General features: G+C 72.0%; 54 protein-coding genes, 1 tRNA gene, 1 pseudogene and 1 riboswitch (1 of these 57 only partly in view). Of the genes and pseudogenes, 28 read left to right on the plus strand and 28 right to left on the minus strand.

The window, feature by feature from the left end; genetic code table 11:
- Together glpK and GNZ18_RS20505 are read left to right on the plus strand one after the other, a co-directional pair.
- Positions 1-1031, plus strand: a 1031-nt coding sequence (gene glpK / locus GNZ18_RS20500) for a glycerol kinase GlpK (protein WP_156218162.1), incomplete at its 5' end; no start/stop codon positions are given.
- Positions 1032-1061: 30 nt separating this feature from the next.
- Complete coding sequence (locus GNZ18_RS20505) at positions 1062-2723, plus strand: glycerol-3-phosphate dehydrogenase/oxidase (RefSeq protein WP_312874642.1); 1662 nt, start codon at positions 1062-1064, stop codon at positions 2721-2723.
- Positions 2724-2730: 7 nt separating this feature from the next.
- Here GNZ18_RS20505 and GNZ18_RS20510 read toward each other — a convergent pair whose 3' ends face one another.
- The 4 genes from GNZ18_RS20510 to GNZ18_RS20525 form a co-directional block, all read right to left on the minus strand.
- Entirely contained in the window at positions 2731-3966 is a 1236-nt protein-coding gene (locus GNZ18_RS20510; RefSeq protein ID WP_312874643.1) for a glycosyltransferase, read from the minus strand.
- A complete protein-coding gene (locus GNZ18_RS20515; RefSeq protein WP_156218163.1) occupies positions 3953-5698 on the minus strand; it encodes a glycosyltransferase family 2 protein in 1746 nt (581 codons plus the stop codon). Before GNZ18_RS20515 ends, GNZ18_RS20510 begins: the two co-directional genes overlap by 14 nt.
- 223 nt (positions 5699-5921) lie before the next feature.
- Positions 5922-6704: a CHAP domain-containing protein gene (locus tag GNZ18_RS20520; RefSeq protein WP_156218164.1), complete on the minus strand. Its 783-nt coding sequence runs from the start codon at positions 6702-6704 to the stop codon at positions 5922-5924.
- An 11-nt stretch (positions 6705-6715) separates the two neighbouring features.
- Positions 6716-6860, minus strand: a riboswitch (cyclic di-AMP (ydaO/yuaA leader).
- A gap of 498 nt (positions 6861-7358) precedes the next feature.
- A complete protein-coding gene (locus tag GNZ18_RS20525) occupies positions 7359-9311 on the minus strand; it encodes a SpoIIE family protein phosphatase (protein ID WP_312874644.1) in 1953 nt (650 codons plus the stop codon).
- A gap of 242 nt (positions 9312-9553) precedes the next feature.
- On the opposite strand from GNZ18_RS20525, the gene GNZ18_RS20530 reads away from it, so the two are divergent.
- Positions 9554-10900, plus strand: a complete 1347-nt coding sequence (locus GNZ18_RS20530; RefSeq protein ID WP_156218166.1) for a pyridoxal phosphate-dependent decarboxylase family protein — start codon at positions 9554-9556, stop codon at positions 10898-10900.
- Here the strand turns inward: GNZ18_RS20530 and GNZ18_RS20535 are convergent.
- The 6 genes from GNZ18_RS20535 to GNZ18_RS20560 form a co-directional block, all read right to left on the minus strand.
- Positions 10879-11673, minus strand: a complete 795-nt coding sequence (locus GNZ18_RS20535; protein ID WP_308166068.1) for a hypothetical protein — start codon at positions 11671-11673, stop codon at positions 10879-10881. The two genes, GNZ18_RS20530 and GNZ18_RS20535, sit on opposite strands and share 22 nt — an antisense overlap.
- Before the next feature lie 194 nt (positions 11674-11867).
- Positions 11868-12419 (minus strand): AAA family ATPase, encoded by a 552-nt coding sequence (locus GNZ18_RS20540; protein ID WP_156218167.1) that lies wholly within the window; start codon positions 12417-12419, stop codon positions 11868-11870.
- A 55-nt stretch (positions 12420-12474) separates the two neighbouring features.
- A complete protein-coding gene (locus tag GNZ18_RS20545; protein WP_156218168.1) occupies positions 12475-13371 on the minus strand; it encodes a class I SAM-dependent methyltransferase in 897 nt (298 codons plus the stop codon).
- Positions 13372-13420: 49 nt separating this feature from the next.
- Positions 13421-14917: an MFS transporter gene (locus GNZ18_RS20550; protein WP_156218169.1), complete on the minus strand. Its 1497-nt coding sequence runs from the start codon at positions 14915-14917 to the stop codon at positions 13421-13423.
- Positions 14918-14960: 43 nt separating this feature from the next.
- Positions 14961-16277 carry an FAD-binding oxidoreductase gene (locus tag GNZ18_RS20555; protein ID WP_156218456.1) on the minus strand — a complete coding sequence of 439 codons (1317 nt, stop codon included), beginning with the start codon at positions 16275-16277 and terminating at the stop codon, positions 14961-14963.
- Between the two features lie 2 nt (positions 16278-16279).
- Positions 16280-17179, minus strand: coding sequence for a sigma-70 family RNA polymerase sigma factor (locus GNZ18_RS20560; RefSeq protein ID WP_156218170.1), 900 nt, complete (start codon positions 17177-17179; stop codon positions 16280-16282).
- 237 nt (positions 17180-17416) lie between these two features.
- On the opposite strand from GNZ18_RS20560, the gene GNZ18_RS20565 reads away from it, so the two are divergent.
- Both GNZ18_RS20565 and GNZ18_RS20570 read left to right on the plus strand, forming a co-directional pair.
- Positions 17417-19495, plus strand: a complete 2079-nt coding sequence (locus GNZ18_RS20565; RefSeq protein WP_156218171.1) for an MMPL family transporter — start codon at positions 17417-17419, stop codon at positions 19493-19495.
- Between the two features lie 164 nt (positions 19496-19659).
- Positions 19660-19733: transfer RNA gene (locus GNZ18_RS20570), tRNA-Pro, on the plus strand.
- Positions 19734-19826: 93 nt separating this feature from the next.
- Here the strand turns inward: GNZ18_RS20570 and GNZ18_RS20575 are convergent.
- Positions 19827-21014, minus strand: a complete 1188-nt coding sequence (locus GNZ18_RS20575) for a tyrosine-type recombinase/integrase (protein WP_216651380.1) — start codon at positions 21012-21014, stop codon at positions 19827-19829.
- On the minus strand, positions 21015-21710 hold the full coding sequence (locus GNZ18_RS20580) for a hypothetical protein (RefSeq protein ID WP_156218172.1): 696 nt from the start codon (positions 21708-21710) through the stop codon (positions 21015-21017). It abuts the gene before it with no gap.
- Between the two features lie 111 nt (positions 21711-21821).
- On the opposite strand from GNZ18_RS20580, the gene GNZ18_RS44040 reads away from it, so the two are divergent.
- The 11 genes from GNZ18_RS44040 to GNZ18_RS20635 all read left to right on the plus strand — a co-directional run bounded on the left by GNZ18_RS44040 (position 21822) and on the right by GNZ18_RS20635 (position 29724).
- Complete coding sequence (locus tag GNZ18_RS44040; protein WP_376766276.1) at positions 21822-22094, plus strand: helix-turn-helix domain-containing protein; 273 nt, start codon at positions 21822-21824, stop codon at positions 22092-22094.
- Positions 22091-22465, plus strand: coding sequence for a hypothetical protein (locus GNZ18_RS41295; protein WP_216651381.1), 375 nt, complete (start codon positions 22091-22093; stop codon positions 22463-22465). The genes GNZ18_RS44040 and GNZ18_RS41295 overlap by 4 nt, the downstream gene beginning before the upstream one ends.
- A complete protein-coding gene (locus GNZ18_RS20595; protein ID WP_156218174.1) occupies positions 22407-22706 on the plus strand; it encodes a hypothetical protein in 300 nt (99 codons plus the stop codon). Before GNZ18_RS41295 ends, GNZ18_RS20595 begins: the two co-directional genes overlap by 59 nt.
- Positions 22703-24382, plus strand: a complete 1680-nt coding sequence (locus tag GNZ18_RS20600; protein WP_156218175.1) for an AAA family ATPase — start codon at positions 22703-22705, stop codon at positions 24380-24382. Before GNZ18_RS20595 ends, GNZ18_RS20600 begins: the two co-directional genes overlap by 4 nt.
- Positions 24382-24927: a helix-turn-helix domain-containing protein gene (locus GNZ18_RS20605; protein ID WP_173390839.1), complete on the plus strand. Its 546-nt coding sequence runs from the start codon at positions 24382-24384 to the stop codon at positions 24925-24927. The genes GNZ18_RS20600 and GNZ18_RS20605 overlap by 1 nt, the downstream gene beginning before the upstream one ends.
- Positions 24920-25162 (plus strand): hypothetical protein, encoded by a 243-nt coding sequence (locus tag GNZ18_RS20610; RefSeq protein ID WP_156218177.1) that lies wholly within the window; start codon positions 24920-24922, stop codon positions 25160-25162. Before GNZ18_RS20605 ends, GNZ18_RS20610 begins: the two co-directional genes overlap by 8 nt.
- A 66-nt stretch (positions 25163-25228) precedes the next feature.
- Entirely contained in the window at positions 25229-25681 is a 453-nt protein-coding gene (locus GNZ18_RS20615) for a hypothetical protein (RefSeq protein ID WP_156218178.1), read from the plus strand.
- A complete protein-coding gene (locus GNZ18_RS20620; protein ID WP_156218179.1) occupies positions 25635-26354 on the plus strand; it encodes a hypothetical protein in 720 nt (239 codons plus the stop codon). The genes GNZ18_RS20615 and GNZ18_RS20620 overlap by 47 nt, the downstream gene beginning before the upstream one ends.
- Positions 26355-26437: 83 nt before the next feature.
- A complete protein-coding gene (locus GNZ18_RS20625; protein ID WP_156218180.1) occupies positions 26438-26740 on the plus strand; it encodes a hypothetical protein in 303 nt (100 codons plus the stop codon).
- Positions 26730-29039, plus strand: coding sequence for a hypothetical protein (locus GNZ18_RS20630; protein ID WP_156218181.1), 2310 nt, complete (start codon positions 26730-26732; stop codon positions 29037-29039). The genes GNZ18_RS20625 and GNZ18_RS20630 overlap by 11 nt, the downstream gene beginning before the upstream one ends.
- A 214-nt stretch (positions 29040-29253) precedes the next feature.
- Positions 29254-29724 (plus strand): hypothetical protein, encoded by a 471-nt coding sequence (locus GNZ18_RS20635; RefSeq protein WP_156218182.1) that lies wholly within the window; start codon positions 29254-29256, stop codon positions 29722-29724.
- A gap of 113 nt (positions 29725-29837) precedes the next feature.
- Here the strand turns inward: GNZ18_RS20635 and GNZ18_RS20640 are convergent, their stop codons facing one another.
- The gene (locus GNZ18_RS20640) at positions 29838-30032 is read right to left on the minus strand and encodes a hypothetical protein (protein WP_156218183.1); all 195 of its coding nucleotides are present in this window, start codon (positions 30030-30032) and stop codon (positions 29838-29840) included.
- A gap of 613 nt (positions 30033-30645) precedes the next feature.
- Here GNZ18_RS20640 and GNZ18_RS20645 point away from each other — a divergent pair.
- Positions 30646-31737 carry an NsdA family TPR-like regulatory protein gene (locus tag GNZ18_RS20645; RefSeq protein ID WP_156218184.1) on the plus strand — a complete coding sequence of 364 codons (1092 nt, stop codon included), beginning with the start codon at positions 30646-30648 and terminating at the stop codon, positions 31735-31737.
- Between the two features lie 119 nt (positions 31738-31856).
- Here GNZ18_RS20645 and GNZ18_RS20650 read toward each other — a convergent pair whose 3' ends face one another.
- The gene (locus GNZ18_RS20650; RefSeq protein ID WP_156218185.1) at positions 31857-32129 is read right to left on the minus strand and encodes a hypothetical protein; all 273 of its coding nucleotides are present in this window, start codon (positions 32127-32129) and stop codon (positions 31857-31859) included.
- A gap of 101 nt (positions 32130-32230) precedes the next feature.
- Positions 32231-32569 (minus strand): DUF6011 domain-containing protein, encoded by a 339-nt coding sequence (locus tag GNZ18_RS20655; protein WP_156218186.1) that lies wholly within the window; start codon positions 32567-32569, stop codon positions 32231-32233.
- Between the two features lie 125 nt (positions 32570-32694).
- On the opposite strand from GNZ18_RS20655, the gene GNZ18_RS20660 reads away from it, so the two are divergent.
- Complete coding sequence (locus GNZ18_RS20660; RefSeq protein WP_156218187.1) at positions 32695-32943, plus strand: hypothetical protein; 249 nt, start codon at positions 32695-32697, stop codon at positions 32941-32943.
- A 59-nt stretch (positions 32944-33002) separates the two neighbouring features.
- On the opposite strand, the gene GNZ18_RS20665 is transcribed toward GNZ18_RS20660, so the two are convergent.
- The 9 genes from GNZ18_RS20665 to GNZ18_RS20700 form a co-directional block, all read right to left on the minus strand.
- Complete coding sequence (locus GNZ18_RS20665) at positions 33003-33632, minus strand: DUF2637 domain-containing protein (protein ID WP_173390840.1); 630 nt, start codon at positions 33630-33632, stop codon at positions 33003-33005.
- The gene (locus tag GNZ18_RS20670) at positions 33629-34225 is read right to left on the minus strand and encodes a hypothetical protein (protein WP_156218189.1); all 597 of its coding nucleotides are present in this window, start codon (positions 34223-34225) and stop codon (positions 33629-33631) included. The genes GNZ18_RS20665 and GNZ18_RS20670 overlap by 4 nt, the downstream gene beginning before the upstream one ends.
- 406 nt (positions 34226-34631) lie before the next feature.
- Entirely contained in the window at positions 34632-34829 is a 198-nt protein-coding gene (locus tag GNZ18_RS44045; protein ID WP_376766277.1) for a tyrosine-type recombinase/integrase, read from the minus strand.
- A complete protein-coding gene (locus GNZ18_RS44050; protein ID WP_376766280.1) occupies positions 34799-35158 on the minus strand; it encodes a LacI family DNA-binding transcriptional regulator in 360 nt (119 codons plus the stop codon). The genes GNZ18_RS44045 and GNZ18_RS44050 overlap by 31 nt, the downstream gene beginning before the upstream one ends.
- 335 nt (positions 35159-35493) lie before the next feature.
- Positions 35494-35760 (minus strand): hypothetical protein, encoded by a 267-nt coding sequence (locus GNZ18_RS20680; RefSeq protein WP_156218190.1) that lies wholly within the window; start codon positions 35758-35760, stop codon positions 35494-35496.
- Positions 35757-36977: a DUF58 domain-containing protein gene (locus GNZ18_RS20685; protein ID WP_156218191.1), complete on the minus strand. Its 1221-nt coding sequence runs from the start codon at positions 36975-36977 to the stop codon at positions 35757-35759. Before GNZ18_RS20685 ends, GNZ18_RS20680 begins: the two co-directional genes overlap by 4 nt.
- On the minus strand, positions 36974-37933 hold the full coding sequence (locus tag GNZ18_RS20690; RefSeq protein ID WP_216651384.1) for an AAA family ATPase: 960 nt from the start codon (positions 37931-37933) through the stop codon (positions 36974-36976). Before GNZ18_RS20690 ends, GNZ18_RS20685 begins: the two co-directional genes overlap by 4 nt.
- A gap of 2 nt (positions 37934-37935) precedes the next feature.
- On the minus strand, positions 37936-38397 hold the full coding sequence (locus GNZ18_RS20695) for a hypothetical protein (protein WP_156218193.1): 462 nt from the start codon (positions 38395-38397) through the stop codon (positions 37936-37938).
- Positions 38394-39296 (minus strand): DUF4129 domain-containing protein, encoded by a 903-nt coding sequence (locus GNZ18_RS20700; RefSeq protein ID WP_156218194.1) that lies wholly within the window; start codon positions 39294-39296, stop codon positions 38394-38396. The genes GNZ18_RS20695 and GNZ18_RS20700 overlap by 4 nt, the downstream gene beginning before the upstream one ends.
- Before the next feature lie 347 nt (positions 39297-39643).
- On the opposite strand from GNZ18_RS20700, the gene GNZ18_RS20705 reads away from it, so the two are divergent.
- The 3 genes from GNZ18_RS20705 (at position 39644) to GNZ18_RS20715 (ending at position 42283) form a co-directional block, all read left to right on the plus strand.
- Positions 39644-40198: a hypothetical protein gene (locus tag GNZ18_RS20705; RefSeq protein WP_156218195.1), complete on the plus strand. Its 555-nt coding sequence runs from the start codon at positions 39644-39646 to the stop codon at positions 40196-40198.
- A gap of 627 nt (positions 40199-40825) precedes the next feature.
- Complete coding sequence (locus GNZ18_RS41310) at positions 40826-41590, plus strand: PxKF domain-containing protein (RefSeq protein ID WP_216651385.1); 765 nt, start codon at positions 40826-40828, stop codon at positions 41588-41590.
- A 114-nt stretch (positions 41591-41704) separates the two neighbouring features.
- Positions 41705-42283 carry a hypothetical protein gene (locus tag GNZ18_RS20715; RefSeq protein ID WP_156218196.1) on the plus strand — a complete coding sequence of 193 codons (579 nt, stop codon included), beginning with the start codon at positions 41705-41707 and terminating at the stop codon, positions 42281-42283.
- Positions 42284-42805: 522 nt separating this feature from the next.
- Here GNZ18_RS20715 and GNZ18_RS20720 read toward each other — a convergent pair.
- Positions 42806-43303 carry a pyridoxamine 5'-phosphate oxidase family protein gene (locus tag GNZ18_RS20720; RefSeq protein WP_156218197.1) on the minus strand — a complete coding sequence of 166 codons (498 nt, stop codon included), beginning with the start codon at positions 43301-43303 and terminating at the stop codon, positions 42806-42808.
- 121 nt (positions 43304-43424) lie between these two features.
- On the opposite strand from GNZ18_RS20720, the gene GNZ18_RS20725 reads away from it, so the two are divergent.
- The gene (locus tag GNZ18_RS20725) at positions 43425-43601 is read left to right on the plus strand and encodes a hypothetical protein (RefSeq protein WP_156218198.1); all 177 of its coding nucleotides are present in this window, start codon (positions 43425-43427) and stop codon (positions 43599-43601) included.
- Positions 43602-43787: 186 nt separating this feature from the next.
- Positions 43788-44198 (plus strand): hypothetical protein, encoded by a 411-nt coding sequence (locus tag GNZ18_RS20730; RefSeq protein WP_156218199.1) that lies wholly within the window; start codon positions 43788-43790, stop codon positions 44196-44198.
- A 1250-nt stretch (positions 44199-45448) separates the two neighbouring features.
- On the opposite strand, the pseudogene GNZ18_RS42305 reads toward GNZ18_RS20730, so the two are convergent.
- Positions 45449-46386: pseudogene (locus GNZ18_RS42305) on the minus strand (IS5 family transposase); the annotation flags it as partial.
- Between the two features lie 356 nt (positions 46387-46742).
- Between GNZ18_RS42305 and GNZ18_RS20740 the strand changes: the two are divergent.
- The 4 genes from GNZ18_RS20740 (at position 46743) to GNZ18_RS20755 (ending at position 52248) form a co-directional block, all read left to right on the plus strand.
- Positions 46743-48332: an outer membrane protein assembly factor BamB family protein gene (locus tag GNZ18_RS20740; protein ID WP_216651387.1), complete on the plus strand. Its 1590-nt coding sequence runs from the start codon at positions 46743-46745 to the stop codon at positions 48330-48332.
- A 530-nt stretch (positions 48333-48862) separates the two neighbouring features.
- Positions 48863-49819: a cytochrome P450 gene (locus tag GNZ18_RS43720; RefSeq protein WP_156218200.1), complete on the plus strand. Its 957-nt coding sequence runs from the start codon at positions 48863-48865 to the stop codon at positions 49817-49819.
- A 226-nt stretch (positions 49820-50045) separates the two neighbouring features.
- Positions 50046-50993 (plus strand): zinc-binding dehydrogenase, encoded by a 948-nt coding sequence (locus GNZ18_RS20750; RefSeq protein WP_312874646.1) that lies wholly within the window; start codon positions 50046-50048, stop codon positions 50991-50993.
- A gap of 253 nt (positions 50994-51246) precedes the next feature.
- Positions 51247-52248 (plus strand): SMP-30/gluconolactonase/LRE family protein, encoded by a 1002-nt coding sequence (locus tag GNZ18_RS20755; protein ID WP_156218202.1) that lies wholly within the window; start codon positions 51247-51249, stop codon positions 52246-52248.
- 283 nt (positions 52249-52531) lie between these two features.
- On the opposite strand, the gene ilvE is transcribed toward GNZ18_RS20755, so the two are convergent.
- Entirely contained in the window at positions 52532-53527 is a 996-nt protein-coding gene (gene ilvE, locus GNZ18_RS20765) for a branched-chain-amino-acid transaminase (RefSeq protein WP_156218203.1), read from the minus strand.
- A gap of 253 nt (positions 53528-53780) precedes the next feature.
- Positions 53781-54320 carry a DUF1062 domain-containing protein gene (locus GNZ18_RS20770; RefSeq protein WP_312874647.1) on the minus strand — a complete coding sequence of 180 codons (540 nt, stop codon included), beginning with the start codon at positions 54318-54320 and terminating at the stop codon, positions 53781-53783.
- A 549-nt stretch (positions 54321-54869) separates the two neighbouring features.
- Between GNZ18_RS20770 and GNZ18_RS42325 the strand changes: the two genes are divergently transcribed.
- A protein-coding gene (locus GNZ18_RS42325) for a M28 family peptidase (protein ID WP_312874648.1) crosses the window boundary here: on the plus strand, positions 54870-56850 show its 5' portion. The gene runs 1370 nt beyond the window's last position; the window shows 1981 of its 3351 coding nt (coding positions 1-1981); the start codon lies at positions 54870-54872; the stop codon falls past the right edge of the window.

The raw sequence follows: 56850 nt of genomic DNA on the forward strand, positions 1-56850 counted from the left end.
CCATCGACACCTGGGTGCTGTGGAACCTGACCGGCGGCACCGACGGCGGGGTCCACGTCACCGACCCCACCAACGCCAGCCGCACCATGCTGATGGACCTGGAGACCCTGAAGTGGGACGAGGAACTGCTGTCGTTCTTCGGTATTCCCCGCGCGATGCTCCCCACCATCAAACCCTCCTCCGCCCCCGACCCCTACGGAGTCACGCGCAAGGACGGGCCGCTGGGAGGTGAGGTCGCACTCACCGCCGCGCTCGGCGACCAGCAGGCCGCCACCGTCGGGCAGGTGTGCTTCGCGCCCGGCGAGGCCAAGAACACCTACGGCACCGGCAACTTCCTCCTCCTCAATACCGGAGAGGAGTTGGTGCGCTCCGACAGCGGCCTGCTCACCACCGTCTGCTACCAGTTCGGGCGGGAGCGGCCCGTCTATGCGTTGGAGGGGTCGATCGCGGTGACGGGGTCGGCGGTGCAGTGGCTGCGCGACCAGCTCGGGATCATCTCCGGCGCCGCCCAGAGCGAGGACCTGGCCCGCCAGGTCACCGACAACGGCGGGGTGTACTTCGTGCCCGCCTTCTCCGGACTGTTCGCCCCCTACTGGCGCTCGGACGCCCGCGGCGCCATCGTCGGGCTCTCGCGCTACAACACCAACGCCCACCTGGCCCGCGCCACCCTGGAGGCCATCTGCTACCAGACCCGCGACGTGGTGGAGGCCATGGCCCGCGACTCCGGCGTCCACCTGGACGTCCTCAAGGTCGATGGCGGCGTCACCGCCAACGAACTGTGCATGCAACTCCAAGCCGACATCCTGGGCGTCCCGGTCTCCCGCCCCGTCGTCGCCGAGACCACCGCCCTGGGCGCCGCCTACGCCGCCGGACTGGCCACCGGCTTCTGGAGCACCACCGACGAACTCCGCACCAACTGGAACCAAGACAAACACTGGCAACCCACCTGGACCGACACCCAACGCCAACACGGCTACACGGGCTGGAAGAAGGCCGTCGGCCGCACCCTCGACTGGGTCGACGTCGACTGACGCGGCCGCCCCTCTCATCGGGAGCATGCAGTGAGATCCGTAGCGCTCGGACCGCAGTACCGCGAGGACACCCTCCGCGACCTCGCCGGGACGGAGTTCGACGTCCTGGTGGTCGGCGGCGGCATCACCGGCACGGGCGTCGCCCTGGACGCGGTCTCCCGGGGCCTGTCCGTGGCCCTGGTGGAGGCGCGCGACTTCGCGTCCGGGACCTCGGGCCGCTCCAGCAAGCTCATCCACGGCGGGCTGCGCTACCTGGAGCGGCGCGAGTTCGGGCTGGTCAGGGAGGCGCTGCGGGAGCGCGGCCTGCTGCTGCGGCTCGCGCCGCACCTGGTGCGCCCGGTCCGGTTCCTGTATCCGCTGCGGCACCGGATGTGGGAGCGGGCCTACGTCAGCGCGGGCGTCACGCTGTACGACACGATGGGCGGCGCCGGGGCGCTCCCCCGGCACCGCCACCTGACCCGTCGCGGCGCCCTGCGGGAGGCCCCGGCGCTGCGCTCGGACGTGGTGGTCGGCGCGATCCAGTACCACGACGCCCAGGTGGACGACGCGCGCTACACGATGATGGTCGCCCGGACGGCCGCGCACTACGGCGCCCGGATCGCGACCCACGCCAGGGTGACGGGCTTCCTGCGGGAGAGCGAGCGGGTGACCGGGGCGCGCGTCCTGGACCTGGAGGGCGGGCGGGAGATCGCCGTCCGGGCGCGCCGGGTCGTCTGCGCGACCGGGGTGTGGACGGACGACGCGCAGGCCATGACCGGGCGGCGGGCGCGGATCGGCGTGCAGGCGTCCAAGGGCGCGCACCTGATCGTGCCGCGCGACCGGATCCCGATGGACACGGGCCTGGTCACGCGGACGGAGCGGAGCGTCCTGTTCGTGATCCCGTGGGGGCGGCACTGGCTCGTCGGGACGACCGACACCCCGTGGGACGACGCGCCCGACGCGCCCGTCGCCGACCACACCGACATCGGCTACATCCTCGACCAGGCCAACGCGGTGCTGCGCACGCCGCTGACCCGCGAGGACATCGAGGGCGTGTACGCGGGGCTGCGCCCGCTGCTGTCGGCCGAGGAGGGCGACACGGCCCGCATGTCCCGCGAGCACGCGGTCGCCGAGCCGGTCCCGGGCATGGTCGTGGTCGCGGGCGGCAAGTTCACGACCTACCGGGTGATGGCGCGGGACGCGGTGGACGCGGTCGTCGAGGGCCTGGAGGAGCCGGTGCCCGCCTCGGTGACCGAGCGGCTGCCGGTCCTCGGCGCGGTCGGCTTCGAGGTGCTGTGGAACGACCGCCGCCGGATCGCCGCCGGGTCGGGGCTGCACGTCGCGCGGGTCGAGCACCTGCTGCGCCGGTACGGGTCGTGCGTCCACGACGTCCTGGACCTGATCGCCGGTGACCCGGCGCTCGGCGCCCCCCTCCCCGGCGCGGAGGACTACCTGTGCGCCGAGGCCGTCCACGCGGTGACCCACGAGGGCGCGCTGCACCTGGACGACGTCCTCGCCCGCCGCCTCCGCGTCCTGATCGAGGAGCGGGACGGCGGTCTGGAGGCGGCGGCGCACGTCGCGGGGCTGCTCGCGCCGCATCTGGGCTGGAGCGCCGAGGACGCCGCGGGCGAGGTCGAGCGGTACGCGTCGCTGGTCAGGTCGGAGCGCCGCGACGGCCCGGCGGCCGCGGAACCCCCGGTGACCGCCGCCTGACCGCCCGCTAGAGGGAGTCGGTCTCCAGGGCGGGGGCCGGAGCGGTCCCCCGGCCCGCCTCCCGCGGGGGGCTCTCCTCGCGGACGGGCGCGGCGTCGTCGAGGAGCCCGAACAACCGGTCCCAGCGGGCGAGCACCGCCTCCGGGTGGAACCGCCGGACCGACGCGCGGGCCGCGCCGCCGAGCGCCCGGCGCAGGTCCGGGTCGTCCATCAGGCGGCCGAGCGCGGTGGCGAACGCGGCGGTGTCGCGGCGCGGGGCCAGCAGGCCGCACTGGCCGTCCTCGATCAGCACGCGGACCCCGGGCGCGCAGTCGAAGGCGACCGCGGGGAGCCCGTAGGCCATCGCCTCCATCAGCGACATGGGCAGCCCCTCGTCCCGGGACGGCAGCGCGACGACCGACGCCTCGATCAGCGCCTCCTCCACGTCGGCGACCACCCCCCGGAACTCGACCGAGCCCGCGATCCCGGCGTCCTCGGCCCGCGCGCGCAACTCGTCCTCCTGCGGGCCGCCGCCGTAGACGTGCAGCCGCCAGCCTGGGCGGGTCGCGACCGCCTCCGCCCACGCCTCCAGCAGCAGGTCGATCCCCTTCTCGTGGGACAGGCGCCCCACGCAGGCCACGACGGGCAGGTCGAGCGTCGGGTGGGCGCGCGGCTCGACCGGCAGCGGGTTCGGGATGTGGTCGACGTTGGTCATGCCGTCGCGCGCCCAGGCGTCGGCGTCCTCGGCGGTGAGGACCAGCAGCCGGTCCACCCCGGCGAAGTGCTCCCTGACCCGGCGGTAGCGGGAGGAGCGGCGGCTCGCCGCGTACGACTCGTGGCTCATCCCGACGACGCGCAGGCCCGAGGTGTCGGCCCGCCGGACCCACTCCATCGCCCACACCTGCGCGACGACCACCATCGCGCCGGGCCGGGCGGCGGCGAACAGCTCGGTCAGCCGGGCGGCGCCGCGCCGCTGCGACGCCCGGCGCCACAGCTCGCGCCCGAAGGCCACCGGGTTCAGGCGCCCCCGCGCCGTGGCGGGCCGCCACGCGAACGCGGGCGGGCGCCACCGCCGGTGCAGCACCTCCACGGCATAGGAGCCGTCCCGGCCGTGGTGGTGGGACGCGGCGCCCCGGGTGACGCCGACGAGCGTGACGCGGTCGCCGCGTCCGGCCAGGAGGCGGGCCATGAGGTGCGCCCAGCGCTGGAGGCCGCCCATGTCGTCGACGTTGTCGCAGATGATGAAGACGTCACGTCCGGCCACGGCCGCTCCTTCCCGGAAGGCGCCGCGCGGCGGTCCCGCGCGTGGCCGCCGCCCCGAGGAATCTCCGGGCCAGGCGTCCGGGGCGGGAGGTGGCGGCGCCCAGCACGATCGCCCGCGCGAGCCGTCCCCGCGTCCCGGCGGAGTCGAGGGCGAAGGCCAGGTGCCCGCCGGCGGTGGTGTAGGAGAGGAGCCGGTCGGCGGCGAACCGCGTCAGCCGGGGCCGCACCGGGAACGCGACGCCGTCCAGCGGCGGCGATCCGGGGCCGGCGCCGGGACGGGTGACCAGCTCCCCGCGTCCCGTGCCCACCCGGAGCCGCACGTCCCAGACGGGGTCGGTGAGGCCGATCGGGCGGATCCGGCGCGCGGGGTCGAACTCGGCGCTCCAGGCCAGCACGTCGCCCCGGTGCTCGACGCGCGCGGGCGTCCGCGCCGTCCTGGACGGGCGGCGCCGGTCGCGGAACTCCAGCGCGGCCGTCAGCGCGGCGCCGGGCGGGATCCGGCCGAGCGGGTTCAGCACGGTCCCGGCGACGCGCGCCAGGCCGTCCCGCATCTCAAGCCGGGTCACGGTGTTGGCGGGCCGCAGCTTCTTCAGGGACCGCTTGTGCAGGCGGAGGCCGGTCACGTCAAGGACGCGGCGTGCCAGCGCATCCCCGGCGGGGTCGCCCCAGTAGATCCGCCCGTCCCGCTCCCGCAGGTGGACGCGCAGCTCGGGACGCTCCGCCCGGTCGTACTCGGCGGCCGCCAGCGCGCCCTCGTGGTCGCCCTCGCGGAGCAGGAACGCCGCGATCGCGGGCAGCGTCTGGGCGGTCTCGAACGCCCGCGGGTCCAGCTCGGCGAGGTAGGCGGAGGCGAGGTCGAGGAAGCGCGCGCGGTGGGCGGGGTCGCGGGCGCGCAGGTCCCGCAGGTGCAGGGGGAGGTCGTGGTTGACGAACTTGACGTCCTTGGCCCGCTTCAGCTCGTGCGCCCCGCGCCCCGCGAACAGCGCGTCGATGCGCCGGTGGATCTCCAGCCGGTCGGCGAGGCTGGCCGTCTCGGCGCGCCGGTTGGAGATCGACGGCGCCGCCGCCCCCTCCTGGACCAGCCAGCTGTAGACGCGGTGCGGGATCAGGGCCGTGCCCTCGGCCGCGAGGTAGGCCTCGGCGGTGAACAGCAGGTCCTCGTAGTGGAGCCGCTCGATGAACCGCAGACCGGCGCGCTCCAGGAAGTCCCGGCGGTAGACCTTGTTGGTCGAGAGCGTGTCGTAGAGGAGGTTGGGGTACTCGCCCAGCGACCCGTAGAGGACGCTGCGCCTGTAGAGCCAGGGGAACCAGGGGCGGACGCGGTCCGGGCCGCCCTCGGGGACGTCCAGGAAGATCCGTTCGCAGAGCCCTGAGACCAGGTCGGCGCCGGTGTCCTCGGCGGCGGCGACGAGGTTGAGGCAGGCGTGCCGGTCCAGCAGGTCGTCGCTGTCGAGGAACATCAGGTAGCGGCCGTCGGAGCGCTCGATCCCGGCGTTGCGCGGGCCGCCGCAGCCCCCGGAGTTGGACGGCAGGTGCACCGCGGCGACCCGGCCGGGATGCGCGGCGGCCAGCCGGTCGGCCACCCGGCCCGTCCCGTCGGTGCTCGCGTCGTCGACGATCACCGTCTGGACGCCGCCCAGCGACTGCCCCAGCGCCGAGGCCACCGCCCGCGGCAGCCGCCGCTCGTCGTTGTAGGCGATCACCACCACGCTGACCCGCGGGCGCGCCCGCATGGGCGGTCCCCCCTCCCCCGGCTTGCCTCGTCAGCCGGGAGTGTTTCCAGGAACGCCGCGTGAACGTCCAAGACCGATCAAAGGGCGTCAATGATTCCCATTACCCGAAACCGGGAGCACCGGGCGAGGCCGGGCATGCCGGAAGCCGCCCGGCGGTGCCGGGCTGCTTCCGTGCGGCCTCCAGCGGCGTTCCTGCGCGCCGCGTGGGGGGCGGGAGGGTGGGTCAGCCCGAGTAGTCGGGGTAGCCGTAGCCCACGACCTGCGACTTCTTGCGGATCTTCTGCTTCACCGCGTCGCCGGTGTTGCCCTCGACGGTGCTGATCGTGCCGTTGCCGTTGTCCTTGACGACGAACCCGACGTGCTCGATGCCGTCGATGCCGCCGCTGCGGCCGTTCTTGAAGTCGAAGAAGACGACCGAGCCGGGCTTGGCCTTCTGGCCCCAGCGGCCCTCCTTCTTGAACCAGGTGGCGTGCTGGACGGTGTAGGCGTCCCAGCCCATGTCCTTGGCGCCGACCTGCGCGCCGACCCACGAGACGAACATGTTGCACCAGCTCGCGCCCTTGTACTCGCGCACGGCGCCGCCGTCCCGCTTGGCGGTCTCGGCCGCGTGCGGGGTGGACATGTACCACTTGTGGAACTTGGTGTTGCCGCCCTTGCCCTCGCGGATGCCCACCTGCGACTCGGCCATCTTGATGACTTCCTTGGCCTTGACGCGGTGCGGCGGCACCTTGAAGCCCTCGCGGCGGGCCTCGGCGGCCTGCGAGAGCGCCGGGGCACCGGCCTTGTGGGCGGACCGCTCGGCGTGCGCGGGCTCGCCCGCGACGTGCGCGACCGACGCGGCGCGGGCCGGGGTCTCGGCGGTGGCGCTGTCGCTCGCGAGGGGGTTGAAGACGGCCAGCCCGAGGGCGCCGACGAGGACCGCGCCGACGGCGACACCGACGGCCCTGTCCTCGGCGGACAGGCTGGACAGGCTGGCGATGGAAAGTCGATCGAAACGACCGGTCATGCAGGGGATCTCCTTGTCTTCCATGGCGCCTACCGGGTTAGCTGACGGATTCGGGCATGGAAGAGCCCTACGGCGCGCTCTGGGAGCGCCCCGATTCACCCCTGGAACCTGGGTCCCCGGCTCCGTGCGGTCTGGGACGACCGGCACGGACTCGGCCTCGCACCGCGGAACACGATGCGTTTCGGATGTATCTCAGTGACTGATCTGAGGAGCGCCCTTCATCGGGCGCGCGCCGCGGGCGGGTTCCGCTCCGCGACCGCCGTCCGCGCTTCGCGCGTCCGGCCCACAACGCATGGAACGCGTTGGGTGATTTCGGTAGAAGGTACCAACCTTCCCAAGAAAAGCAAACCAGGCACCAAACAGAGTCTTGCCTGATCAAAGCCCTCTCAAGGGAGTCCCAACGCCGGGGGCCCGCCGGGTCTTCCCGATCTTTCCCGGGTTCTCCGGCGGCGATCACAAGGAGGTCCCGGATCCCTTATGGCGGTGGAATCCCGCGCTTCCGAGCCGGTCCCGGCTTTACCTTGACCCCCGCACGCAACGCCCGGGTAAAAAAGGTCATCTTCGACGTGGCGAGGGGTCCGCCGGGCCTGCACAAAACCCGGAATGAGTCCTACGTCACGCAGGGTTACGCCACGGGGAACGAAGTGACCTGGGTCACTCGACGCGCAGGGCGAACAGCGTGGTGTCGTCGGCGGCGCGGTCGTGCTCCATCCGCGCCAGGACCTCGTCCAGCACCGGCTCGGGGCTGGACGCGCACTCCGCCAGGATGCCGGTGAGCCGCTCGATCCGCTCGTCCAGGTCGGCGTCCCGCCGCTCCACCAGCCCGTCGGTGTAGAGGAAGATCAGGTCGTCGGGCCTGAGCTGGATCCTGGCGGTCCCGTAGGCCCAGTCGGGCACCGCGCCCAGCATCGGGTCCGGAACGACCTCCATCGGCGCCGCCAGCCCGCCCCGCACGAGGATCGGCGGCGGGTGGCCCGCGCACGTCCACTCCAGGACGTGGCGGCGCGGCTCGAAGTGGGCCACGACGGCGGTGCCGGTCGCGGGCGGCTGGATGTGCCCGACCAGTTCGTTCAGCCAGCCCACGAGCCGTCCCGTGGGCTCCCCGGTGCACGCCAGCCCGAGCAGGCCGTTGCGGGTGCGGGCCATCGCGGCGGCGGCCGGGAGCCCGTGCCCCGCCGCGTCGCCGATCGCGAACAGCGCCCGCCCGTCGGGCATCGCCCGGGTCGCGAACCAGTCCCCGCCGATGCGGGCGGTGCTCTCGGCCGCCAGGCTGCGCAGGTCGACGCGCAGGCCCGGCAGCTCGTCCAGCTCGCTCTCGTCCGGCAGGATCGCCCGGCGCAGCGTCACCGCCACCCGCCGCTCCTGCGCCGTCTGGGCCTGCTGCTCCAGCATCTGCCGCCGGGTCTCGGCCAGCGCCCGCTCGATCCCGCGCCGCCGCGTGATGTCCTGCGAGACGATGTTGATCGAGACCGGCAGCCCGGAGTCGTCCAGCACCGGCTCGGCGAACACCCACAGGTGCCTCGGCGCGCCGTCCGGGCCGACGACGCGGTGCTCGGCCTCCACCGGCTCCCGGCGGGAGAACAGCGTCTGGACGGCCTCCTCCACCAGCGGGAGGTCGTCGTCCATCACGACCTTCGGCAGGTCGTCGGGCATCGGCGGCACCTGGTCGGCGCGCAGGCCGTAGTTCGCGAGCATCTGCGGGGTCCACTCGGCGTCGCCGGTCGCGAGGTCCCACTCCCCGAACCCGAGCAGCGCGAGCCGCTCGACCCGCTCCAGCCGCCGCGCCTGCCGGTCGGCGTCGTCGTGGTAGCGCCAGCTCACGCACAGGCCGGTGGGCACCGCCACGCACCGCACGCTCATCCGGGACGTCCGCGACAGCCCGCCCTGCGCGGTCGAGTACGTCATCGACGCCCGCTCCAGACGCCTCCCGGTCTCCACCACCTCCACGAACGCGTCGAAGAGCCCGCTCATCGCCATCCCCGGCTCGGTCGGGAGCAGCCGGCGGCCCGCCAGCTCCTCCGCGCCCCGGCCGAACAGGTCCCGCGCGAGGTCGTTCAGCTCCGCGTAGAGGAAGTCGGCGACCTGTCCGCCGGAGTCCCGGACCGGGATCAGGTGCGCCGCGCCGTCGAGCGCGCCGTCCAGGAACGCCCTGGCCACCGGGTCCTCGGGCAGCCCGGCGATGATCTCCGCGTCGTCGGCGGTGTCCTCGGTCCGGACGCGCCGCAGCACGTCCTCGGCCTGCGTCACCACGGCCCGCCGCTCGTCGGCGCCCTTCGCCCGGGGCGCCTTCCGCCCGGTCGGGGCGGCGCCCTCCGGACCCGGCACCCCTCCCCGGTCGCGTGCGCCGACCACCAGCGCCGCGGCCTCGGCCAGCTCCATGTCCATGTCGCGGGCCAGCCAGATCAGGTGCTGCAGCGCCTCCCCCGGCGGGACGCCCAGCCGCCGCGCCAGCACCACCCGCGCCTCCGCCAGGACCGCGCGGTCGTGCGCGGCGCCCCGCAGGTCCTCCAGGTCGGGCACGGCCGCGTGCGCGCCGGACGGACCGGCCCCCGCGGGCCTCCCCGCGGGATCGGGCGTCCGCGCCCCACCGCCGTCAGCTTCCGCCACCGCGTCCCCCATTCGGCGTTCGATGACCCCGGGAGAAAAGGTACATACACCGATGAAGGACTCTTCGCTGTCATTTCATCAGCAGGCCAGATCTTTAACCCGGTTTTCCGTTCGGCCCGGAGACGACCGGTTCAGGGGCACCTTCCCCGAAACCTCCCCGCCACACCCAGGCCCCCGGGAGCGGTCCACTTCCCTCGATTGGATGGCGACAGGCGCGCCCCGGCGTCCCTAGCGTGAACCCCATGCACGACGACCTCGCGCGGCTCCCCGGACTGCTCTCGGGCCACGCCGCCCGCCTCCTCGCCACGCTGGACGGGCGCCCCGCCGCCGTCCCGCCCGGGCCGCGCACGCCGCCGCGGCCGCTGCCCCCGGCCGCCGGCCTGGAGGGAGCGCTCGCCGAGTTCGCCTCCCGCTGGGAGCCCGGCTTCGCGGGCAGCGCGGGCCCGCGCTACTTCGGGTTCGTCACCGGCGGCGCCACCCCCGCCTCGGTCGCCGGGGACTGGCTGACCTCCGTCCTGGACCAGAACCCGGCCACCCGGTTCGACTCCAGCGCGCCCGACCTGGAGGAGGAGGCGATCGGCTGGCTCGCCGAACTGCTCGGCCTCCCGTCCCACACCGGCGCGTTCGTGTCGGGCGCGACGATGTCGAACACCACGGGTCTCGCGATCGCCCGCGAGTGGCTGGGCGAGCGGGCGGGCGTCCAGGTCGCCGACGAGGGCGTCGCGGCGCTCGGCGAGATCACGGTCCTGTCCGCCGAGCCGCACTCCAGCGTCCGCAAGGCGCTGTCGATGCTGGGCATCGGCCGCCGGAACCTGCGGATCGTCCCCGCCCTGCCCGGACGCGAGGCCGCCGACGTCGCCGCCCTGGAGGAGGCCCTCGCCGCCCTGGGCGGCCGTCCCGCCATCGTCGTCGCGAGCGCCGGCACCGTGAACACCGTCGACTTCGACGACCTGCGCGCCATCGCCGCCCTGCGCGAGCGCCACCCCTTCTGGCTCCACGTGGACGCCGCGTTCGGCGCGTTCGCGGCCCTCTCCCCCGCCCACGCGGACCTCGTCGCCGGCCTGGACGAGGCCGACTCCGTCTGCGTGGACCTCCACAAGTGGCTGAACGTCCCCTACGACTCCGCCGTCCAGTTCTCCCGCCGCCGCGACCTCCAGCACCGCGTCTTCCACAACAACGCCGCCTACCTCGGAGGGCCCTCCGAGGACCCCCTGCACCTGACACCGGAGAACTCCCGCCGCCTGCGCGGCCTCGCCGCCTGGTGCACGCTCCGCGCCTACGGCCGCGAGGGCCACCGCGCGATCGTCGAACGGTCGATCGCGCAGGCCCACCGGCTCGGCGAGCTGCTGACCGCGGCCCCCGGCTGGCGCCTGCTGGCCCCCGTCCGGCTCAACGTCGTCTGCTTCACCCACGACACGCGCGCCCCGGACGACATCATCCGCGACGCCCTGCCCGAGGCTTTCTTCACCCCCACCACCCTCTGGGGCGCCCCCGGCCTCCGCGCCGCCTTCAGCAACTGGCGCACCACGCCCGACGACGTGGAACGCGCGTTCCGCGCCCTCTCCGGCTACCCCGCCGAAGCCCGGTAGACCTGCCGCGTCAACGCCGTCACCCGCGCCGACGCCGCCCGGAACGAGGAGCCCGCCGGCTGGAGCGTCAGCACGACCACGATCTTGTCGCCCACGATCCCCGTCGTGTGCAGGACGGGCCGTCCGAGCCCAAGATCGGGCACGGCCACCGACTGCACGCTCCCCCCGCGGCACGGCGCGGCAGGCAGCGTCCCGAAGCCCGACCACCCCTGCTTGACGGCCCACGGCCGCTCCAGCGCGCTCGGGATCCCGAACGTCTGGTCGAACCCGTCCGTCCCGCACGGGGTGGACTTCCGCAACTGCGCGACCACGAAGTCCCGGTGCGGCTTCGGGGCCTTCTCCAGCAGGTACCGGTAGGTCCGCAGCACGTCCTCGGCGCTGAGCGCCGTGTAGCCCCAGAACCCGGGCTTGTCCCGGGGCGGCGGCGCCGTCTCGGTGAGCCCCGCCCTCGGGACCATCCGCCGGATGACCTCCGCCTGCCCGCCCCGCCGCCAGAACTCGGTGGCCGCCTTGTCGTCGCTGGACCGCAGCATCGACCCCAGCAGGTCCCGGTCCGCGGCCGAGACCCGGTGCTCGCGCATGTAGTCCAGCGCCAGCAGGATCTTCACCACCGAGGCCGACCGGTACGTCCTCCTGGTCTCCCGCCGCAGGACCACCCGTCCGAGCTTGCGGTCGAAGACGACGTACGACGCCCGGACCCCCGCCGGAACCTTCACCGCGGGCGGCCGCGCCCGGGGGCTCGCGGTCCCGGCGCTCGGACTCTCACCGGTCACCCGAGGACTCCCCCCGGCCGTCGCGCCGCCGCCACCGGACGGCCCGTCCGCCTGACACCCGCACGCCAGCACGACCAACCCGGCCACCCCGGCCCGCGCCACCAAAGAACCCACCAGGCATGCCTACCAGAACCAGGGGCCCCGCAGCGCCCAACGGACGGCGAGGGCCCGCATCGCCCAGGCGAAGCGACCGGCTACCCGGCCCCGGTGAGCTGGAAGGCTCCGGAGGCGATGGCTTCGCGGACGCGCCGCTCGGTCTCGGTGATGTCGTCGGCGGACGTGTCGAGCACGTGGGACTCCAGCTCGCCGAGGTCGGCGAACTGGTCCCACATCGTCAGGATCGGATGGCGGTCCACCAGCGCGCCGGGCGCGGTGCGGGCCTGGGCGCGGGCGAGCGCGACATCGCGCCGCGGGCGCAGCACCACGTAGTGGACCGGGACCGGCGGAGACCGGCGTGCCCGCTCGTGGAAATGGTCGAGCATCCACGGCCCGACGACGCCGTCGACGATCGTGGCGAAGTCCCCGCCCGCGTAGCGGAACGCCGCTCCGGCGATGACGTCCATGACCGTCTCGTTCTGCGTGCGCGATTCCGGTTCGTAGGGCGCGATCCCCCCGGACACGATGTAGTGCCAGAAGTCGTCGGTGTGCAGATGGACGGCCTTCGGGCGGCTGCGGGCGACCCGCGCCGCGAGGGTCGACTTCCCCGCGCCTGGCGGTCCGGTCACAATGATGACGCTGTCGGGCATGCGTGCGCCTTTCGGGTCGGGTGTGCGGGGGCCGGGGTGGTGCGGCGGTGCCGTCTCAGGGAGGCGTCGCCCCCTCTCCGGCGGCGCGGGCGACGGCGAGGAGGTGCCGGCTCGCGCCGAGCAGCGCGGGTTCCCGCTCGGTGCTCCGCAGCCCCCAGAGCAGGAGTTCCCGCTTGTCGGGGTCGTCGATCCACGACTCGATCCCTTCGATGAGCCACATGGCGCCCTCCACCGGATACACATGCTGAAGGTGGAGGCCGCAGGCGTGGACCTCCTCGGCCAGGTCGTCGGGGTGGTGCAGGTAGGCGGTGGTGAACGGGGCCCGGTCGCCGGGCAGGTGCCGGCCGTCCGCGAGCGTCGTCTCGATCACCTCGCGGACCCCGGGACGCGCCAGGAAGCCCCGCCTGAGCCCGTCGTGCAGGGACGCGAACCGGTTGATCGCGGTCGCGGCGACGATGCCGCCGGGCCGCACGACGCGGACCGCTTCCCGCCACGCGGCCAGCCGGTCGGCGCGTTCGACGAGGTGGTAGAGCGGGCCGAACAGCAGGACCGCGTCGTAGGAGGCGTCCGGCTCGTCCAACGCCCGCGCCTCGCCGAGCGCGGCGGTGACCCCGGCGTGCCCCCCGGCCCGCCGCACGTGCCTCGGCACCGGATCGACGACATGGACGGTGTGCCCGTCGGCCGCCAGCCACCGCGCGTGCGCGCCGGGCCCGCCGCCCACATCGAGGACGCGCAGCGGCGCCCCCGGAAGCACCCGGCGCAGGATGTCCTGGACGCGCAGCAGCTCCAGGCGCTCGGCCCCCGACGCCAACCGGCCGTCCTCGTCCCCCTCTTCGTAGTAGCGAAGAATCCGCTCCTCGATCAACTGCCCCTCCAGGCTGGACGAACCCGCTCTCCGGGACGGTGGCCGGCCCCGCCCGCGCAGGCGGGTCCGGCCATCGTCCAGTTCCATGATCGCCGCCGTTGCGAGTGCGGAAGCCTTGGCGAGGCGGGGAACGGGTTCAGGCGCGCTCGGCCCCCTCTGCGGCGGCGGGGCTTGGAGCATCGTGCCCCTCCTGGTGCTCGCCCCTGGTGTTGGTGGCGCGCAGGGCGATCACGGCCGCCGCGACGATGAAGGCGGCCGCGCCGAGCAGGGCGCGCTGGAAGCCCTCGGTGAGGGCGACGGCCGGCGCGGCGCCGGCGGCGAGCAGGTCGTCGGTGCGGGAGGTGGCCATCGCCGAGAAGACCGCCAGGCCGAGCGCCCCGCCGACCTGGCTGGAGGCGTTGATCAGCGCGGCGGCCAGGCCCGCCCGGTCCGCGGGCACCCCCGCGTTGGCCGCCGTGGTGACCGCGACGAACACCAGCGCGAGGCCCACGCCGACGACGACCAGGCCCGGCAGCAGGTCCCGGACGTAGCCCCCCTCCACCGGGCACCGCGCGAGCAGCCCCATGCCGGCCGCGCCGATCAGCAGCCCGGCGATGATGAGCGGGCGCGTGCCGACCCTCGGGATCAGCCCCGCGGTGAGGCCCGATCCGGCGCCGACGGCGACGGTGAGCGGCAGGTAGGCCAGGCCCGTCCTGACCGGCGAGTAGTGGAGGACCAGCTGCATGTAGAGGCTGAGGAAGAAGAACATCGCGATGAATCCGGCCATCGCCACGAACTGGGCGACGTCGGCGCCCGGCAGGCCCCTGATCTTGAAGATCGACAGTGGCAGCAGCGGGTTCCGGCTCCGCGCCTCGTTGGCCGTGAACAGCGCGAGGAGCACCAGGGCCCCGGCGATCGACGTCCACGTCCGGGCGGTGTCCCAGCCCTTCTCGGGCGCCTCGACCAGCGCGTACACCAGCAGCAGCATGCCGCCGGTGACCAGGACCGCGCCCGGCAGGTCGAAGGTGCGCGGGGCCGCCTTCCGCCGGTCGTCGGCGAGCAGCCACAGCGCGCCGGCGACGATGACCGCGACGGCGGGCGGGTTCACCCACATCACCCAGCGCCAGCCGGGGCCGTCGGTGAGGGCGCCGCCGGCCAGCACGCCGATCGCCGAGGCGGCCCCGGCCACGCCTCCCCAGACGCCGAGGGCGGCGGAGCGGTCCCGGCCGACGAAGGCGGTGGTCAGCACCGACAGGGCGGCGGGCGACATCAGCGCCGCGCCGAGCCCCTGGGCGAGCCGGGCGGCGACCATCGTCTGCTCGTTCTGGGCGAGGCCGCCGAGGACCGAGGCGACCCCGAACAGCGCGGTGCCCGCCACCAGGACGCGGCGCCGGCCGAGCAGGTCGGCGAACCGTCCGCCGAGCAGCATGAACCCGCCGTAGGTGAGCAGGTAGCCGGACGGCACCCACTGGAGGGACTGCTGGGAGAAGTCGAGGTCGTCCTTCATCGCGGGCAGGGCGACGTTCACGATGGAGGCGTCGATGAGGTCGACGAAGGCGACCAGGCAGAGCAGGGCCAGGACGATCCTGCCCCGCCCGGTGCCGAGGAATCCGAGCCGGCCGGGGCCGACCGGGCCGTCCGCGAGCTGGGTCATGTGGGTCTTCCTTGTCGGTTCCGCATGTGAGGGGAGGCCGGGCTCAGCCGAGCACCGGGTGGTTGGAGCGCACGACCCGGTCCGGGTCGCGTTCGTGCTTGATCGCCCGCAGCCGGTCCAGGGCGCGCGGCGCGAACGCCGCCGCGGCCGCCTCCTCGGGCGCGAGCAGCGTGAACGGCTTCGGCCCGCCGCTCAGCGACAGCGCGTCGGCGAGCGCCCGGCGCCGGGCGAGGCCGGGCTCGGGCGGGCCGAACGGGACGGCCATCATGGAGATCAGGAACGGGTCCCCGATCGGCCCGGCGGCGCCCGTCGAGGCGGTCAGCGCCCCGTCCAGGTGGCGGATCTGGACGGCGACGAGCGGCGGCAGGTCCCGCGCGGCCCCCGCCAGCGCGTACAGCGTCGTGTCGTCCAGGTCGGTCAGCATCTCGGTGCGGGCGCGCAGGGGCGAGGGATCGACGGGGTCCCCGGTGATGTCGCCGAGGTCCGCGGGCCGCCGCCCCCGGCGGGTGTCGAGCACGGGCGCGCCCGCGGCCGCCAGCGGCTTCAGCAGCCGCTCGGCCTCGTGGGCGGCACCGAGGAAGGCGGAGTCCACGATGACCATCGGCTCCCCGTCCGGGACGGGCGGCCGGAACAGGCGCAGCCACACGGTCAGCTCGGGCGGGGCGTTCCAGGTCACCTCGCGGAAGGCGGCCAGCACCGCGGCGGCCTTCGCGCCGGGCCACATCATCTGGCCGCCGTGGACGAGCCCCGCCTCCTGGAGGCCGAACTCCATCGCGGTGACGATCGCGAAGTCGCCGCCGCCTCCGCGCAGCGCCCAGAACAGCTCCGGGTCGCTCTCGGCCTCCACCCGCGCGGTCTCACCGTCGGCGGTGACCACGTCGAACGCGGTGACATGGTCGGACGCGCGGCCCCACCGGCGCGAGAACCACGACAGGCCGCCGCCGAGGGTGTAGCCGACGACGCTGGTGTGGGGGGCGCTGCCGAGCAGGCCGGTCAGCCCGTGCGGGGACGCGACCTCCTGGACGCGCGACCAGGGCACCCCGGCGCCGACGCGGATGGCGGCCCTGCCGGGTTCGAAGGACACCTCGTCCAGCGCGCCGGTGCGCAGGAGGATCGTGCCGCCGGCGAGCGGTGCCGCGCCGTGCCCGCTCGGCTGGGCGCTCACACCGAGCCCGCGCTCGCGCGCGAACCGCACGGCCGCGACCACGTCGTCCGCGTGGGCGGCCTCCACGACCGCGTCCACCCGCTGGTCGACGGACAGGTTCCACGGCGTGCGGGCCGCCTCGTAGCCGGCGTCGCCGGGCAGCAGCACCGGTCCGGCGACACGGTCGCGCAGGTCGTCCAGGATGCCGTCTCGCATGCTCACCGCGCTCCTTCGGGAAGGGTCTCGTCGTCGGGGAAGGTCAAATCCAGGCGGGCCAGGCGCTCCTTGTCGCCGAGGATGTCGATCTCGGTGATCAGGCCGTCCCGGACGGTGAAGGCCATCACGGCGGCGCCGTTGGCGAGCCCGGCGACGCCGTTCACGAGGACGGGCCGGGTGTCGTGCGCCAGCCGGCGGAACACCGCCGCCTGCTGCGCCACCGCCGGCGCTCCGGCGACGACGCGCAGGATCCCGGTGTCGGCGCGCAGCACGACGTCGGGCGCGAGGACGCGCACGAGCCCCGCGATGTCGCCGTCGCGGGTGGCGGCCAGGAAGGCGTCCACGACCGCGCGCTGGCGCGCCGGGTCCGGATCGGGCACGGCACCGCTGCCGCGCACCCGCCGCCGGGCCCGGCTGGCGGCCTTGCGCGCGGCCTCGGGGGAGCGCTCCACCATCCGCGCGATCTCGTCGTAGCCCACGCCGAACATGTCGTGCAGGACGAAGGTCAGGCGCTCGGTGGGCGTGAGCGTGTCGAGCACCACCAGCAGCGCCAGCCCGAGCGAGTCGGCCAGCAGCACCGCCTCCTCCGGGGAGGGCGTGCCGTCCACCGGCGTGACGATCGGGTCCGGCAGGCACTCGGCGAGCTCGGCCAGGCCGCTCTCGCGGCGGCTCCGGCGCGCCTTCAGCAGGGTGAGGCTGACCCTGGCGACCACGGTGGTCAGCCAGCCGCCCAGATTGTCGATCTCCGCCCGGTCGGAGCGGTGCAGCCGCAGCCACGCCTCCTGGACGGCGTCCTCGGCCTCGGTCAGCGAACCGAGCACGCGGTAGGCGACCGACCGCAGATGCGGCCGGAGGCGTTCGAACTCCTCGGCGACGAACGGGTCGCCGGATGTGTCGGTCATGGGGTCGCACCACCTGGGGCAGTTCGGGAGCGGGGTGCTCCGCGTTCCCCTCCCTGACCTCGGCGGGGCGCTCCCTGTGACCGGACGCCGCTATGACGCCGATCACCATCAGGCTGTGACCCAGGTCACCTCGAACGGCGGTCACACCTCACGGGCGGCACTTGTCAACGCGAAGACCGCACAAACGTTCGAGGAGAGCGCATGCCGCTCCTCCCGGCCACCTCTTGTGAGATGTACATGACCGACACGTCCGTGAGCCGACCGCAAGGACCGGCGCCCGCGCCGCTCCCCCCGTCCCGCTGGAACCGCTACATCGCCGCCGTCACCGGCAGGCGCTCCAAATGGGCGGTCCTGGCCGCCTGGGTGCTCGTCCTGATGGTCGCCGGCGGCTTCGCCGCCAAGCTCTCCCAGGTGCAGGACAACGACCCGGCGTCCTGGCTGCCCGCCGACTCCCAGTCCACCCGCGCCGTCGAGATCGCCGAACGGCACTTCGCCGACCACGACCGCGCCACCGCCGTCGTCGTCTACACCCGCGACGGCGGGCTCACCCCGGCCGACCTGGCCAAGGCCGACGCCGATCGCCGGACGGCGCCCGGCGCGACCGCGGCCACCAGGTCCGCCGACGGCAAGGCGGTCCTGTTCAGCGCGCCCGTCCCGATGGCCTCCAACGACAACACGGTGCTGGGCGACGCCGTGGACAAGCTGAGGAAGACCACCTCGGCCGGCGCGCCGTCCGGGCTGGACATCCGCGTCACCGGCCAGGCGGGCACCATCGCCGACTACATCGACGCCTACTCCGGCATGGACGGCGCCCTCCTCGGCGTCACGCTGGCGATCGTCACCCTCGTCCTCCTGGTCACCTACCGCAGCCCCGTGCTGTGGCTGGTGCCCCTGCTGGCCACGTTCCTCGGCACCTGGATCGCCATGGGCGTGGTCTACCTGCTCGCCAAGCACGCGGACCTGAAGGTGGACGGCCAGTCCAGCTACGTCCTGACCGTGCTCGCGCTCGGCGTCGGGACCGACTACGCGCTGCTCCTCATCGCCCGCTACCGCGAGGAGCTGGGCCGGCGCGCCGACCGGCACGAGGCGATGGCGCACGCGCTGCACCGCTGCCTGCCCGCCGTCACCGCCTCGGCCGCCACCGTCGTGATCGCATCGCTGTGCCTGGTCTTCGGGAAGATGAACAACACCCAGGGCCTCGGCCCGGTCATCGCGATCGGCGTCGCCGTCGTCTGCCTGGCCGCCGTCTCCCTGCTGCCCGCCCTGCTGATCTGCCTCGGCCGCTGGGTGTTCTGGCCCAGGCGCCCCACCGTCCAGGCGACCCGGTCCGACGGCGGCCCTTGGCGGCGCCTGGCCACGGCCATCGACGCGAGGCCGCGCCGGATCTGGGTCGGCACCGCCCTGGTCCTGGCCGCCCTGGCGGCGGCGTCGTTCACCCTGGACTCCGGCCAGCGCCTGGACGAGCAGTTCACCAAGACCACCGACGCCATCGCGGGACAGCGCCAGATCGGCCGCCACTTCGCCGCGGGCTCGTCCGAACCCGCCGACATCTACGTCGCCGACGCCCAGGCCGCGACGACCGTGGCCCGCGCCGCCAAGGTCCCCGGTGTGGCCGCCGTTGCCAAGGAACGCTCATCGGGCGGCTACACCCACCTGACCGCCGTCTTCGCCGACGAACCCGACACCCCCTCGGCCCGCGCCACCGTCACCCGCGTCCGCGACGCCCTGGACGGCAGCGGGGCCGTCGTCGGCGGGCAGACCGCCGTCGCCCTGGACACCTCGCACGCCCAGGGCACCGAAGAGGCCGTCCTCATCCCGCTGATCCTCGCCGTGGTCCTGGCCATGCTCGTCCTGCTGCTGCGCGCCGTCACCGCGTCGCTGCTGCTGATCGCCTCCGTCGTCCTCTCCTACGGCGCGGCCCTCGGCCTTGCGGGCCTGCTCTACCGGGCGCTCGGCCACCCGCACATCGACCGCGGCCTCCTGCTGTTCGGCTTCCTGTTCCTGGTCGCCCTGGGCATCGACTACACGATCTTCCTGATGTCCCGCGCGAGGGAGGAGGCCCACCTCCACGGTCACCGGGCGGGAATCCGCGACGGCCTGAGCCTCACCGGCGGCGTCATCACCAGCGCCGGCCTCGTCCTCGCCGCCACCTTCAGCGTCCTGGTCGTCCTCCCGACCGTCGGCGCCCTCCAGCAGGGCCTGCTCATCGCCGGAGGCGTCCTCCTGGACACCCTGGTCGTCCGCAGCCTCCTCGTCCCCGCCCTGGCGCTGGACGCGGGCAAACGCATCTGGTGGCCCACGAGAATCGAAGACTGAACCGCCCGACCACCGTCCCCCTGGCCCCGCCGCCGACCCCTGCGGGCCGGGGGACGGTGGTACACCCGGCAAGGAAGGCGCCCCCGCCCCTGGGACCCGTTGTAACCCGGTACGCACACACCCTCGGACTGCGCTAGAGTAATCACGCCTGCTCCGCCAGGCACCGGGACGTAGCGCAGTTTGGCAGCGCACTTGACTGGGGGTCAAGGGGTCGTGGGTTCAAATCCCGCCGTCCCGACAGAGTCGACGCAGGTCAGGGTCCAGTTTCACACTCGTGAGGCGGGGCCCTGAAGATCGTCTAGGGCCGTTCGTCTCACAATTTCTCACATGCCTAACTGATCTTGTGGAGCATCGCGAGCGCCTCACCACCGGCCGCGAGATCCTCGGGGTTGGCGTGCACATAGGTGTTCTGCGTGAACGCCGAGTCGAAGTGACCGGCCCACTTGCTGATGACGGAGATCGGCACTCCGGCCTTCTCCATCAGGCTCAGGGTGGTGTGCCGTGAGTCGTGCAGGGTGATCCGGCGCAGGCCCGCCCGCTTCAGCACACGCCCGAACTCGTCCGAGTACCACTCCGGGTGAACCGGGATGCCCAGCTCGTCCGTGACGAGGTACTGCCCGCCCTCGTACCACTCCAGCTCGGCGAGGCCGTCCTGATATGCCGCCCCGGCCTTCTCGGCCTCGGCGCTCTGGAGCTTGTACAGCCGCTCCAGGGCCGCCGCGAGCTCGTCGTCGATCGGCAGCTCGCGCTCGCCGTTGCGGGACTTCGGCGGTTCGATGATGACCTCGGAGTCGCACATCACGCGCGTCTGGACGACCTTCAGCTTCCGGGCCTTGAGCCTGACGTCCTCGCGGCGCAGGCCGAGAACCTCCCCCCGGCGCAGGCCGTACAGCGAGAGCCGCCACGCGACCTCAAGGCGCGTCTTGTCGATCGCCTTGAGGAACGTGTGCACCTCGCCCTTCGTCCACGTCTTCCGCTCCGGCTGCTGGTAGCTGACGTTCTTCACCAGGGCAGCGACGTTCCGCGCGAGCCTCCCCTCCTGCACGCCGAGTTCGAACGCCGCCCGAAGGCGCCCGAGAGTGAGGTTCACCGACCGGCCGGATAGCCCGGTCCCTGGCTTCCCGCCCCGCTTGCGCCCGGACGACTGCATGTACTTCACGAGGGCAACGATGTGAGCCACGGTCACGCCCTGGGCGGGCATGTCGCCGAGCCGCTCGCGCACGCACCGGAAGGAGTGCTGATAGTTCGTCTTGGTGTTGCGTCGCGCCTCCAGAGTCGCCACCGCGAGATAGCTGTCGATGATCTCGTTCACGGTGACCTTGGACGGCGCGACGAAGGTGCCCTGCGCACGCTGGTTGCGGATACGGTCGCGCTCGTTCTTCGCCTCCGTCCTCTTGTCGAAGGTGTAGGTCTTCTGGCGGCGCCTGCCCGTCTTCGGGTCCGGGCCGATGTCGATCACGAAGCGATACCGCTTCTTGCCGTTCTTCAGCACGACGGTCTTGATCGTGTCGTCTGCCACCTAATCCTGTCCTTCCTGGGGGGACGTCCCCTTGCCACGCTGGCCGGGCGGCAGGATGCCGCGCCGGCGGGCCTCCCTCACCCACAGATGCACCGTGGACGGGGAGACTTCATCGACCTGTGCTCGCGCCAGGGCCTCGGCGGGCTTGGGCCCCTGCGAGGCGAGCCACAGGTACCGTTCGGCGACCTGCTCATAGAAGCTGTCCGGCCGCTTCCCGGGCGGCGGGACGCGCAGCTTCAGGGAGGGGCCGCGCTGCCTGCGCTGCCCGTCCGGGAACTGCGTCCACTCGGCGCCCGTGCCATCCAACGGCCTGGGCGGGCCGGCGAAGTTGACGAACGGGAACTCGTCCTCGCCCGGCGGGTCCGTCCGCTGGAACACGCGGAGGTTCGCCGCGGCCTCCAGTTGGGCAAACGGCAAATCGCGGACCAGGGCGGCGAGGAATGTTCCGCCCGCGGCCCCCACCCGAACGATCAGCTCGTGGACGACCAGGGGCGCTCTGATCGAGGGCCCGAACGCCGCGAACTCCCCATTGGAGTGCCGTCCGAAGCGCAGCAGCACCGGCGCGTGAGATCCGGCCTCGCGGGTCGTCTCGGAGAAGTAGGCGGCCCATCCCGCTTTCGCCCAGGTCGAGCCGCTGGGAGGGAAGCGCAGAGCCTCGTGTCGGCCGAGCCACGTCACGTCGGTACTTGAGTCCACGCGTCAGATGCTACGGCTCATGTTGCATCTGTGTCGACTTTTGCGAACTCGGGTATGTCGAGTCCGCTGGCTCGGTTGTGGAGTGACCGTTTCCTGCCCTACGCTCGACTCATGACGATCACCGAGCTTGCAGACTCGACAGTCGCAGCGCCCGGCCGACTAGCGGACAGGGTTCGCGCTGCACGCCTTCCCCCGCCCGATGTGCGGCAGCGCATCCGCCGCGAGGCTGGCATCCCCCTCCGGACCATGGCCGCCTCTCTCGGCGTCACCGCCGGAGCCGTCCAGCGATGGGAGCAAGGGCGGGTGACGCCCCGGCACGAGCACGCCATCGCCTACAGGCGCCTGCTGGACGAGCTGGAGCAGGCCATCCGGGAGACGCCGTGAGCGACGAAGCGATCCGCGCGGCAGGTGCGCCCGTTGGCACTGGCCCGACCGCTGACGACATCCGGAAATGGCCCGCCACGGTCGATGTCGCGACCGCCTCGCGCGCGATCGGCATCAGCCGCTCGTACGGCTACGAACTGGCGAAGCGCGGCGAGTTCCCCGTCGAGTCCCTCACGGTCGGCAGCGTGACCCGCGTGCTGACCACGGACCTGATGCGCAAACTCGGCATCCCCCTACACGCCCCCGAAACGAGCGAGGCCGCCCCCGGCGGGGCGGCCAGCGCACACGACGTCCCGGACAAGGACAACGACGATGGCTCGCAGGCTACCCCCCAATGGCCCCGGCTGCACTCCATCCCCCCGGCCGGATGACGCGATCCACCGCTACGGCGCGACAATCGAACCCGCGCGGGACGCCGTCGCTGAGCGGATCCGCCGCGGCGCCGAGGTCAGCGGCGAACACGACCCGGAGTCCGGCGCGGCCGAGGCCCTGGAGTTCCTGCGCGCGATGCTTCACATCGAGATCGATCGCCAGATCGACGAGGAGGCCCTCCGCTGGCCGAGCGCCCGCCGCCTGATCTACCGGCCTGGCCGCTACCGGAGGCACGCGTGAACAATCCGGGCATCGACCCCCGCGAGCCGCCGCACGACATCGGCGCAGAGCAATGCGTCCTCGGGGCCGCGATGCTCTCGCCGACCGCGATCGAAGCCGCCGAACAACTTACCGCCCGAGCGTTCTACCGCCCGGCACACCAGGACATCTGGACCGCGCTGATCGAGTTGCACGGGCGCGGGGCCCCGACTGGGCCCGTGGCCGTGCTCGACATGCTCGGAGGGGCCGGTGCAGTGCGCGGGGTAGACGGTCCGTATCTGCACACACTCATCGAGCGTGCGCCTGGCCCCCGCGAGGTCGCGCACTACGTCGGCATCGTGCAGCGAACGAGCACCCTGCGCGCGTTGCAGGCCGTCAGCGACCGGGTCCGCCAAGGCATCGAGTCCGGCCACGACCCCGGCGACATCCTGGAGCGCCTTGCCGTCGACCTCAGCGGCATCACCCCACCGGCCGCCGCCGACGTCGGTCCGGGCTTCGTCCTCCTGGACGAGTTCCTCACCGTCGAGGACGAACCCGTCCGGTACCGCGTCGATCGCCTCTGGCCCATCGGCGGACGCGTCGTCGCCGCCGCGCAGTACAAGAGCGGCAAGACCACCCTGCGCGACAACCTCGTCCGCGCCCTGGTCGACAAGGAGGACTTCCTCGGCGCCTTCGCCGTCGAACCCCCGGCCGGTCGCGTCGCCGTCATCGACAACGAACTCGACGAGCGCACCCTCCGCCGCTGGCTTCGCGAGCAGAGAATCGCCAACCCGAACCGCGTCGCCGTTCTCCCGCTGCGGGGGAAGGTCGGCACGTTCGACCTCCTTGATCGCGAAGTGCGATCCCGCTGGGCACAGCACCTCCGCACCGTGGAGGCAAACGTGGTCGTGTTCGACTGCCTCCGCCCCGTCCTGGACGCCCTCGGCCTGGACGAACACAAGGAAGCAGGCCGGTTCCTCGTCGCGTTCGACGCCCTCCTCGACGAGGCGAACGTCTCGGAAGCCCTGCTTATCCACCACATGGGCCACCAGGGCGAACGCTCACGCGGCGACAGCCGCCTCCTGGACTGGCCCGACGTGACGTGGCGGCTCGTCCGGCAGAACGAGGATCCGGCGTCCGCCCGGTACTTCACGGCGTTCGGGCGGGACGTCGACCAGCCGGAGGGTCTGCTCGTCTACGACCAGCACGCCCGACGCCTCTCCCTCACGGAGGGATCACGGCAGGACGCCGCCGCCGAGGGCCTCGTCCAGCTCGTGGTCGACGCCGTCACGGCCAGTCCCAAGCTCAGCAGGAACGCGCTGTGCAAGGAGATCACGGGCGACGATCACAAGATCCTCGCGGCCCGAGACAAAGCCGTCCAGCGAGACCTCATCCACATCCACACCGGGCCCAACCGAGCGCAGCTCCACTACCCGGGAAAGGCCGGTGCGGTGGGGTGCTGTGAAGTGCGGTGCACCACACCGGAAGGTGGTGCTGTGGGTGCTGTTATAGCCCACAGCACCACACCACCACTTCTGGACAGCACGGACACCACACCGCACCCGGCACCCGCCCCTGCATCCGGCATCCCGGGTGTTTACGGTCCCGGCGAATGGGCGGCGGCAGGCCGCCCTGGTGCTCCCGCCTCCGACTGCCCCGATTGTGGATGGCCGCTCGAATCCAACGCCCACGAAACCAAGTGCGGAGGCACGCCCTGATGACGCATCGCTCAGACGATCGGCCCGCACGCGCGCAAGGCCGCGTGACGGGCGCCGAGCGCGCCCGCGTCGCCGAGCTGCACGCGCTGGGCTGGAGCCGCGGCGCGATCGCGCGTGACCTCGGCCGGTCGCCCGACACGATCCGCCGGATCGCCGATGCGGCCGAGCTGTCGTTCGACCGGTCACGGACGGCCGTCGCGGTCGCGGCGAAGCAGGTCGACAACCGCGCGCGGCGGGCGTCGCTGATCGCGCGCGCGTACGACCAGGCGGGCGCCGTCCTGGATCGGCTGGAGGCGCCGGACGGGTACGACGCGACGGGCACGGCGACGAACGGCGTGACGGTGACGACTCGCGTCGCGGTCCCGCCGGCGCATGACGTGAAGGCGCTCGCGGGCGCGTTCTCGACGCTGACGGCCTCGGCCGCCCGGATGGAGGCGGTCGACAGCGGTACCGACGTCGAGGACGCCAAGTCGATGCTCAGCCAGTTGGGCGATGCCCTGGGCGTGGTCGCGCACGCCATCGACGGAGGCGAGTCCGGTGGTTGACCTGCGTACGTGGCCGCTGGCTGCGCTCACGGCGTCCGTCCGAGGCGCCCAGGACGACGTCGAGCTTCTCGCCGATGACCTGACGAACGCCGAGCGACGCGACGCCCTGGTCGTGCTCGTCCTGGGCGTCGGGCGCGCGATCTGCGCCTATGGGGCGGAGCTGGCTGTCTCCCCGGACGAGCTGGCGGAGATGCTGTGCGATCTCATTGCGGACGCGACGCGAGCGGGCGAGTGAGAAGACGTGAGACGACCAGACGTCACCGCAGGTGAGACGGGGCGTGATCGTGGCATACCTGATGCATTGTCAGATGCCGAACCGGCCGTAATCCAGGCGGGCGGCGTCTTCCTCCCCGCCTCCGTCTGCGAACCGTTGTGGCGCGTCCTGCGCGCCGAGCTGGCCCGTCACCGCGCGGACGGCGGCCGAGTACGCCCCGACGTCGCTGCCGCGCTGGTCGCGCTCCGGGCGGCCGGACTGGCGTACGTGTCCGCGAACGGACTCACCGCGCGGACATCTTCGGACATCGGCGCATCCTCGCCGAGTGATGCCGCGCTGGTTACGACGGGCGGGCTCGCCGGACGCCTCGGGGTGTCCGAGCGCCATGCACGGCGGCTCGCCCGTCAGGCCGGCATCGCACCGGCGGGCCGCGGCTTGTGGCTCGCCGAGGATGCCGCCGCGCTGGTCGCGGCCCGCCGGACGGACGCTCGCCGTGACAGCTTTCCCGCGCTCCCACCTCGCCGCGACGGGGCAGAGTAGACCCCGCCCACTCCCGGAGATCCGCGAGGACCCGTCCATCACGGGCGCACTGGACGCGCAGAACGCCTACCCCGAGCGGGTCAACGCGATCCGCGGGGACGTGATGCTGTCCGACCTGGCGAAGGCCGAGCAGATCGTCGCTGCACACGAGGCGCTGTGCGCCGAGCTGGCGCGGCTGCGTGACGACCTGTACGAGCGGCGCCGGGCACGGCTGAACTGGCTCGCTTCCCGCGTGCCGGTCGGCCCCGAGCCTGACGAGGACGCGTCGGCAGCGGACCGGGCGGTCCTCGCGACGGCGTTCCGGACGGCGCTCGCGCAGGCCCGCAGTGTGGGCCTGGAGGAGCGGTGCCGGATGCTAGCCGACGCGCTGAAGTACGGCGATGACATGCAGATGCGGGGCGTGCTCGCCGCGGCCGAGGACGACGGGCAGCGCTCGGTGCTGGACGAGTGGGCGAAGGCGACGCAGAACGAGGAGTTGGTCGCCGAGCTGCGCGCGCTGCGCGCGGACATCGCGGGCGGCGCGACGGTCGCGGGAGGGTGGGAGCGGCGCGCGTTCTGGCAGCCGCCCGCGCCGGCCGAGGAACGCGCGCTGATCGGCCTCCGGCGGGCGGCGGACGACGCCACCCGCGACCATGCACGCGCGCAGGCTCACGGGATGCACGGCGCGGCATGAGCGCGAGGACCAGGCGCCGCCCCGAGACCGGCATTCAGGCGTTCCGGCGCCTGCTGCCTGGACTGCTCACCCGTGAGCGGAACATGGCCAGCAAGATCACGGCCAACGTGAATTCTGTCGCCGAGCTGGCGCGCACCCTCACGGGCGAAATGGCCAAGCTCGCCGAGATGCGCGCCAGCATGACCGGCCTCGCCGAAGCGCTCACGGCCGAAGGCCCTGACCGGCCGGTCGAAGTCCCCCCGTCCGCACTCGGCATCTCCGACGCCGACCCAGACGGCCTGCTGTACGCCGCCCTGACGAGCGGAGACGCGCGAGCGGTGGCCGAGGCGCTCGGGAAGCTCGCGGGCGCCCGGCTCACACGTGAGGCGCCCGTCCGTGGCCAGTGATCTCCCGGACGTCATTGAGCGCTACGTCGCGGACGTTGACGAGTACGTCCGCAATTTGGAGCGCGCGGCGCGCGAGGCCGACCACTTCGGCGATACGCAGTCGGAGGCGCGCGAGGCCGTCCAGCGGATGGGCCACGCCGCCCAGGAGGCGGCCGAGCGCGCGGCCCGCTCGCAGGCCAAGGCCGCTCGTGAAGCCGAGCGCCTGGCCGAAGGGACAGGCGACGTCGAGCGCGCCGCCCGCGCCGCCGCCAAGGCGCAGCGCGACCTGGAACGCGCGGAGATGGCCCAAGCGAGGGCGGCCCGCGCCTCCGCGCAGCAGGTCGACAACGAGGCCGAGCAGTACCAGGAACTCGCGCGGGAAGCGGCGCGGGCGGCCGCAGCGCAGCGCCTGGCGATGCTGCGCGCATCGGGGCAGGTCAAGGAACACAACGCGCTGCTGCGACGCCTGAGGGAGGAGTACGGCGGCTTCGGCGACGACGCCGAGCACTCCTTCCGCGAGATCGAGAGCAGAGGGAAGAAGGCGTTCGGCAGCATCGCCGATATCGCGACGGCGTCCGGCGGCAAGATCCAGGTCATGCTGGCGCTGCTCCCGCTAGCGGCGTCGCTGGCCGGCGGCGCCATGACGTTGGCGTTTGGCGCCGGACTCTCGGGCATCGCCATCATGGCGGCGTCGAAGTCCAAGGAGGTGCAGGCCGAGTTCTCCGGCCTGAAGAAGCACATCGTCACCACCGTGCAGGAATGGGCTGAGCCGTGGGAGGACACGCTCGTCCATATCGCGGATATTACTGAGAACACTTTCGACCAGTTCAACCTGGCCCCCGTTTTCGCCGAGATGGCACCCGTCGTCGAAGAGTTCTTTCAGTCGGTGGCCGATGGGGCGTTGTACTTCCGTGCGACCCTTGATGCGTTTGGCGGTGCCTTCACGCGGGTTCTGGGTGTCCTCGGCCCGCAGATGGACGAGATCCTCGGGAACATCGCGACCGGCCTGACCGACATCGCGGATGCGGTGGCGGACAATCCGGAGTCGATTGCCGAACTGGCGACGGATCTTTCGACGCTGGTCAAATGGGGCGAGCAGGCGATTGCCATGCTGACCCGCTTCAATTCGGTTGTTCCTGCGACGGGGGTCGTGCACTGGTTCAACCAGATCAAGGACGCTGCGGGCGGGGCGGGCGGCGAGGTCACGGGTTCGATGGCCGACATCGCCCAGGCCGTCGATGCGGTCGAGGGTGCCTACAACGCGGCGGCGGCGTCGACTGGTAAGGCGAACACGGCACAGTCGGCATCGCAGCAGATTATGCGTCTCGCTAGCCAGTCCGCGCAGCGGCTGAAAGCGTCATTGGACGCGCTCGCTGGAAAGGAACTTGGCTACCGCGAGGCCATGGCTAGCTACGGCCAGGCCGTGATGCAGGTGAATCAGAGCCTGCGCGAGAACGGGCGAGCTCATGGCTACATGACGGCGAAGGGCAACGCGAACGAGCAGGCCCTCAGCAACTTGGCCACCACCGCACAAGACGCTGCGGTGAAGATGCGCGACAACGGCAAAAGCGCTCAGGAAGTCGCACGCTACATGGAGGCCGCACGCGCGAAGTTCGTCAAGACGGCGCTCGCCATGGGGTACACGCGCAGCGAAGCTGTCTCGACGGCGAACAAGCTGTACGGCGTTCGGGACGCGGCCAAGAGCATCCCGATGAAGCGAAATATGAGGGTCGATGCGGACACGGAGGCGGCGCGGAGAAAAGTCCGCGAGATGGTCGCATGGATCAACTCTCAGGTCGCGCAGATCGCCGTGCGGACCCTTCAGGGGCGCGCGGCGGGCGGCCCGGTCGGGTACGCGATGGGCGGCCCGGTCGGCTCGATTCCCGGGTTCCCGGGCGGCGGGCCGGTGCGGGGGCCCGGGACGTCCACCTCGGACTCGATCCTCGCCCGGCTCAGCAACGGCGAGTTCGTGATGAACGCCGTCGCGACGCGCGCGTTCGGGCCGGTTCTCGCCCTCATGAACAAGGTCGGGGCCAGCGCCCCCCGGGTCACCTCGTCGCGCGACACGACCCGCACCACCGTGGGCGGGCGCGGGCCGCGCGCAGTCGAGCAGGGGTCGTACAGCATCGCCCCGCCGCCGAAGACGTACGCGCAACTTCCGATCGCGCCGCCCGCCGCAACGATCATCCACGTCACGAACCAGAACTTCCACGTCGCCGGGTCCGTGTGGTCCGAGCGCGAGCTGCTCGACGTCGTCCAGCGAAAGGCCGCCGACCGCAACGCCCGCAACCCGCAGCTCGCCCAGTTCGGGTCGCGCTGATGGCCCTCACGGTCCCGACGAGCACCTGACCATTGATCAGATGCGGCCCCGGCGCACCGTCCTGACCTGTGGTGTTCCGGGGCCCTCTCACGCCTTCTCACCAGCGGGCGAGGTCGCATGTCCGCAGGTGGCCGCACGCACCGTTCGCCCCCCACCACGCCGACCAGGGCCGCAGGATACGGGGACGGATCGCCCCTATCCGCTGGAGGCCCACGTGGTCGCATCGACGCCCCGCCGCCCGTCCGCCGTCCTGGTCGTCGCTCTGGCGGCCGTGGCCGTCCTGGCGCTCTGCCTGGCCGCGGCGCTGGTCCTGCTCGCGCGGGACGACGAGCCGACGCCCACCTCGGCGCCGTCCACGCCCAGCGCCCCTCAGCGGCTCAGCGCGACCGGCATCGTGACGACACTCGCCCGGCATGGTCTGGTCGACGCGGAGTCCTGCAAGGCCGAGGCCGCCGCACCCCCGGCGACCAGCCAGGACCGCTGCGAAGTCGGAGGCGGGAAAGAGCTGATCACGATCGGCTTCCCGGACGGCAGCGGTGTGCGTGAGCGCCTGGCCGGGTGGCTCGGCGGCGGGGCGCTGGTCCGGGGGCCGAACTGGCTGGTGAACGTCCGCGACCTGGACGCCGCGAAGCGCGAGGAGATCCGGGCCGCGCTGAACGGGACGCTCGTCAACCTCCCTGGCTGAGGGGCGCGCCGACCGCGCCGCAGCAGTTGGGGAACAGCGCATCGCGGCCGGCGCGCGTCTGGTTGGAGCGGCGCCGCCTGCCGCAGGGTCGGACCAGCGGCGCCGCCCCGGCTCTAGGGGCTCAGGAACCGCCGTCCCACATCGAGAGGCTCGGCCGCCGGGATGAACAGGCGCCGCACCCTCCCGCGCACGTGGCCGCGCCACCAGCCGAGGTCGGACTCGGCGTAGAAGACGCCGATGACCTTGCCGGTCTGCTCGGCGATGACGAACACGCCGTCCTTCCCCTCCACGTCGTAGCTGGCGCTCATGTCAGCCCATCCCCTCTCGTCGTGACGCGGCGGCGCGCCTGATGCGGGGGAAGGAGCCGCGCCGCCGCGTCGTCGGGGGCCGCCCGCCCGGTGCTGACGGACACCGGGCGGGCGGCGGGCACGGACCAGCGGGGGCGGCGGGTCCATGCCGGTGAGGCGATCTCGACGGCGCCCCCCATTCGCCGGAGATCGAACCGCACGCGGGGTGGGTGCGGGCCGCGCCAACGATCCCCGCACCCACGTTCATCGGGGCGCTCATCGCCACCCCTTCGCGACCTCATCCATCAGCGCGTCAGGGTTGGCCGCCTCGACCAGGCCGGGCTCGGGCCGGGGCACATACGCCCACCACCTGCGGGTGTGGTGCCCGAACCAGGCGTGTGTGCCGGGGAAACAGCTCTCCACCCTCTGGATCTCAGTGCGGTGGAGCGGTGTCGCGTCGAGCTGCGCGGTTCGGTCGAATGGTCCCCTCATGGCCGTCCCCCTGCTGCGATGCACGGTGGTGTTCCGGTGACGTTCAGTGAACCCGTGACGCGCCCCGCCATGACAGGGGAGGATGGGGAAGGGCCAGGAAGGGTAGGGGCCTTTCCCCCTGAAGCAGTCGAGGTGCATCGCAGTGACCCCCGACAAGAAGGCCATCGGCGCACGCCTGCGCAAGGCGCGCGAGGACTCGCCGTACTGGTCGCGTCCCGACCTGGCGCGGCTGCTACGCGGCGCAGCAGAACCTCGCGACCGCGACCGCATGCCCCACGTCCCGAGCCTCACGGAAATGATCAAGCAATGGGAGACGGGCAAATACGTCCCGAACCGTCGCTATCGGGCGCTGTACGTGCGCGTGACTGGCCGCGCCGATGAGGACCTGTTCGGCTCGCCGCGGCCCGAGCTACACCTGTGGCGCCCGGACGGGCTGGACGGCACGGTCACGCCCGAGGATGAGGACCGTCTCACGCAGGTGTCCCTGCGTCCCGCCCGACTCGACGTGGCCACGCTGGACGCACTCGCCGCCGTCCTCGCCGGGCAGCGCCGCCTGGAGGACGCGATGGGGCCCGCCGTCCTGCTCGATCCCGTCGCTGGGCAACTCGACGCCATCACGCACATGTTGCGGGATGCGCACGGCCCCCTGCGCGACCAGCTCGGCCGCATCGTCGCCGAGTGGACCGCATTCACCGGGTGGCTCCATGCGGCACTGCGCCTGGACGCCCGCGCCATCGCACTCTTCCACCGCGCCGTCGACCTCGCCGACGAGTTCGACCACGGCACCGTCGCTGCGCTCGGGACGTCCTTCACCGGATACGTCGCGCGGCAGCAGAACCGACCTCGCGCCGTGGTCCGCGCCTCGGCGGCGGCTCTCGCAACGCCCGGCGCGCACCCGGCGCAACGGCTCTTCGACCGCCTCCAGTCAGCCCGTGCGCATGCCATGCTCGGCGACGACGAGCGGGCGCGGCGAATCCTGCTCGACGTAGCCGACCATGCCGACGAGGTGGCCGATCCGCCGCCGCCGATCTACTGGTACTCGCCGCCGTTCTTCCGCCTGGTCGTCGGCATCACCTTCTCGTCGCTGGGCGACCACGAGGACGCCGCCGCGCTCGTCGCCGAGGGGAAGGCCGGCCTGCCGGTCGACCAGCAGGGAGCCGAATGGGTGAACGAGTTCGACGAGATCCTCGCGCGGGACCGGTGCGAGGACGCGCCGTCCGGCGTGGAGGGATAGCGCCGACCCTCGGCGAGAGACAGGTTCTGCCGCTACCCTGAACCCGCGATGCACCGGGCCCCGCTCCTCCTCTGGAGGGCGGGGCCCAGTCTCATCTAGAGGCCCTGGCGAGGCGCTGCCTACGTTCCGCTCAGCCCGTTCTGCGCGTCGAGGATGGCCAGCATGCGCTCATAGGCGCGCGTTGAGTTCGCCATCGCCTGCCCGACGTTCACGCGCCCCTCGATAGCGTCGGCGAGCGCCGCCAGGGAGGAGGCGACGTCGTCCAGCGCGTCGGCCGTCTCGCGGTCGGCAGCGGCACGGTAGCCGCGGGCTTCCTCGGCGTACTGGTTGGCCGTGGCGCGCATCTCGGCGAGGCCCTCGGCCAGCGTGGCGGCGTCGATAGTGTGGGTCATGGGTTGGACCTCCCTGTCCGATCAAGGGCCCGGCCAGCGGGGCAATCGCTGTGTCCGGGCCCGCCCTGTTTGGCGGGGGGCGCGGGTCGGTACGGGGAGCGTCAGGCGGCGAGCAGGACGGCCGCGCGGTGGTAGCAGGCGCGGCCCGCCTCGTAGGCGGGGCAGGCGCAGGTGTCGACGGTGGTCTCGTAGAACTCGCTGCCGTCGCTGGAGACGACGACGAACAGGCCGGGCTTCAGCGGGACGATCGCGCCGTCCTCGATCAGCTCGCGGGCGCTGGCGACCTGGTGGGCCTTGAACCCGGCGGCCTTGACCGCGTCCTCGCGCTGCTTCTGCTTCCAGCACTGGTCGCCGTAGCCGCGTGCGACGGAGCGGGCGGAGGTGAGCAGGGAGCGGCAGCGGCGGCAGTTGGTGGTCTTGGGGGTCGCCGTGGTGGCCATGTGCTGTCTCCTTCGTTCGCCCGCCCTAACTGGGTAGCTACATAGTAAGTAGGAACCGGGTAGCTACACAAGAGGTATGCGAAGATTCCGCGTAGCTACACAAGCGAGCGGAGGAGACCAGGGCCATGAGCGACGACGAGAAGGCGCCGGCGAAGACACCGACCAGACCCATCCGAGTGCCCATCCCCATGTGGGACGCCTACGGACGCGTCTGCTCCCGGCTCGGCACCGACCGAACCGCCGACCTCCTGAACCGCATGCGCGAGCAGATCAAGACGCACGGAGACGAGCAGGACCTGGCCGACCTCGCCGCGGCCGAACAGGAGCTTGCCGAACGGCGCTCGCGGAAGGGCGGCCGACCTCCGCGCTCGTAGCCGCTTCGGCAACGCGAAGGGCCGCCACCGGCATCCGGTGGCGGCCCTCCTGCGTCCGGCTACGCGCCCGCTGCGAGCGCCTCACGGACGCGCACGGCGCGCGGGTAACCGATACGCAGCTCCCGGCGCAGCGCCCGCACCGACGGCATGGCCCCGGTCGCGAGCGTCTCCCCGAACCGGTCGCGGGCGGTCGCAACCAGCGGGTCAGGCGCGGGCGCTTCCGTCTCGGATTCCGTCACGCTCTCGTCCTCCTGGACGCTCTGCTCGTCCATGCTCGCGACCGCAGGGGCCGCTGGTGAAGGCGCGGGCGCGGGGTCGACATGCCCCCGCCGGATCATGCCCATCAGCAGCTCGACGGCGACCACGAGCGTGATCGCTGGCCATGCCGCGATGACCGACCCGACCGGCCCGTGGGCGACACCGTGAAGCACGTTCACGGCGACCGTCGCACCGATCCCCAGGACGAGCGCGAACCGCGCCAGGGCGGGCGCCTGGACGCGACGGCGAGCCGCGTCGAGCATCACCATGGACGCGACGTACACGAGCCCATCGACGGTGAGCGGGACCAGGCGGCCGGTCGCGCCCGGCTCCCCGTGCGCGGTCGCCACGTCCAGCGCATGACGGTAGGAGATGTACGCGGCGATGGCACCGATGCCGACGACCACGGCCGCAGTGCTCGCCCGGATCATCGGGCGCACCCGGCGGCATGCGCGCGGGCGATCAGGCCGACGACCACGGCGACGACTTCGGGTTCCCACCCGGCGAGCCATTCGATGATCCTGCGGTCCCAGGCGCCGAGCTCGACGCCGCCGGCCTCGCACGCGGCGAGGAGCTGGTCGCGGTTGGATTGGCCGAACGTGCCCGGCCAGTCGATCCCCTGGGCGTAGACCTCGCGGACGGTCGCGGCGGCCTGGCACACGGTCTCAAACGGGCCGACGTCGACTCCTGCGCGCCCGGACGAGTCCTCGCGAGGGGCCAGGCGCGCGTGCGCGGTGGCGAGCAGCTCGCCGAGCGCGCGTGCCGCGTCGGGCTCCAGGTCGAGCCCGGCCGCCGTGGGCCCCGGGGCGGTGCCATCGCCCTCCAGCTCCGTCCACCGCAGCGTCACAACGGGCCCCGCGTCCCGGCCGCCGCTCGTGGACTCGATGAACAGCAGCGCCACGGCGAGCGGGCCGCCCGGGATGGGGACCGTCCCGACGTCGGGACGGTGGATCAGGTGGTTCGGCTTCTCGGTGTGGGTGCCGTCGCACCACGAGATGGCGCAGGGCGTCGTAGGGTCGTTCACGATCCGGGCTCCTCCGGGTCAAGGCCCCGGCCGGTGCTTCCATCACCGCGTCCGGGGCCGCCCCGCCTCACATCCGTCTCACACACGTCTCACGGACTGGAAAGACGGGAGTGGACCAGGGCGTCTGAACTGGACTTTTCCCGGACCCTGACCCGCGCCACGGCCTGTATGGACGGGGATGGACTCTTTGTACCCCTCTGGGGGTCAAGGGGTCGTGGGTTCAAATCCCGCCGTCCCGACACAGGTCAGGGCCTATTCAGGGCCCTGATGCGAAGGGTAGAACTACCACTCCGCGGGAAACTCGTGGGATGATCTTGAAATCATCTCTCTGCCTCGGCGCGCAGCAGCGCGTCGAGGACGTTCACGGGTGAGCGAGGGCACATACGCAGCCGAGTGCCTAGGGCTTTCATGCCACTGGTCGTTCAGCTCCTCTAAGCCTGTCTCTGATCTTTCGGGTGACATGGGTGTATCGGCTCCGCATCGAGCCGTCCTCATGCCCCATACGTTGGTCGATCGACTTCTGTTGAACACCGGCCTCTTCAAGCATGTGGGAATGGCGCAGGCCGTGCGGCGTCAAGCCCGCAGCGATCGGCGTCCAGCACATCTCGGCGGGCCACTGGGAGTTACGTCCTCTGACAGGGAGCCTGGCCACGGCTCTCCGAGAAGCGGTACCGGCCGGGCAGGCTGCGGCGCCTTTCCTTGGGGTACCAGCCCGACGCCGCAGGGTGGAACACCCACGTCGCGAACCCTGATCGGCGCCAGTGCGGCGCGCCCCGACCTGGTGGCCGGCGCCGCCGTCGAAGGCGCGTACCCCATCGCCAGGATCGCCTCCTCCACACGCTCTCGCGCCCCCGTGGCCACACGGTCGGGATGGCGGAGGACATGAGAGACCGTTCCGACGCTCACCTTCGCACGCTTGGCCACATCCGCCATGGTCACGGCCCCGTCCCATCCAACCGCGAGCTTCAGCCCACCGCGTCACACTGATCAGCACAGGCCCTGGCTACCAGGGCGGCCACCTCATCTTCTCTGAACCAAGAGACGTCAGGGTCGCTGGCAGGCTCTGAAACGGTCAGGGCAGAGGTGTAGTGGTTCTCGGTGTCAAGCTCTCGAAGGAGCGGCCCGACGAGGCGGTGGGTGATGGCGCCGGATGCTTGGTTGAGTTCGGCCCAGGCGAGGGCTGTGCTGGAGCTGTAGGCATCACGGAGGATCTGTGACGGCTGCCGCTGGACGCAGACAGAATCACTGCGGGCCCGCTCGGTGTTTTGTCAGCGGCGGCCGACCGCGAGGAGGAACGCGGCGGCCGCCGCGACGGGAGCGACGATCACCGCCCAAGCCGCCTGATCGGGCAGGGGCGCGGTGTCGGCGAGGGTGAAGAGTGTCACGGTGGCGGTGACCGGGAGCGTCCAGGCGAGGAGCGGGGCGTGCTGGCGCAGCCAGGCGCGGCGGTCGGCGGGGGCGGTCGCGCGCAGCTCGCCGGCCAGCAGGGCAACGACCACGACGTAGGCCGACACGATCAGCAGCAGCGTGGTCATGGGCGCACCCCGGTTCGCAGGGTGTCGGGCCCGGTCCAGGGGACGACGGGGATACCGAGGTCGGTCATCCTGCGCACGAGGCCCGCCCGTTCCAGCCGCCAGAGCCGCAGCGCCAGGTCGTCGGCGGGCCGCGGGGGCTCCTCGCGGAGGACGTCCACGACGACGGTCTCGAAGCCGCGTTCCCGCAGGCTGCGGATCACCTCGACCGCGTCGTGGTCGAGCAGCGGCGAGAACACCAGGACGAGGGCGCCGGGCGGCAGCGCGGGTGGCGGGATGCGGGTGACGTGCGGCCGCCGGTAGCCGGGCTCGCGCCAGGCGTCGAGTACGGCTTCGGCGATCCGGTAGAAGTGGCGTTCGCCCAGGTCGGGACGCAGCCAGCGGATGCGGTCGCCGAGGACGACGATACCGACCCGGTCCGCGCGGCGCAGCTGGGCCCGGATCACGGCGGCGGCGCCGCGCACGGCCCGGTCGAGCGTGGTGTCGCCGGGGTCCCCAGCCTCGGAGAGCGTGTCGAGAAGGACGACCACGTCGGCGGCCCGTTCCGCCGACTGCTGGTTCACGTGCAGCTCACCGCGCCGGGAGCTGACCGCCCAGTTGACGCGGCGTGGCCGGTCGCCCGGGACGTAGGGCCGGATTCCGGTGAACTCGACGCCTTCGGCGGCCACGCGGCTGGTGTGGTCGCCGAGGCGAGCGAGCAGGTCGGCCGGGCGGACACCGGCCCGGGACGGCTTGGGGACGGGGAAGACACCGAGCTCCCCGGCGGGGAACGACAGCCTCGCGCGGCGGGTGCGTCCAGCGTCCAGGCAGGTGATCTCGATGGTGCCGACGGGGCGGCGGCCCCAGCGGTCGACGGCCAGTGTCCAGGTCGCCTCGGCCCATGAGCCTTCGGTCACGGTGACCGTGGCCCGGCTGAGGAGCTTGACCGAGCCGGGCACGAAGGTGAGGGCGAACTGGTCGAGCCGGTCGACGGCGCGGACGACCAGGTGCAGCTCCACGGTCTCGCCCTCGAAGCACCGTTCGGTGCTGAGCCTCCACTCCGCGTCGAGCGTGGACACCGTCGGAGGGCGGGCGGCGGCCAGCATCACCAGCGGAGGAACGGCGACGATCAGGGCCGCGCCCTCCAGCGTGACCAAGGCCACGGCGAGCGCGACGAGCGCGACCGCCGCTAGCCGGACGGCGTGCGGCGAGGCGCGCCAGTCCAGGTCGTGCCGGTTCACCGGACGGTCTCGGCGCGCGGCGCGGGCACCTCGCCGAGGATCTCGGCGAGGAGGTCGTCACCCGTCACGCGGCGGACCCACAGCTCGGGTCGCACGCTGACGCGGTGCGCGAGCGCGGCACCGGCGATGCCCTTCACGTCCTCCGGAACGACGAAGTCGCGGCCGGCGAGGAGCGCGCGTGCGCGGGCCAGCCCGACCAGGCCGAGGCCGCCGCGCGGGCTGGCGCCGACCAGCACCTGCGGGTGGTCGCGGGTCGCGGCGAGCAGCCGGACGACGTAGCCGAGCAGATCGTCCTCCACCTCGACGAGTTCGAGGGCGGCGCGCATCGCGAGGACCTCGGCCGCGTCCACCGCGGGTTCGAGCCGAGGGGGCAGCCCGCCTCCGGTGAGGCGGCGGCGCAGGAGGTCGGTCTCGTCCTCGGGCGGCAGGTAGCCAACGCGAACGCGCAGCAGGAACCGGTCGAGCTGGGCCTCCGGCAGCGGGTAGGTGCCCTCGTACTCGATCGGGTTGTCGGTGGCGAGGACGACGAACGGGCTGGGCAGCGGGTGCGTCACCCCGTCGATGCTCACCTGGCCTTCGGCCATCGCCTCCAGCAGGGCCGCCTGGGTCTTCGGCGGAGTGCGGTTGATCTCGTCGGCGAGCAGGACGTTGGTGAAGACCGGCCCGGGCCGGAACGCGAAGTCACTGGTGCGCGGGTCGTAGACGGGCGCACCCGTCACGTCCGCCGGGAGCAGGTCGGGGGTGAACTGGATCCGGGTGAAGCCGAGCCCGAGGACCGTCGCGAACGAGCGGGCGACCAGCGTCTTGCCGAGCCCGGGGAGGTCTTCGATGAGGACGTGCCCGCCCGCGAGGATCCCGCAGAGGATCTGCTCCAGCACGGGACGTTTGCCGACGACGGCGCGCTCCACCTCCTCCAGGATCAGCCGCGCCTTCTCCCCTGCCTGTAACGGGTTCATGGTCATACCTCCTCAAGCCGTTCCACGAGACGGCGCAGCACGGCGTCACCGGTGCGGGCACCCGTGCCGGCGGGGTCGAAGTAGGGCCACAGTTCGGGGCCCACGAGGTCGCGGGCGAGGTCGGGACGCGCGGCCATGTCGACGCCGTGCCGTTCGAGCAGCCGCTCGGCGAGCAGCCGCGCCAGCAGCGGGCGCACGACCCGGTCGTAGTGCGTCCCGGAGGTGTTCGCCCAGCCGAGGGACGTCTCGATCTTCCGGTAGGTGACGAACGGGGCGAGTGGGTCCGGCTCGGGCGCGGCGTACCCGCCATCGGATCGGGGAGTGCGCGGAGTCGCCGGCAAGGCCGCGGCCATCACGACGACCGCGAGCCCCGTGGCCGCCGCGACCGCGCCCTCCGCGCGCCCCGCGACCGCGCCGACCCCGACCGCCACCGCGCCGAGCACGGCGATGTTCCTCCAGGTCACGGCACCTCCCCGAGGACACCGCCCAGATCGTCGCGGACGGCGGCAAGGGCGTCCCGCGCCCGCCGCACGTCGTCGTCGGTGACGGTGTGGCGGCTGAAGCGGGCCCGCCGGAACAGCTCGGTCAAAGCCTCGGCGTTCTCGCCGCGGATGAGGCCCCGGGCGGCGGCCCTGCCGAGCACCTCGGCCGGACTGTCGGACGGTCTGGGCCCGGCCCCGCACCGGGCGAGAGCCTGTTCCATCGCCGCGTAGCACGCGATCACGGCTTCGCGGGGCGCGTCACCGGTGCTCAGCGCGTATCCGGCCGCTTCGACGGCCGTGCGCAAGGCGGCCGAACGGGGTTCATCGCCGAACGGTTCCGCGACACGCGCCGACCGACGGCGATAGCCGAGCGCGGCGACCGCGCCCACGGCGATGACGGCGGCTCCCAGCAGCAGGACACCGATGGGAACCGTGCCCCTTCCCGCCCGGTGATACGGTCTGGGCGTCTCGAAGACTGCGGGACTGGTGCGGGTGGGCACCGGCTCTTCTTCGCAGTGCGTCCCGACCGGCTCGCACTCGGCCGACGGTGACAGGGACGGAGCGGAGACCATCACCACGACGGCGAGCACACCGAACGCCGCCGTGGAGAAGGCGAGAGCGGCAACTCGGGACCGACTCGTCCTCGCCAAGAACAGATAGGCGACGACCCAGCACGCGACCACGAGGGCGAGCACACCGGCGACGATCCCCGCGGACCGGTCACCGGGGCCGGGTAAACGGTGGTCCCGACGCAGCGCGAGGGCGAGTCCCGTCAGGGCGAGGAGAGCACCGACCGCCGCCAGGCGCCGCATGTACGGCGCCACGATCACCCCCGCCGGCGTGGTGACACCGCGCCTGGCCGTCCGGGATTTCAGGACCATGTTCGGAAGCCTAAAGACCTTCCATCGGGAGGGGTCCCAAAACAAGCCGCGGCTGATGCCTCACCAGGTCCCAAGTGGTGAGGGGCGGCAGGTGGTGGCGGACGGCGCGGCCTTCGTCGGTCACGGCAGCCGCACCCAGCGCCCCGGATGCGCCGAACGTTCGGCCGGGCGCGGCGCGAGCCGGGACCGGCCAACCGCAACTGCCCCGGATCAACATCCATGGGCCCCCACCGCACGCCCGGCCCTACAGCGATACCGGCACTGGCGCCGACGGCTAGGGCGTGTTTCTTGGATCGGCTGATGGTGGGCGTTGGTCGGGTCGCTGTGGGGTGATGGGGCGTGGTGACTTGACCGATGCGCAGTGGGAGCGGCGATGGCCGCCGGAGAGCCGGCGGCACCTGGTCGCGTGGGCGCTGATCCTGCTGCACACGCTGGAACGCGACGGCACGTTCACCTCCCGCTACAGCGAAGGAGGCTCCATCGGCGACACCGACAACGACCTGGCGAGCCTGCGCGGGATCATCGTCGCCCTGGACCGCGATGTCCTGCCCCGCCTGCACGGCATCCGGGAGGCGGCCGTGCGCGCCCACCAGGACCGCGGAGGCTCCTACGGGCAGCTCGCCGCCGCCATGAACATCGCCCGTTCCACCGCCCCGACCCGCGCCGACACCCTGGCCGCCGCCCAGCCCTCCCCGCACGAGCGGTGGGCCCGCGGCCTGGGGCCGCTCGTGCGGCCGTCCTCCCCCGTCCCGGCGGGACCGGCGGGCCCGCCCGGTTTTCACCATGGCGACCTTCTCCGCGACCGCCATGTTCCGCGGGGCGACCTTCAACGGGGACGTTGTGTTCGACGCGGCGACCTTCCCCGGGCCAGCCGGGGTCGACGCGGCGAGGTTCGAAGCTGAGCCCGAGATGACGTGTGCCACCGTCGCGGAAGCCACCGGCGAGCATGTGCCGCCGCCGGGCTGGCGGATCGAGCCGACCGAAGGGGGCGCGGGCCGCTTCGATCGAACTCCCGCGCCCGCGAACGGCTCCTGAGCACTACTCTCAACCCGCCTTAGAAACGATCGGATCTGAGACAGCGGCGGGCTGCCGGCCGGGCCAGTTGTCGGTGCAGGTCGAGTTGTCTCAAAAGCCGTGTTCTCACGCCGGGGGCGGCCCTTCTACTGATCCGCGCGGAGTGCGCATGGGGCGTACGTGGCGGGGGACTGCTCCACGTTCGAGGCGCCCGGCAAGCACGGGACGGGTGTCCTTGCCAGGCGGGACAGCGGCCCTCTGGTGTTCATGCCGGGATGGCGAGAATCCTGGGATTATCGCTCACGGTAGGCGAATGATCCGTTCTGGTAATGGGCGCGGGCTTCGGCGACGCCCGGCAGGGGATCGACGGATCGAGCCGCGCGCGCCGCCCGGGAGCGCGGGCCGCCGCCCTCTGCGCACCGTCGCAAGGGGCGGGTGGCCACGCGCAGGTGTCGTACCACGTCACGTCGGCCGTCGAGGGACCGTCGGGGCACGGCGCCGGAAGGGACACCCCCATGTCACTGTCCACCAGCGCCCCGGCGTGCCGCCGCGGACTCCGCAGCCGGTTAATCGTCCTGATCGCCTCGCTCGCCCTGGGCGCGGCGGGCCTGCTGGCCCTAGCAGGTCCGGCCCACGCCGACTGCGGCCCCTGGGGCGTCACCGCCGTCAACCCCACCTCCGGACCACCGGCGGGCGGCACCGCGGTCACCATCACCGGCCACGACTTCACCTGCTCGTTCATCGGTGCCCAGATCGACTACGTGGAGTTCGGCGGCACCCCCGCGACGTCCTTCAGCGTCGACAGCGACACCCAGATCACCGCGACCGCTCCCGCCCACGCCGCCGGCACCGTCGACGTCCGGGTCAGGAACGGAACGGGCCCGCTCAGCCCCATCACCACCGCCGACCAGTACACCTACACCAACCCCGGCCCCGCCTACACCTTCACCGGGTTCTTCGCCCCCGTCGACAACCCGCCTGTGGTCAACACCGTCAACGCCGGACGCAGCATCCCGGTCAAGTTCTCCTTGGACGGCGACCAGGGACTGGACGTCCTGGCCTCCGACTCCCCCTACTCGCAGGCCACCGCCTGCGGCACCGGCACCCAGGACCCCGTCGAGACCACCACCGACTCCAACTCCGGACTCACCTACAACCTGGCCACCGGCCGTTACACCTACGTGTGGAAGACCGACAAGGCGTGGGAGGGCACCTGCCGCACCTTCCACCTCAAACTGGCCGACGGCACCGACCACACCGCCCTCTTCCAGTTCAGCTGACCACCACCCCCGGTGACGGCCCCGGCGCACCCCACCCGGGGCCGTCACCACCACCGGGAACACCACCACTCCATCCTGGCCGGGCCTGCGCCCACACGCGAAAGGGACACCCCGATGAACACCAGCCGCACCACCACCCCGCACCCCCCGCAGGCGGGCCGGCGAGCCCGCAGGGCCGCCGCCCCGGCCGCCCTGCTCCTGACGGCCGCGCTCACCGCCCTGCTCCCCATCCAGCCCGCCGACGCCGACGTCGACACCCTCACCTGCACCGGCACCAGCCACCTGGCCTACAGCCCCGGCCTGACCTTCACCCCCCAGACCACCACCATCACCGAGACCGACACCTACACCTCCTGCGCCTCCAGCGACCCCACCCTGACCAGCGGGCACATCTCCGGTTCCTTCCCCGTCGCCGGACTGTCCTGCGCCACCCTCGCCGCCGGACCCGACCGCTACCCCGTCATCTGGAACAACGGCCAGACCTCCACCATCGCCTTCGCCCAGACCGAGGCCACCATCGTCGCCGGGGTCCAGCAGTACGTCGGCACCGGCACCGTCATCTCCGGCGAGTTCAACGGCGCCACCGCCGTCTTCACCTGGGCCTACCTGCCACCCAGCCCCCTCAACTGCCTCGCCCCCGGCGGCCTCACCAGCCAAGACGGCACCGTCACCGCCGTCATCACCGGCCTGTGACCCCCACCCGCCCTGCCATCCCGCCGAACCCGCACCGACGTGCTCTGCGCGTCCCTGCACCTGCCGACCCTGCGGGTTCGCGGGGCGGGCATGGTCGACTTCACCGGCGCAGCGACGCGACCTTCACCGGGAACGCCGGGTTCGACAAGGCGGCCTTAGCGGGTGCTGTTGGTCTGGGTCGCGCGGCTTTCTCGCACGGGGTCGATCTGGAAGCGGCGACGGTGGCGGACGTCCAGCTCGCGCATGAGGTCCCGACCGGGTGGGAGATCCAACCCGGTCGGGACGGAACCGAAGGGCGCTTCACGCGGACGCCGGCCCCCTCACCGCCGACTGTCTGAAAGAGCCATCGTCTGCGACACGGGCCTACGCCCCCGCCCCAAGCGTTCATTTGACGCGGGCGCCCCGTAATCGTCGGGACATCCCCTGGATGTCCGGTTCGATCTGTTCACCTTGCCGTTCGTTTTCTCGATCAGTGGAGCCAGGTGTCTCGGGTCCGCCTGCTTCGGGGGCGGGATTCGATGCTCAGGGGGCGCCGATGATCCCGGGCAGCCGGGTCTGGAAGTCGAGCACGCCGACCCAGTCCGGGCGCAGTGATATCCGGGCCATCCGCGTTTCGGGGTGCATGGCGCCCGCGACGTACTCGGCGCCGCCCTTCTCTCCCAGGAAGCGCCGGGCGGCCTCCGCCTGCTCGGGCACCATGCCGTCCACCTCCTGGATCGTGACCCGGCCGCGCAGCAGAAGCACCTCCGGGGGCTGGCGCTCGGTGTCGATCGTGATCGCGACGGCGGGGTTGGCGCGCAACGCGCTCAGCCGCCGTGCGGGCGTCAGCATCCCCATGGGCGGGCAGCGGACGTAGGTCGCCATCACCAGTTCCTCGCCCGTCCAGACGTGCCAGCTCGACATCACCCGCGGCGTCCCGTCTACCGCCATGTAGGCGACGCGTGCCGGGATGGTCGACCGCAGCAGGCGTTGGGCGGTGCCGGACTCCAGTAGTCCGGGGTCTCCCTGGGGCAGGTCCATGTTCTCTCCTTCGCACGGTCTGGGGTGCAGACCCGCCCGGCACCCGAAAATCATCGATCTCCGCTTAACGCCGGGTTCGGGCGTGCGGTCTGGTGAACCGCGGAAGGGGCGTCTGAGGGGCATGGCGGAGCCGGCGCCGGACGGCGCGGGTGCGGGCACGGCAGAGCGATCTGGGACGCGGGCGGCCAAGCGGGTGGCGCGGATCGTGCTGCTGCTCGGCGCCCTCGCCGTGGCGGCGGCGGTGGTGTGGGTGCTGGGCCGGGTACCCGATGGTGGCTGGTGCACGTCGACGGGGTGAAGGTCGGCGGCACCAGCGGCCTGACCGGCAAGGACCCTGGCCGGGGCGGCTATCTACTACACCGCCAGCAACGCTGTCTCCGCGCGCCGCTCGGCGCAGGCCGCGATCGAGGACGTAGAAGCCGCCCGTGAAGGTCAGCGGCGTACGTTCGAGCTGACCGAGCAGGGCCAGAACCGCACCCACGAGTTGATCGACCTGGAGGCCCGCAACGCCAAGGAGCGCATGCTGTTCATGAAGCTGGTCATGCACGTGCAGGACACTCCGATCCTGACGGTCCTGCGGCAGGAGCGAGTCGAGCTACGGCACGAGAGGGCAGAGCAGACCATCTCCCAGCTGACCCCCACCATCGTCCGCCTCACCGCGGAGTTGGACCGCGTCACGGTCGAGCGCGACTTCCTGTCCGCCGCGACGACGACGCCCATCGAAACTCCCCCCGAGCCCCCCATCCCAGCGCCCATCCCGACCCCAGGGGGCGTCGAGGTCGCCTTAACGGCCGGGAAGGAGAAGAACGAGGACGACGACTACTGGGCGACGATTGCCTTCGGCAAACCGCAGTCCCTGGCACTCCGAAACCACAGCTCAGCCTACGTTCCCTGAGGCAAGGAACACGCTGTGAAGTGCGGTTCCCGGCGACCGGGGCGGACGCCGGGGCCCTTCACCGCACCGGGGTCTGGCTCCCCTCTGGATCCTGGCCCAGGGGACCCAGCCCGTGCGGCACCGGCGCCCGCGCGAGACGCGTCGGCTCGGCGCCAGCCAACCCGCGCGGTGGTCACCGGGACAGGAATCTCGTTCCGTCGACAAGCGGGGAGGTGCTCTGCATGGGCAAGCCCACTCCGATGGACAGGGGCGTGGCGGCGCGGATCCAGTCGGCGGCCGCGCGGAACCCCGACATGAAACCGCTGCACATCGCGGTACGAACCCTGGGGCGAAAGCGCCCTTGTCAAGGACGGCTACGATCCTGAACTCATCGACCAGACCATGTCCGAGAACATCGCACGCCTACGAACGTGCAAGGGCCGCGCGCCGCGGTCATCTAACGACCGTAGAGCTGACTCGGCAACACATCGGCGGCGGATCGGCGGTGAGGGCGCGTGCCAAGGCCCGCCAGCTCGGAGCCGTCCACCGTCCGGCCGTCCGCCGGATGGTCGCCAGGTTTCGGCAACCAACTCCTGCCCACCCGCGTTCGGTCCAGGCGACCGTTTAGCGGGGGGTGATGTTGGACCGTGGGTGTCGTAGTGGGGGTTGGGGCAGCGTCGCGGGTGGCGGTGTAGCCAGCCCACGCGATGACGGCTCCGACCACGAGGAGGAAGAGGCATGGGGGATCACTTCTCCCTGATCACGGGGATACGCGGGAGCCGGACAGAGGTGGGCGGGTTTGCGGGCAAAGTAAGCGCTCGTCGCTGTCAGCACCAGAAGCCGGAACATCGGGGCATAGCCCGGTTCGAGGACGTTCCTGGACAACAGGGTCGCCGTAGTACTCCCGGGGAAGACAGATATGGCTGACCGGCAAGACCTGGCGGACCTGGGCTTGCTCGTCCCCGGCCGCGCTCGGGCAGAGGACGCTACGTACACGATTTCCATTGCTTACCCGGCGACTCTGCGGGCGAGGCGCGCCAACCCGGCGCCATCGCTCCCAAGCATCATCCCCGTCCAGGTCGTCTTGGCGGACGTGATTGTGCTCATCCGGCAGGGCGGCGCCTGCTGGCCGGGGCGGGGGCGCCTCTCACTTCAGCCGGGCGTGTCCCGGCGGGCCTCCTCGCGGGGACGGCGAGTGTCCACACGACGGGCTGGAGGTCTCCCGGGACGGGCTCGGCTAGGGCGTTTCTTATGGCTCTTTGGACGGTGTCGCGGAGCCAGATCATGATCGCTGCGATGGTGAGCGTGCCGTTGTAGACGTAATCGCGTTTGTCGTAGCGGGTGGCCACCGCCCGGTACTGCTTCCACTTGCTCACGCACCGCTCGACAGCACTGCGGCGCCGGTACTGGGCTTTGTCGAAAGCGGGTGGACGGCCTCCGGCCGAGCCCTTGCGCCGACGGTGGGCGTGCTGGTCCTTCGGCTGGGCGATGGTCGCCTTGATGTGCCGCCTGCGCAGGTAGGCGCGGTTGTCGCGGCTGGAGTAGGCCTTGTCGCCGCGCACCCGGTCCGGATGGCCCGCACCCCGCCGCCGGATCCGCAACCGCGCCGGCACCGGCCCGAACATGGGGCTGTCCCCCCGCTGCCCGGGCGAGGTCAGCCGACACAGCGGCCGCGCCCGATCATCGGCCAGCAGATGGATCTTGGTGGTCAACCCGCCCCGGGACTGCCCCAGCGCCTCACGCCCATCCTCCTCCACAACAGCGCCACCCCCTTTTCCGGGAAGTCGGCAGGTGCAGCGCGCCGCGCACCGGCGGCGTGCTGGTGCGCCCGGCACGAGGTGGAATCGATGTTGACGGCCCACTCGCCGCGTTCGCCATGCCGTCACACGCCGGAATCGGCAGCGGTCTCGGCTGCCACCGCACGGGCGTGTGCGCCATCGGGGTCATCGGCGTCGGCCTCGATCTGCAGCGCGCTCAGGATGCGTTGCCAGGTCCCATCAGCCGACCAGCGGCGATGCCGGTCATAGACGCTCTTCCAGTTCCCGAACCGCTCGGGCAGGTCAGGCCAGGGCACCCCGGTCCGGGCTCGGAACAAGATCCCGTTGATCACCCTGCGATGGTCGCTCCACCGTCCACCCGGTTTGCCGTTGACCGGCAATAACGGCTCGATCACCGCCCATTGCGCATCGGTCAGTTCATGACGTCCCACCATGCCAGACCCGTGCCCACTCACCCGATAGATCCACCGCCACCCTTCAAGAGCCGTAAGAAACGCCCTAGTGGCGGCCGCTGGCTTCAGGCCGCTGCGGTGTCCGGTTGGCGCATCGAAACGCGTACTGCTTTGGCGATGGGCGGGTCAGGTGGTCCGACAGCGGCTTCGACTGGAAGTGGTGGCGGTCGTTATCTCAGAGGGGCGGCGGCGTCAATGAGGACAATTCGCCGATCTTGTGCGGGGGCCGAGCGGCAAGATGTCACAAGCCGCCAATTTCCCCTCGGTGGCGCATCGACGTGATCTATTGACCCTGTCAGGCTGGTGGGAAATACCACGATTTGGGGGTGGTTCCCGTGCGTCGTGCACGTGGTCTGCTGGTCCTGTGCTCTCTCGTGGCGCTGCTCGGCAGCACGACCGCGGCCGTCTCGGGCGCGGACGCCGGCGTCGCGAGCGGCGACTGGCCGAGTTGGCAGGGCGATCCCGCCGGGTCGCGGTTCAACCGCGCCGAACATCGGATCACCCCGCGCACCGTGGGGCGGCTGAAGCTCAAATGGGCGTTCGCCTATCCGAAGACCGGGGCGTGGGCGAAGAGCCAGCCCGCGGTCGTCGGTAATGACGTGTTCTTCGGTGGGCCGGACCGGATGTTCTACGCGGTCGACGCCAGGACCGGGAAGACGAAGTGGCGGTTCAGCCTGGGGTCCGTGGGGGCCAGCACGATGGAGGGGGTCGCGTTCAACGGCGCGACCGGGGCGGCGGTCGCCGAGGGCAAGGTCTTCTTCGGCGACAGCCGCGGTTATGTGTACGCGCTGGATCAGCACACCGGAAAGCTGATCTGGGCGGTGCAGACCGAGAACCATCCACGCGGCTGGCACACCAGTTCGCCGCTGTACTACCGGGGCCGGATCTACCTCGGCGCGTCCAGCGCCGAGCACGGCGTCGACAAGGACTACCCGTGCTGCACCTTCCGCGGGCACATCGACTCGCTCAACGCCGCGACCGGAGCGCTGGTGTGGCGGCGCTATACGATGCCCGAACCGCAGGCGGTGGGCACCTGGCCGAGCGGCGCGACCCGGTACGAGCCCTCCGGTGCGGGTGTGTGGGGCTCGCCGGTCATCGACGAGTCCACGGGAACGCTCTACATCGGCACCGGGCAGAACTACTCCGGGCACGGCGGGGACTTCGACACCCTGTTCGCGCTGGACGCGGTCAGCGGCGCCGTGCGGTGGAAGCAGCAGGTCACCGACTCGGACAGCTGGCGCGATCTGTGCAACTTCCCCGACGGCGAGGGCTACTGCCCCGGCCTGAAGGACAACACGGCGCTGGACTTCGACCTCGGCTCGACCCCGAACCTGTTCCCGGTGCGCGGCCGCATGCTGGTGGGGGTCGGCCAGAAGAGCGGCGTGTACCACGCCTTCGACGCGCGGACCGGCAAGGTGCGCTGGCGGCGGCAGCTCTCGGTGCCGTCGCCGCTGGGCGGGGCCACCGGCATCCAGTGGGGCGCCAGCTACGACGGCACGCACCTGTACGCGGCCACCTACTACGCCGGGCCCGGCACGCTGAACGCCCTGGACCCGGCCACCGGCAAGGTGGTGTGGACCACGCCCAACCCCGCCGACGGCTGCACCCGGGGTGGCGCGGCCCAGTATCCCGAGCAGTGCGTGCTGGCCCACACCCCGGCGGTCACCTCCAGTCCGGGACTCGTCTACGAGGGCAGCACCGACGGCAAAATGCGGGTGTACTCCGCGCGGACCGGCGCGGTGCTGTGGGAGTACGACACCATCCGGGACTTCACCGGCGTCAACGGGATTCCCGGGCGCGGCGGCTCGATCGCGGGCAACGGCGGCGCGGTGGTCGCGCACGGCACGCTCTACGTCCAGACCGGGTACGAGCCGATGTACCCGAGCGAGCGCGGAAACGTGCTGCTGGCCTTCGACCTGCCCTGATCCAGGACCGGCCCTGTCGTCCCGGCGGCAGGGCCGTCGATTCCCTAAGTCCGGTTCCGCTTGTGCGCGTTCGAATCCGTAAAGCGCCAGGACGATTACTCGGGACGCCAGGAAAAAGGATCATGCTTGCTCGATGGCCACTGTCGGCTAACGGCACCTGAGGGCGGGGATGTCCGGTGATAGCGTGCGCTTGATTTCCCGCCTCCAGGGAAGGGGTTGGACCCGTGGCCGCAGACATCTCGCCAGGGAACGCGACCGCAACGGATGACGGCATCGATCTGCGATCCTTCAATCCGTTCGGCCCTCATGTCGGCTCGGCCTACCGTTTCCTGGAACAGGCCCGCGAACGGGAACCGATCTTCTTTTCCGAGCCGCTGCAATCGTGGTGTGTCACCCGATACGACGACATCAAGCAGATCGCGTCCGACTGGAGGACGTTCTCCTCCAGCGACGCGTTCCCGAGGCCCACCGGGTTGCCGGAAATCGCACAGCGGGCGGCGGACTTTCTGTTCGACAACACCATCGTGACGGTGGGCGATCCGCCACGGCACACCGCCGTGCGCCGTCTCGTGCACCACGGTTTCAAGCCCGGCACCGTCGCCGCGTTCGAACCGGCGATCCGGCGGATCATCGCGGCGAACGTCGACCGCCTGCCCGAGTCCGGCGGCTTCGACCTGGTGGGCGAGTTCGCCACGGTCGTCCCGCTGGAGGTCATCATGCATGTGACCGGCTTCCCGCTGAGCGAGCACGCCAAGCTCCGGCGCTGGATAGCCGACGAGACGGTCCTGTTCGCGGGAACCGCGGCGCTCGGTGAGAGCGAACTGATCGCCCATGGCCGGAGCTTCGGCGAGGCGGTCGAGTACCTCCGCGAGCTGGTGGAGATCCGGCGGGCGGATCCGGGTGACGACCTGATGTCCTTGATGATCAAGGGTGATCCGGACGGCCACGCGCTCAGCGTGGACGAGATCGTCATCCAGACGCTCGGGCTGGTCAGCGCCGGATGGGAGACCACCGGGAACGCCATCACCAACATCGTGAGCGCCCTCCTCCAGCAGCCGTCCCGCTGGACGGCCCTGGCGCGCGGGGAGATCGCGATCGGCCAGGTGGTCGCCGAGGGCCTGCGCTTCGACACCTCGGTCCTCGGCCTGTTCCGCACGGCGACGCGGGAGACGACCGTCGGCGACGTCACCTTCAAGGAAGGCGACAGGCTCTTCCTCTTCTACTCCTCCGCCAACCACGACACCGACCACTTCGAGGCACCGGAGGAGTTCCGGCTCGACCGGACGAACGCGAAACAGCACCTCAGCTTCGGCCACGGAATCCATAACTGCATCGGCGCTCCGCTGGCCAGGCTCGAACTGGAGATCGCCCTGGAGCTGCTGGCCGCCCGCTACCCCGGACTGCGCCTGGAGGCCGAGGACCAGGCCCCCGAGTACAAGCCCTTCAGCCAGTTCAAGGGGCCCACGACACTACGGGTCGTGGCGTGACCGAAAGCGTTCAGCCGGGACAGGGCCCGCCGTCTTCTTGAGTGCCCCTCAGCGGTTCGGCCGGGTGGACGCCCACCGTGGTGGCACGGCTCGTCGGTGCGGGAATGAAGGCGTGGGGGCCCGGGTTGATCGCTGCTGATCGACTCTTTCGCGTCCGGGAAGTAGGCGGGCCATGACGTCCTTGACGGGAACGATGCGTGCTGTTCGGCTCTCCGCTCCCGGGCCCGTGGACAACCTGCGGGTGGTCGCGCTACCGATCCCGCCCGAGCGGGACGGCTGGGTGCGCATCCGGGTCGAGGCGTTCGGCCTCAACCGGTCGGAGTTGAAGCTCCGGCTCGGAGTGAGCGTGGGGGTCGAGTTTCCCCGGGTGCCCGGGATCGAGGCAGCGGGGACCGTCGACGCGGCTCCGGCCGGTAGCGGACTGGTCCCCGGCCAGAAGGTCGTCGCGATGATGGGAGACATGGGGCGCACCTACGACGGCGGGTACGCCGAGTACACGTCGGTTCCCCTGTCCCAGGTCGTTCCGGTGGACACCGATCTGCCCTGGGAGGTGCTGGGCGCTCTACCGGAGATGGTGCAGACCGCCTACGGCTCGCTCACCATCGGGCTGGACCTCAAGCCCGGCCAGTCCCTGCTGATACGCGGCGGCACGTCCTCGGTGGGCCTGGCCGCCGCGGCGCTGGCCGCGTGGCGCGGGTCCACGGTGCTGGCGACCACGCGGCAGGCCGGCCGCCTCGCCTGGTTGGCGGAGCGCGGTGTCGACCATCCGGTGCTCGACACCGGAGAGGTCGCGTCCGCCGTGCGCGAGTTGTATCCGGACGGTGTCGACGCCGCCCTCGACCTGGTCGGGACGCCGACCCTGCCCGACACCCTGCGCGCGGTGCGCGTGCACGGTACGGCGTGCTTCGGCGGCAGCCTCTCCAACCAGTACACGGTGAGGGACTTCTCCCCCAACGAGTACCTGCCGAGGGGCGTGCGGCTGGCGGGCTACTTCGGCGATGCCGCCGACCTGCCTCGGGACGTCTTCCAGGAGATTCTCGACGCCGTCGCGGCCGGTCGGCTCGCCTTTCCCGTGGACCGCGTCTATGACGGCCTGGAGCAGGTTCCGCGGGCCCATGACGACATGGAGCACGACCGCGCCACCGGCAAACTCGTCGTCCGCGTCCGGCATTAGAAATCGAACACGCCGTTCGCACAGGTCAGCCGCTTTTTCCCGGTCCTCGGCGCCGGTCGCCGGTTTTCTTCAGGGCTTAGCATGGCGTCCGGGGGGATGGAGGGAGCGGCGATGCGCTCGGAGTGCCCCCGCGTGGAGGCGGCCGTCGCGCTGGATGCCCGCGCCGAGGCCGTGGGCGCGTTACCCCCTCTCCTTCCGGCGGTTCCGCCGGACGAAGCGACGCCCACGCAACCCCCTTTCGGAGAAGGTGATCATGCATCACGCCCGGCGCTCCCTCGTTGTCGCTGCTCTCGCCGCACCCCTGCTCCTCGGTTCCGCCGCGCAGGCGGCGGGGCCCTCCGTGGACGGCAAGGTCCGGATCTCCACGGCCTACGTCATTCCCGGTGACCGCGTCTATCCCGAGGGAATCACCGCGGATCCGCGTACCGGCGACCTCTATGCCGGGACGTTCGAAGGCGGCGCGGTCTTCAAGATGACGCCCGGCGACCGCGTCGCCAAGGAGTTCCTGCCCGCGCGCGGGGACGGCCGCTCGCAGGCGCTCGGAATGGAGGTCGACCGGTCCCGGCGGCTGTGGGTGACCGACCGCCTCACCGGGCTCGCCGTGTACGACATTCCGAGCCGCCGCCTGCTGGCCCGGTTCACCGTCACCGGCCAGCAGGCGCGGCTGGTCAACGACATGGCGATCACGCCGGACGGCACCGCCTACATCACCGACAGCAGGCGGGCCGTGGTCTATCGCGTCACGCCCGAGCAACTCGCGAAGGCGCAGGAGCAGGGTGGCGACACGCCTCTGACACCCGCCTTCGACCTGTCCGCGGTCGTGGAGCCGCACGCGCCCGACTCGATCACCCTGAACGGAATCGTCACCGAGCCGTCGGGGCGCTATCTGCTGACGGTGGACATGACCGGCGGCGACCTCTACCGCATCGCGTTGCCTTCCGGAAGGGTCGAGAAGGTGGCCCTGAGCGGAGGGGATCTGACGACGGGCGACGGTCTCGAACTGCGAAACGGCACGTTGTGGGCGGCGCATCCGATCACCGACGCCTATGCGATCAGCCGGTGGCGCATCGGCTCGGACGGCCGGACGGCCCGGCTCACCCGGCGCGTCACCGACCCGGCGTTGCAGACCCCGACGACCCTGCTCCGCAAGGACGGGAAGCTCTACGTGGTCCGCTCCCAGTTCGACAAGGGCGGGCCCACGGGCCCGGGAACCCCGCGACTCCCGTTCAGCATCGCGGCCGTGAGCGGCCTCTGACGCGGGCCTGAGAGGCGGGCGTACCGCTCGTTGCCCAACGACAGGCGCGCCGCCGCGCGTTCTCCGCCAGGTGCCGGACGGACGAGGTCCCCGGGATCGGCGGCATGGTGGGCGAGCGGCGCGGCAGCCAGGCCGGGGACCCCTGGACGGGTGTCGCGGAGTTCCGCCGCGACCTCGGCCAGGGGTCCCGGCCCGGCCGCGTGCGCGCCCTCGGCGACGAGGCCGAAGCCCAGCTCGACAGCGCGGCACGCCATCCGCGGGCGGTTCGGTGCTGCGTGCGGGGTCAGGCGCGGTCCGGCAGCCTCAGCTCGGTCAGCCACTCGTCGTGCCCGGTGGATTCTCCGCGCACCAGCCGCATGTAGGCGTCCCGGACGAGCGTCGTGAGCGGACCGGGGGTTCCGTCGCCGACGGTGAGGCCGTCCACCGCGCGGACGGGGAGGATCTCCCAGGCCGTCCCCATGAAGAAGATCTCGTCGGCCACGTACAGCTCGCTGCGGTCGACCTCGCGCACCTCGACGGGGACGTCCGCCTCGGCGAGCAGCGTGAGGGCGGTGTCGCGGGTGATGCTCTCCAGCAGGCCGCCGGTCAGCGCGGGGGTGATGACCCTGCCGTCGCGGACGAGCGCGACGCAGGCCGCCGGGCCCTCGCTCACCTTGAGCCGCTCGTTCAGCATGATCGGCCAGTCGTGCCCGTTCTCCCGCGCCTCCATCAGCGCCAGCCGGCCGTTGTGGTAGTTCGAGAACGCCTTGGCGCGCGGCGGGGCGCTGGCGTCGGGCACCCGCAGCCAGGAGCTGACCGCCGCGCGGCAGCCGCGCTCGTCGGCCAGGCCGCTGCGGAACGGCCAGCTGTCCACGACGACGTCGCAGCGCAGCCCGGCGGGCACCATCTGCTCGCGGATGATGCCGGCGGGGTAGGCCCACGGGCGCACGTAGACGTCGCACGCGTAGCCGTTGGCCGCGAGCACCTCCAGGACGGCGGTGTGCAGCTCCTCGGCCGTCCAGGGGATCTCGATGCGGCAGATCCGCGCGGACTGGTGGAGGCGGCGCAGGTGGTCGTCCAGCCGAAAGACCAGGAGCCGCTCGCCGTCGGCGGCCAGGTACGCCTTGAGGCCCTCGAAGACCGCAGCGACGGACGCGTGCCCCACCGCGTTGACGTGCACCCGCGCCTCATGCCACGGGACGAGGCCGCCGCTGCGCCACAGCCAGTCGGGGTCGCCGCCGTCCGGGTCGACCAGCGAGTCGACGGTCCCCGCACGGCCGGCCCGCTGATCGTCGATCATGGTTATGTGATTACCGCCCGGTCGCCGCGGGAAACCAGGTCGAAGGCGGTCAGATCGGGCAGGACGCGGCTCGCGCACCGGGGCGTTCTTCAGCGGCGGCGCGTGCTCCAACACGTGATCACCGGAAGCGCCGCCGTCCAGCAGCCCGGCGGGCTCGGGACGCCGCCCGCGGCACCGGCGTCTTCACCAACGGGACCGAGGCGGGACACGGCCGGGCCGTGTCCCGCCTCGGCGCACCGCCGATGCCCGGAGGCTAACCGGCCGGGCATACCAGGACGAACGAGAAGTCGTGCCTCGTCCTCCGGTTCAACGGGATCTCGATCTTCACTCTGCGGGCGATCTCGGAGCGGCTGAGGCCCAGCCCGCGGGCGATCAGCCGTTCGGGACGGACCGGCACCGGATCCTCGAAGACGACCGCGACCCGGACGGGCCACGGATCATCGGGCACGGGGGACGCGTCGAGTTCCCAGCACCCGTCCCAGTCGAGCGCGAACCGGTTGCGCCGGGCGATCGACGGGTCGAGGAGCGTGTCGGTGACAAGGGACGGTGAGTTGGTCGTGTAGCCGGCCAGCAGGTCGGCGCGCAGCGCGCCGACCTGGACGCGGTCGTGGACGGTGAGCTTGCCGGTCCGCCCGCAGGCGGCGCAGTTGACCAGCAGCCAGACGTCGAGCAGCTTGCCGTTGGCGTTGACGCGGAACCTGCCGTCGCCGACCGCGGCGTGCCCCGAGGGGCAGTCCACGCAGCGGAGGGCGAGCAGGGGCAGGCGGGTGCGCCGCACGGCCCAGGGCAGCACGGGATGAAGGTGTGAAGACATGACTCTCTGAAGACCTGACGAAGGCATGGAGAACAGAGCCGACGGCGTGGTCGGCGACCGATGCGTGGAGAAGTGTCAGGTCTAGAGAGCGGGGGGCGTCATGCGCGCTGTGTCCTCACGTAGGGAGAGCGTCAGGGTAGCGACCGGCGTCCACGACGTCCAACCTCGCCGCCGCGCCTGATGCCGCCGGGACCACAGTGAGCCGGGCATCGAATGCATGTTCGGTAGCCGGGCCCGCAAAAACCGCCGTTCGCGTCGACCGTTCGGCGATTTAGTGGCAAAAGCGCAGTTCAGACCGTATAGCACGAGGTTATGCCCAAATGTCATGGTTCCCCCCGCCTTCATCAGGTGTCAATGTCGTGCTTGCAGGACGCGTCGGCCGCCACGCGCCGCACAGCTCCCCAATCCGTGTGCGCGCCGCTCCCCCGGCCCCGCCGTCGCGTCGGCCGCCGCCCCGACCCCCGCGGGGCGGCCTCGCTCCCGCTCTGATGGAGGCACGCGGCTGTGAAACGAAGAAACCATCTCCTGGTGACCACCGCGGTCACCGCCCTCGCGCTCACCGGCGTGGCGGCACCCGCCATGACGTCCGCCCAGGGCAGCCAGGCCCCCGGCACCGACCCGAAGACGGCCGCGATGGCGTCGGCGGACCGGCTGGTCGCCGGGAACGCCGCCGCCCTGCACGCCGGCAAGGACGAGAAGTACATCCGGACCCAGGTGGTCGGCACGCCCTGGGACCAGTACTACGTCGCCTATGAGCGCACCTACCGCGACGTCCCCGTCGTCGGCGGCGACTTCGTGGTCGCCACCGACGGGCAGGGCCGCGTGCGCACGCTGTCGGTCGCGCAGCAGCAGCAGATCACGGTCGGCACCACGCCGAAGATCAGCCAGGCCGCCGCCGCGGGCAGCTCCCGCGCCGCGCTGACCAGCCCCGACAAGGCCGAGGTCAAGCCCCGCCTCGTCGTCCACGCCCTGACCAAGCCGCGGCTGGCGTGGGAGAGCGTCGTGACCGGACGCGACGGCAAGCAGCCGAGCCGCAAGAAGGTCTATGTCGACGCCCAGACCGGCAAGCGGTTCGACGCCCAGGAGACCATCCACGCCGGTACCGGCACCGGCATCTGGGAGGGCTCGAACCTCACCATCGGGACGACCCAGTCGGGCAGCACCTACACGATGCGCGACCCGAAGCGGCCAGGGCTCACGTGCGCCGACTACAGCGGCGGCATCTTCTCCGGGCCGGACGACACCTGGGGCAGCACGTCCAAGACCAGCAAGGAGGCCGGCTGCGTCGACACCATGTACGCCGCCGCCGGGTTCTGGGACCTGCTCAAGACCTTCGGGCGGGACGGCCTGCGCAACGGCCAGTGGGCCCCGGCGCGGGTCGGCCTCAACGCGGTCAACGCCTACTGGAACGGCACCGACGCGCAGTTCGGCCACAACCAGGCCAACCAGTGGATCACCTCGACCGACGTCGTGGACCACGAGTTCGGCCACGGCCTGGACAACTTCACCCCGGGCGGCATGTCCGGCGGCGGAACCCAGGAGTTCGTGGGCGACGTGTGGGGCGCCTCCGTCGAGGCGTTCCTGAACAACCCGGTGGACAAGCCCGACTACACGGTCGGCGAAGAGGTCAACCTGGTCGGGCAGGGCCCGATCCGCAACATGTACAACCCCTCGCAGGTCAACAACGACCCGAACTGCTACTCCTCCTCGGTTCCGAGGATGGAGGTGCACAAGGCGGCAGGCCCCGGCAACCACTGGTTCTACCTGCTCGCGGAGGGCTCCAACCCCGGCGGCGGCAAGCCGAACAGCCCCGTCTGCCAGGGCGGCCAGGTGACGGGCATCGGCGTCCTGAACGCCGCGAAGATCTTCTACAACGCGATGAACATGAAGACCTCCGGCACCAGCTACCCCCGGTACCGGACGCTGACGCTCAGCGCCGCGAAGAACCTCGACAAGACCTGCGACTGGTTCAACAAGGTGAAGGCGGCGTGGGACGCCGTCCAACTCGGCGCGCAGTCGGGCGACCCGACCTGCACCCCGGGTGCCACCACGGCGAACACCGTGGGTGGTGGCCTCCCAAAAGTAGTGGCCGCGCCTGACATCAACGTCGAGAATGTCAAGGCGCACCTCCAGCAGCTCCAGACCATCGCCTCGCAGAACGGCGGCAACCGCCGCTCCACGGGCGGCGGTTACCTCGGCTCCGTGTCCTATGTCGAGCAGAAACTGAAGGCCGCCGGATTCACGGTGACCCGCCAGGCATGCTCGTCGGGATGCACCGGAGGCGCCGGGCCCAATCTGATCGCGGACTGGCCCGGCGGGAACGAGAACAACGTCTACATGTTCGGAGCCCACCTCGACAGCGTCGGAGCGGGCCCCGGCATCAACGACGACGGCAGCGGTTCCGCGGCGCTGCTGGAGACGGCTCTCCAGCTCGCCCAGTCCAAGCCCACCATGCTGAACCACGTGCGGTTCGGCTGGTGGACGGACGAGGAACAGGGCCTGCGCGGCT

Origin of the sequence: Actinomadura litoris (assembly GCF_009733595.1) — a bacterium.
In the GTDB taxonomy this organism is placed as follows: domain Bacteria; phylum Actinomycetota; class Actinomycetes; order Streptosporangiales; family Streptosporangiaceae; genus Spirillospora; species Spirillospora litoris.

Excerpts from the sequence above, each read along its gene's own strand:
- GNZ18_RS20515 (WP_156218163.1), bottom strand. The coding sequence starts at position 5,698 with ATGCGGGCGCGCCCGCGGGTCAGCGTGGTGGTGATCGCCTACAACGAC.
- GNZ18_RS20520 (WP_156218164.1), bottom strand. The coding sequence starts at position 6,704 with ATGACCGGTCGTTTCGATCGACTTTCCATCGCCAGCCTGTCCAGCCTG.
- GNZ18_RS20530 (WP_156218166.1), top strand. The coding sequence starts at position 9,554 with ATGCACGACGACCTCGCGCGGCTCCCCGGACTGCTCTCGGGCCACGCC.
- GNZ18_RS20540 (WP_156218167.1), bottom strand. The coding sequence starts at position 12,419 with ATGCCCGACAGCGTCATCATTGTGACCGGACCGCCAGGCGCGGGGAAG.
- GNZ18_RS20545 (WP_156218168.1), bottom strand. The coding sequence starts at position 13,371 with ATGGAACTGGACGATGGCCGGACCCGCCTGCGCGGGCGGGGCCGGCCA.
- GNZ18_RS20550 (WP_156218169.1), bottom strand. The coding sequence starts at position 14,917 with ATGACCCAGCTCGCGGACGGCCCGGTCGGCCCCGGCCGGCTCGGATTC.
- GNZ18_RS20555 (WP_156218456.1), bottom strand. The coding sequence starts at position 16,277 with ATGCGAGACGGCATCCTGGACGACCTGCGCGACCGTGTCGCCGGACCG.
- GNZ18_RS20560 (WP_156218170.1), bottom strand. The coding sequence starts at position 17,179 with ATGACCGACACATCCGGCGACCCGTTCGTCGCCGAGGAGTTCGAACGC.
- GNZ18_RS20565 (WP_156218171.1), top strand. The coding sequence starts at position 17,417 with ATGACCGACACGTCCGTGAGCCGACCGCAAGGACCGGCGCCCGCGCCG.
- GNZ18_RS44040 (WP_376766276.1), top strand. The coding sequence starts at position 21,822 with ATGACGATCACCGAGCTTGCAGACTCGACAGTCGCAGCGCCCGGCCGA.
- GNZ18_RS20595 (WP_156218174.1), top strand. The coding sequence starts at position 22,407 with ATGGCTCGCAGGCTACCCCCCAATGGCCCCGGCTGCACTCCATCCCCC.
- GNZ18_RS20605 (WP_173390839.1), top strand. The coding sequence starts at position 24,382 with ATGACGCATCGCTCAGACGATCGGCCCGCACGCGCGCAAGGCCGCGTG.
- GNZ18_RS20625 (WP_156218180.1), top strand. The coding sequence starts at position 26,438 with ATGGCCAGCAAGATCACGGCCAACGTGAATTCTGTCGCCGAGCTGGCG.
- GNZ18_RS20640 (WP_156218183.1), bottom strand. The coding sequence starts at position 30,032 with ATGAGCGCCAGCTACGACGTGGAGGGGAAGGACGGCGTGTTCGTCATC.
- GNZ18_RS20650 (WP_156218185.1), bottom strand. The coding sequence starts at position 32,129 with ATGACCCACACTATCGACGCCGCCACGCTGGCCGAGGGCCTCGCCGAG.
- GNZ18_RS20655 (WP_156218186.1), bottom strand. The coding sequence starts at position 32,569 with ATGGCCACCACGGCGACCCCCAAGACCACCAACTGCCGCCGCTGCCGC.
- GNZ18_RS20660 (WP_156218187.1), top strand. The coding sequence starts at position 32,695 with ATGAGCGACGACGAGAAGGCGCCGGCGAAGACACCGACCAGACCCATC.
- GNZ18_RS20665 (WP_173390840.1), bottom strand. The coding sequence starts at position 33,632 with ATGATCCGGGCGAGCACTGCGGCCGTGGTCGTCGGCATCGGTGCCATC.
- GNZ18_RS44045 (WP_376766277.1), bottom strand. The coding sequence starts at position 34,829 with ATGTGCTGGACGCCGATCGCTGCGGGCTTGACGCCGCACGGCCTGCGC.
- GNZ18_RS44050 (WP_376766280.1), bottom strand. The coding sequence starts at position 35,158 with ATGGCGGATGTGGCCAAGCGTGCGAAGGTGAGCGTCGGAACGGTCTCT.
- GNZ18_RS20680 (WP_156218190.1), bottom strand. The coding sequence starts at position 35,760 with ATGACCACGCTGCTGCTGATCGTGTCGGCCTACGTCGTGGTCGTTGCC.
- GNZ18_RS20690 (WP_216651384.1), bottom strand. The coding sequence starts at position 37,933 with ATGAACCCGTTACAGGCAGGGGAGAAGGCGCGGCTGATCCTGGAGGAG.
- GNZ18_RS20700 (WP_156218194.1), bottom strand. The coding sequence starts at position 39,296 with ATGGTCCTGAAATCCCGGACGGCCAGGCGCGGTGTCACCACGCCGGCG.
- GNZ18_RS41310 (WP_216651385.1), top strand. The coding sequence starts at position 40,826 with ATGTCACTGTCCACCAGCGCCCCGGCGTGCCGCCGCGGACTCCGCAGC.
- GNZ18_RS20715 (WP_156218196.1), top strand. The coding sequence starts at position 41,705 with ATGAACACCAGCCGCACCACCACCCCGCACCCCCCGCAGGCGGGCCGG.
- GNZ18_RS20720 (WP_156218197.1), bottom strand. The coding sequence starts at position 43,303 with ATGGACCTGCCCCAGGGAGACCCCGGACTACTGGAGTCCGGCACCGCC.
- GNZ18_RS20725 (WP_156218198.1), top strand. The coding sequence starts at position 43,425 with ATGGCGGAGCCGGCGCCGGACGGCGCGGGTGCGGGCACGGCAGAGCGA.
- GNZ18_RS20755 (WP_156218202.1), top strand. The coding sequence starts at position 51,247 with ATGCATCACGCCCGGCGCTCCCTCGTTGTCGCTGCTCTCGCCGCACCC.
- ilvE (WP_156218203.1), bottom strand. The coding sequence starts at position 53,527 with ATGATCGACGATCAGCGGGCCGGCCGTGCGGGGACCGTCGACTCGCTG.